The sequence below is a fragment of the Streptomyces capitiformicae genome (genome assembly GCF_002214185.1).
Classification (GTDB): Bacteria; Actinomycetota; Actinomycetes; order Streptomycetales; family Streptomycetaceae; genus Streptomyces; species Streptomyces capitiformicae.
In genome coordinates this window covers 519,045-576,715 of record NZ_CP022161.1, presented here as the reverse complement: position 1 = coordinate 576,715, position 57,671 = coordinate 519,045, and the positions used below count along the sequence as shown (strand labels likewise).

54 protein-coding genes (2 of these 54 cut by a window edge) are annotated in these 57,671 nt (G+C 70.0%); 39 read left to right on the top strand and 15 right to left on the bottom strand.

The genetic code is table 11. The annotated features are described in order from the left end of the window. Together CES90_RS02475 and CES90_RS02470 are read right to left on the bottom strand one after the other, a co-directional pair. A protein-coding gene (locus CES90_RS02475) for an AAA family ATPase (protein ID WP_189781700.1) crosses the window boundary here: on the bottom strand, nt 1–398 show its 5' end (the start). Its footprint begins 646 nt before the window's first position; 398 of the gene's 1,044 nt are visible here — the first part of the coding sequence; the start codon lies at nt 396–398; the stop codon falls past the left edge of the window. Between the two features lie 289 nt (nt 399–687). Beyond that, nucleotides 688–1,233 carry a beta-class carbonic anhydrase gene (locus tag CES90_RS02470; protein ID WP_229913679.1) on the bottom strand — a complete coding sequence of 182 codons (546 nt, stop codon included), beginning with the start codon at nt 1,231–1,233 and terminating at the stop codon, nt 688–690. Nucleotides 1,234–1,573: 340 nt separating this feature from the next. Between CES90_RS02470 and rsmH the strand changes: the two genes are divergently transcribed. The 16 genes from rsmH (at nt 1,574) to CES90_RS02390 (ending at nt 19,534) form a co-directional block, all read left to right on the top strand. Then, nucleotides 1,574–2,536, top strand: a complete 963-nt coding sequence (gene rsmH / locus CES90_RS02465; protein ID WP_189781702.1) for a 16S rRNA (cytosine(1402)-N(4))-methyltransferase RsmH — start codon at nt 1,574–1,576, stop codon at nt 2,534–2,536. 30 nt (nt 2,537–2,566) lie between these two features. Beyond that, a complete protein-coding gene (locus tag CES90_RS02460; RefSeq protein WP_189781703.1) occupies nt 2,567–3,139 on the top strand; it encodes a hypothetical protein in 573 nt (190 codons plus the stop codon). Nucleotides 3,140–3,327: 188 nt separating this feature from the next. Beyond that, a complete protein-coding gene (locus tag CES90_RS02455; protein ID WP_269801993.1) occupies nt 3,328–5,109 on the top strand; it encodes a peptidoglycan D,D-transpeptidase FtsI family protein in 1,782 nt (593 codons plus the stop codon). Between the two features lie 86 nt (nt 5,110–5,195). Continuing rightward, nucleotides 5,196–6,917, top strand: a complete 1,722-nt coding sequence (locus tag CES90_RS02450) for a UDP-N-acetylmuramoyl-L-alanyl-D-glutamate--2,6-diaminopimelate ligase (RefSeq protein WP_373313288.1) — start codon at nt 5,196–5,198, stop codon at nt 6,915–6,917. Between the two features lie 4 nt (nt 6,918–6,921). After that, nucleotides 6,922–8,328, top strand: coding sequence for a UDP-N-acetylmuramoyl-tripeptide--D-alanyl-D-alanine ligase (locus CES90_RS02445; protein WP_189781705.1), 1,407 nt, complete (start codon nt 6,922–6,924; stop codon nt 8,326–8,328). Next, the gene (mraY, locus tag CES90_RS02440; RefSeq protein ID WP_189781706.1) at nt 8,325–9,398 is read left to right on the top strand and encodes a phospho-N-acetylmuramoyl-pentapeptide-transferase; all 1,074 of its coding nucleotides are present in this window, start codon (nt 8,325–8,327) and stop codon (nt 9,396–9,398) included. Before CES90_RS02445 ends, mraY begins: the two co-directional genes overlap by 4 nt. Further along, entirely contained in the window at nt 9,380–10,810 is a 1,431-nt protein-coding gene (murD, locus tag CES90_RS02435) for a UDP-N-acetylmuramoyl-L-alanine--D-glutamate ligase (protein WP_229913680.1), read from the top strand. Before mraY ends, murD begins: the two co-directional genes overlap by 19 nt. A gap of 121 nt (nt 10,811–10,931) precedes the next feature. Further along, entirely contained in the window at nt 10,932–12,281 is a 1,350-nt protein-coding gene (gene ftsW, locus CES90_RS02430; protein WP_189781707.1) for a putative lipid II flippase FtsW, read from the top strand. A gap of 6 nt (nt 12,282–12,287) precedes the next feature. Continuing rightward, nucleotides 12,288–13,379 carry an undecaprenyldiphospho-muramoylpentapeptide beta-N-acetylglucosaminyltransferase gene (gene murG / locus CES90_RS02425; protein WP_189781708.1) on the top strand — a complete coding sequence of 364 codons (1,092 nt, stop codon included), beginning with the start codon at nt 12,288–12,290 and terminating at the stop codon, nt 13,377–13,379. Nucleotides 13,380–13,404: 25 nt separating this feature from the next. Then, complete coding sequence (locus CES90_RS02420) at nt 13,405–14,202, top strand: cell division protein FtsQ/DivIB (protein WP_189781709.1); 798 nt, start codon at nt 13,405–13,407, stop codon at nt 14,200–14,202. Between the two features lie 279 nt (nt 14,203–14,481). After that, the gene (gene ftsZ, locus CES90_RS02415; RefSeq protein WP_189781710.1) at nt 14,482–15,672 is read left to right on the top strand and encodes a cell division protein FtsZ; all 1,191 of its coding nucleotides are present in this window, start codon (nt 14,482–14,484) and stop codon (nt 15,670–15,672) included. Next, the gene (gene pgeF, locus CES90_RS02410; RefSeq protein WP_189781711.1) at nt 15,669–16,397 is read left to right on the top strand and encodes a peptidoglycan editing factor PgeF; all 729 of its coding nucleotides are present in this window, start codon (nt 15,669–15,671) and stop codon (nt 16,395–16,397) included. Before ftsZ ends, pgeF begins: the two co-directional genes overlap by 4 nt. 5 nt (nt 16,398–16,402) lie before the next feature. Continuing rightward, nucleotides 16,403–17,122, top strand: a complete 720-nt coding sequence (locus CES90_RS02405; RefSeq protein WP_189781712.1) for a YggS family pyridoxal phosphate-dependent enzyme — start codon at nt 16,403–16,405, stop codon at nt 17,120–17,122. Between the two features lie 129 nt (nt 17,123–17,251). Then, nucleotides 17,252–17,893, top strand: a complete 642-nt coding sequence (locus tag CES90_RS02400) for a cell division protein SepF (RefSeq protein WP_189781713.1) — start codon at nt 17,252–17,254, stop codon at nt 17,891–17,893. Between the two features lie 59 nt (nt 17,894–17,952). Further along, nucleotides 17,953–18,237: a YggT family protein gene (locus tag CES90_RS02395; protein ID WP_149822657.1), complete on the top strand. Its 285-nt coding sequence runs from the start codon at nt 17,953–17,955 to the stop codon at nt 18,235–18,237. Between the two features lie 55 nt (nt 18,238–18,292). Continuing rightward, nucleotides 18,293–19,534, top strand: a complete 1,242-nt coding sequence (locus tag CES90_RS02390) for a DivIVA domain-containing protein (RefSeq protein ID WP_189781714.1) — start codon at nt 18,293–18,295, stop codon at nt 19,532–19,534. Between the two features lie 336 nt (nt 19,535–19,870). On the opposite strand, the gene ileS is transcribed toward CES90_RS02390, so the two are convergent. Continuing rightward, on the bottom strand, nt 19,871–23,014 hold the full coding sequence (gene ileS, locus CES90_RS02385) for an isoleucine--tRNA ligase (protein ID WP_189781715.1): 3,144 nt from the start codon (nt 23,012–23,014) through the stop codon (nt 19,871–19,873). 637 nt (nt 23,015–23,651) lie between these two features. Between ileS and CES90_RS02380 the strand changes: the two genes are divergently transcribed. From CES90_RS02380 to CES90_RS02365, 4 genes are all read left to right on the top strand, one after another. Further along, nucleotides 23,652–24,575 carry a TraR/DksA family transcriptional regulator gene (locus tag CES90_RS02380; RefSeq protein ID WP_189781716.1) on the top strand — a complete coding sequence of 308 codons (924 nt, stop codon included), beginning with the start codon at nt 23,652–23,654 and terminating at the stop codon, nt 24,573–24,575. 80 nt (nt 24,576–24,655) lie between these two features. Next, complete coding sequence (gene lspA / locus CES90_RS02375) at nt 24,656–25,267, top strand: signal peptidase II (protein WP_189781717.1); 612 nt, start codon at nt 24,656–24,658, stop codon at nt 25,265–25,267. An 85-nt stretch (nt 25,268–25,352) separates the two neighbouring features. Continuing rightward, nucleotides 25,353–26,297, top strand: coding sequence for an RluA family pseudouridine synthase (locus tag CES90_RS02370; RefSeq protein WP_189781718.1), 945 nt, complete (start codon nt 25,353–25,355; stop codon nt 26,295–26,297). Continuing rightward, complete coding sequence (locus CES90_RS02365; RefSeq protein ID WP_189781719.1) at nt 26,294–26,770, top strand: GNAT family N-acetyltransferase; 477 nt, start codon at nt 26,294–26,296, stop codon at nt 26,768–26,770. The genes CES90_RS02370 and CES90_RS02365 overlap by 4 nt, the downstream gene beginning before the upstream one ends. 24 nt (nt 26,771–26,794) lie before the next feature. Here CES90_RS02365 and CES90_RS02360 read toward each other — a convergent pair whose 3' ends face one another. Beyond that, nucleotides 26,795–27,919 carry a mechanosensitive ion channel family protein gene (locus CES90_RS02360; protein ID WP_189781720.1) on the bottom strand — a complete coding sequence of 375 codons (1,125 nt, stop codon included), beginning with the start codon at nt 27,917–27,919 and terminating at the stop codon, nt 26,795–26,797. 107 nt (nt 27,920–28,026) lie between these two features. Here CES90_RS02360 and CES90_RS02355 point away from each other — a divergent pair, with 107 nt between their 5' ends. Then, on the top strand, nt 28,027–28,596 hold the full coding sequence (locus CES90_RS02355) for a dienelactone hydrolase family protein (protein WP_189781721.1): 570 nt from the start codon (nt 28,027–28,029) through the stop codon (nt 28,594–28,596). Between the two features lie 11 nt (nt 28,597–28,607). On the opposite strand, the gene CES90_RS02350 is transcribed toward CES90_RS02355, so the two are convergent. Continuing rightward, nucleotides 28,608–30,263: an alkaline phosphatase D family protein gene (locus CES90_RS02350; RefSeq protein WP_189781722.1), complete on the bottom strand. Its 1,656-nt coding sequence runs from the start codon at nt 30,261–30,263 to the stop codon at nt 28,608–28,610. Between the two features lie 163 nt (nt 30,264–30,426). Continuing rightward, a complete protein-coding gene (locus CES90_RS02345) occupies nt 30,427–31,242 on the bottom strand; it encodes a helix-turn-helix transcriptional regulator (protein ID WP_229913681.1) in 816 nt (271 codons plus the stop codon). Between the two features lie 276 nt (nt 31,243–31,518). On the opposite strand from CES90_RS02345, the gene CES90_RS02340 reads away from it, so the two are divergent. Continuing rightward, nucleotides 31,519–32,127 (top strand): hypothetical protein, encoded by a 609-nt coding sequence (locus tag CES90_RS02340; RefSeq protein ID WP_229913682.1) that lies wholly within the window; start codon nt 31,519–31,521, stop codon nt 32,125–32,127. Nucleotides 32,128–32,213: 86 nt separating this feature from the next. Here the strand turns inward: CES90_RS02340 and CES90_RS02335 are convergent, their stop codons facing one another. The 3 genes from CES90_RS02335 to CES90_RS02325 all read right to left on the bottom strand — a co-directional run bounded on the left by CES90_RS02335 (nt 32,214) and on the right by CES90_RS02325 (nt 35,251). Further along, the gene (locus CES90_RS02335) at nt 32,214–33,014 is read right to left on the bottom strand and encodes a DsbA family protein (RefSeq protein WP_189781724.1); all 801 of its coding nucleotides are present in this window, start codon (nt 33,012–33,014) and stop codon (nt 32,214–32,216) included. A gap of 101 nt (nt 33,015–33,115) precedes the next feature. Then, complete coding sequence (locus CES90_RS02330) at nt 33,116–33,802, bottom strand: hypothetical protein (protein WP_189781725.1); 687 nt, start codon at nt 33,800–33,802, stop codon at nt 33,116–33,118. A gap of 123 nt (nt 33,803–33,925) precedes the next feature. Next, nucleotides 33,926–35,251 (bottom strand): DUF2252 domain-containing protein, encoded by a 1,326-nt coding sequence (locus tag CES90_RS02325; protein ID WP_189781726.1) that lies wholly within the window; start codon nt 35,249–35,251, stop codon nt 33,926–33,928. A 204-nt stretch (nt 35,252–35,455) separates the two neighbouring features. Between CES90_RS02325 and dnaE the strand changes: the two genes are divergently transcribed. After that, nucleotides 35,456–38,995 (top strand): DNA polymerase III subunit alpha, encoded by a 3,540-nt coding sequence (dnaE, locus tag CES90_RS02320; protein ID WP_189781727.1) that lies wholly within the window; start codon nt 35,456–35,458, stop codon nt 38,993–38,995. A gap of 123 nt (nt 38,996–39,118) precedes the next feature. Here the strand turns inward: dnaE and CES90_RS02315 are convergent, their stop codons facing one another. After that, complete coding sequence (locus CES90_RS02315; protein WP_189781728.1) at nt 39,119–39,283, bottom strand: hypothetical protein; 165 nt, start codon at nt 39,281–39,283, stop codon at nt 39,119–39,121. Between the two features lie 244 nt (nt 39,284–39,527). Here CES90_RS02315 and CES90_RS02310 point away from each other — a divergent pair, with 244 nt between their 5' ends. The 4 genes from CES90_RS02310 to CES90_RS02295 all read left to right on the top strand — a co-directional run bounded on the left by CES90_RS02310 (nt 39,528) and on the right by CES90_RS02295 (nt 43,550). Continuing rightward, nucleotides 39,528–40,733, top strand: a complete 1,206-nt coding sequence (locus CES90_RS02310) for an NYN domain-containing protein (protein WP_189781729.1) — start codon at nt 39,528–39,530, stop codon at nt 40,731–40,733. Nucleotides 40,734–40,881: 148 nt separating this feature from the next. Beyond that, nucleotides 40,882–41,907, top strand: coding sequence for an ABC transporter ATP-binding protein (locus CES90_RS02305; RefSeq protein WP_229913683.1), 1,026 nt, complete (start codon nt 40,882–40,884; stop codon nt 41,905–41,907). Nucleotides 41,908–42,013: 106 nt separating this feature from the next. Further along, entirely contained in the window at nt 42,014–42,838 is an 825-nt protein-coding gene (locus CES90_RS02300) for an ABC transporter permease (RefSeq protein WP_189781730.1), read from the top strand. 34 nt (nt 42,839–42,872) lie between these two features. Continuing rightward, complete coding sequence (locus CES90_RS02295; RefSeq protein ID WP_189781731.1) at nt 42,873–43,550, top strand: DUF2567 domain-containing protein; 678 nt, start codon at nt 42,873–42,875, stop codon at nt 43,548–43,550. A 227-nt stretch (nt 43,551–43,777) separates the two neighbouring features. Here the strand turns inward: CES90_RS02295 and ybaK are convergent, their stop codons facing one another. The 4 genes from ybaK to CES90_RS02275 all read right to left on the bottom strand — a co-directional run bounded on the left by ybaK (nt 43,778) and on the right by CES90_RS02275 (nt 47,843). After that, nucleotides 43,778–44,278 (bottom strand): Cys-tRNA(Pro) deacylase, encoded by a 501-nt coding sequence (ybaK, locus tag CES90_RS02290; RefSeq protein WP_189781732.1) that lies wholly within the window; start codon nt 44,276–44,278, stop codon nt 43,778–43,780. Nucleotides 44,279–44,294: 16 nt separating this feature from the next. Further along, nucleotides 44,295–45,035, bottom strand: coding sequence for an LON peptidase substrate-binding domain-containing protein (locus CES90_RS02285; RefSeq protein WP_189781733.1), 741 nt, complete (start codon nt 45,033–45,035; stop codon nt 44,295–44,297). A gap of 11 nt (nt 45,036–45,046) precedes the next feature. After that, nucleotides 45,047–46,114, bottom strand: a complete 1,068-nt coding sequence (locus CES90_RS02280) for a hypothetical protein (RefSeq protein ID WP_189781734.1) — start codon at nt 46,112–46,114, stop codon at nt 45,047–45,049. Nucleotides 46,115–46,262: 148 nt separating this feature from the next. After that, a complete protein-coding gene (locus CES90_RS02275; protein ID WP_189781735.1) occupies nt 46,263–47,843 on the bottom strand; it encodes an oxidoreductase in 1,581 nt (526 codons plus the stop codon). A gap of 207 nt (nt 47,844–48,050) precedes the next feature. Here CES90_RS02275 and hisD point away from each other — a divergent pair, with 207 nt between their 5' ends. From hisD to hisF, 8 genes are read left to right on the top strand one after another with little or no spacing between them, the layout of a single operon-like run. Beyond that, nucleotides 48,051–49,376, top strand: a complete 1,326-nt coding sequence (gene hisD / locus CES90_RS02270) for a histidinol dehydrogenase (protein WP_189781736.1) — start codon at nt 48,051–48,053, stop codon at nt 49,374–49,376. Beyond that, a complete protein-coding gene (locus CES90_RS02265; protein WP_189781737.1) occupies nt 49,373–50,515 on the top strand; it encodes a histidinol-phosphate transaminase in 1,143 nt (380 codons plus the stop codon). Before hisD ends, CES90_RS02265 begins: the two co-directional genes overlap by 4 nt. Next, nucleotides 50,512–51,114 (top strand): imidazoleglycerol-phosphate dehydratase HisB, encoded by a 603-nt coding sequence (gene hisB / locus CES90_RS02260; RefSeq protein WP_189781738.1) that lies wholly within the window; start codon nt 50,512–50,514, stop codon nt 51,112–51,114. Before CES90_RS02265 ends, hisB begins: the two co-directional genes overlap by 4 nt. Next, nucleotides 51,111–51,275, top strand: a complete 165-nt coding sequence (locus CES90_RS02255; protein ID WP_189781739.1) for a hypothetical protein — start codon at nt 51,111–51,113, stop codon at nt 51,273–51,275. Before hisB ends, CES90_RS02255 begins: the two co-directional genes overlap by 4 nt. 2 nt (nt 51,276–51,277) lie before the next feature. Continuing rightward, nucleotides 51,278–51,946: an imidazole glycerol phosphate synthase subunit HisH gene (hisH, locus tag CES90_RS02250; RefSeq protein WP_373313299.1), complete on the top strand. Its 669-nt coding sequence runs from the start codon at nt 51,278–51,280 to the stop codon at nt 51,944–51,946. Then, nucleotides 51,946–52,686: a bifunctional 1-(5-phosphoribosyl)-5-((5-phosphoribosylamino)methylideneamino)imidazole-4-carboxamide isomerase/phosphoribosylanthranilate isomerase PriA gene (gene priA / locus CES90_RS02245; protein WP_189781741.1), complete on the top strand. Its 741-nt coding sequence runs from the start codon at nt 51,946–51,948 to the stop codon at nt 52,684–52,686. The genes hisH and priA overlap by 1 nt, the downstream gene beginning before the upstream one ends. Beyond that, nucleotides 52,683–53,081 carry a RidA family protein gene (locus CES90_RS02240; RefSeq protein WP_189781742.1) on the top strand — a complete coding sequence of 133 codons (399 nt, stop codon included), beginning with the start codon at nt 52,683–52,685 and terminating at the stop codon, nt 53,079–53,081. The genes priA and CES90_RS02240 overlap by 4 nt, the downstream gene beginning before the upstream one ends. After that, nucleotides 53,078–53,833: an imidazole glycerol phosphate synthase subunit HisF gene (gene hisF, locus CES90_RS02235; protein WP_189781743.1), complete on the top strand. Its 756-nt coding sequence runs from the start codon at nt 53,078–53,080 to the stop codon at nt 53,831–53,833. Before CES90_RS02240 ends, hisF begins: the two co-directional genes overlap by 4 nt. A gap of 69 nt (nt 53,834–53,902) precedes the next feature. Here hisF and CES90_RS02230 read toward each other — a convergent pair whose 3' ends face one another. Further along, nucleotides 53,903–54,538 (bottom strand): TIGR03085 family metal-binding protein, encoded by a 636-nt coding sequence (locus CES90_RS02230; protein ID WP_189781744.1) that lies wholly within the window; start codon nt 54,536–54,538, stop codon nt 53,903–53,905. A 168-nt stretch (nt 54,539–54,706) separates the two neighbouring features. Here CES90_RS02230 and hisI point away from each other — a divergent pair, with 168 nt between their 5' ends. The 4 genes from hisI to CES90_RS02210 all read left to right on the top strand — a co-directional run. Beyond that, entirely contained in the window at nt 54,707–55,162 is a 456-nt protein-coding gene (gene hisI / locus CES90_RS02225) for a phosphoribosyl-AMP cyclohydrolase (RefSeq protein ID WP_189781745.1), read from the top strand. Between the two features lie 11 nt (nt 55,163–55,173). Next, a complete protein-coding gene (locus CES90_RS02220) occupies nt 55,174–56,652 on the top strand; it encodes an anthranilate synthase component I (RefSeq protein WP_189781746.1) in 1,479 nt (492 codons plus the stop codon). Between the two features lie 52 nt (nt 56,653–56,704). Next, nucleotides 56,705–57,349, top strand: a complete 645-nt coding sequence (locus CES90_RS02215; protein ID WP_189781747.1) for a TIGR02234 family membrane protein — start codon at nt 56,705–56,707, stop codon at nt 57,347–57,349. A gap of 174 nt (nt 57,350–57,523) precedes the next feature. Then, nucleotides 57,524–57,671: the 5' portion of an HGxxPAAW family protein gene (locus CES90_RS02210; protein ID WP_189781748.1), read on the top strand. The gene runs 125 nt beyond the window's last position; 148 of the gene's 273 nt are visible here — the first part of the coding sequence; it begins with the start codon at nt 57,524–57,526; its stop codon lies beyond the right edge, outside the window.

Below are 57,671 nucleotides of genomic sequence, written 5' to 3'. Positions count from 1 at the left end.
TCCAGGGACTCCAGAAGCGCGGACTGCGTCTTCGGCGAGGCGCGGTTGATCTCGTCGCCGATCACGATCTGCGAGAAGATCGCGCCCGGCTTGAACTCGAACTCCTTGCGCTGCTGGTCCCAGATGGACACGCCCGTGATGTCCGACGGCAGCAGGTCCGGCGTGAACTGGATGCGTCGCACCGAGCAGTCGATGGACTTCGCCAGCGCTTTGGCCAGCATGGTCTTGCCGACGCCGGGTACGTCTTCGATCAGAAGATGTCCCTCGGCGAGCAGCACTGTCAGCGAAAGCCGTACGACCTCAGGCTTGCCTTCGATCACTCCTTCGACCGAACTGCGGACTCGCTCCACAGTGCTGGTCAGATCAGTGAGGCTCGCTCGATCGTCATAGGTCGTCACCCGGCCCTCCTCGGCCCGTTCTTTCTTCCAGGCCGACGCTCTGCGATGCGGACCGGCCCACCCCGAAACACGGACACCACGCGAACAGTGCTGGTTCGACGTGACGTCATACCCGTCATTCTTGCTGCCGTTACCGATTCGTGTCACTCGCCTGTGGATAACTGACAGCGATATGTCAGGGCTTACGGCCTTTGAGTGCCAGAGTGCCAGGGAATTGACAGGTTTCAGGGGCTGCGGAGAACCCGCCGGGGCGGTAGAGGGCCGCCCGGGTGGGCCGCTTCGACACCGCTCAGCCCGGGAGGATCTCCCGCAGCAGGCCGGTCTGCACATCGAAGACGAAGCCGCGTACGTCGTCGGTGTGGAGCAGGAACGGGTTGGTCCGCACCCGCTGCATGGACTGCCGTACGTCCTGGGCGACGTCCCGGAAGGACTCCACCGCCCACGCCGGGCGCTGGCCGACCTCCAGCTCCAGCTCGGTGCGGAAGTCCTCGGTGAGGGACTCGAGGCCACAGCCGGTGTGGTGGATGAGCACCACGCTGCGGGTGCCGAGCTTGCGCTGGCTGATGGTGAGGGAGCGGATCACGTCGTCGGTGACCACACCGCCCGCGTTGCGGATCGTGTGGCAGTCGCCCAGTGCCAGGCCGAGCGCGTCGTGCAGGTCGAGTCGGGCGTCCATGCAGGCCACGACGGCGACACGGAGAACGGGACGGGCGTCCATCCCGGGGTCGGTGAACGCGGCGGCGTACCGCTCGTTCGCTTCGACGAGACGGTCGGTGACGGTGCCGTCGGATATGGCGCCTTCGGGTCCGGTGGGAACAGCTGCGGAGGTCGTCATAACGAAGACGGTACTGGTCACGGCCGCTGAGGGCCCTTTGTGAGAGAGGACAAAGAACATCATTGAGGCTTGTTGTGAGGTAACCCACAGGAGTGGCGAGATTGCGCAAGATCAAACCCGTACGGGTGATTTCTTCCCGCTCAGGTGTTCGTTTCCGGGAAGGCGTCGCGACGCGCAAGCCGGTTGATTGACCGCGAAGGGCCGTGGACTAAAGTGACGCGGAGCGGGAGGCGAGGCCTCCTGCTGGACTGAAATCCCCAGGAGACCCGGTGACAGCCCGGCATCTCCCCGCGTGCGCGGCGCGTACGTGCGGCTCGCGCAGGATCCTTGAGAGGGCCCCTTGAGCAACAGCCGCCACGTCCCCGTCATGCTCCAGCAGTGCCTGGACATGCTGGCCCCGGCCCTCACGGAGCCCGGAGCCGTCGTGGTCGACTGCACGCTCGGCCTCGGCGGCCACAGCGAGGCGCTCCTCACCCGGTTCCCCGAGGCACGTCTCGTCGCCCTCGACCGCGACAAGGAGGCGCTGCGCCTGTCCGGGGAGCGGCTCGCCCCCTTCGGTGAGCGCGCCACGCTGGTGCACGCCGTCTACGACGAACTCCCCGACGTGCTCGACCGCCTGGGCCTCCCGCGCGTCCAGGGCGTCCTGTTCGACCTCGGCGTCTCCTCCATGCAACTCGACGAGGCCGACCGCGGTTTCGCGTACGCCCGAGACGCCCCCCTCGACATGCGCATGGACCAGACGACCGGCATCAGGGCGGCCGAGGTCCTCAACACCTACCCGGCGGGAGAACTCGTCCGGATCCTCAGGGCGTACGGCGAGGAGAAGCAGGCCAAGCGGATCGTGTCCGCGATCGTGCGCGAACGCGAGAAGGAGCCCTTCAGCAACAGCGCGCGGCTCGTCGAACTGATCCGTGACTCCCTGCCGCAGGCGGCCAAGCGCACCGGCGGCAACCCCGCCAAGCGCACCTTCCAGGCGCTGCGCATCGAGGTCAACGGTGAACTCGCCGTCCTGGAGCGGGCGATCCCCGCCGCGGTGAAGGCTCTCGCGGTCGGCGGCCGGATCGCCGTGCTGTCGTACCACTCGCTCGAAGACCGCCTCGTCAAGCAGGTGTTCGCGGCGGGCGCCGCCACCACCGCGCCCCCCGGACTGCCCGTCGTCCCCGAGCGCTACCAGCCGCGGCTCAAGCTCCTCACCCGCGGTGCCGAACTTCCCACCGAGGAAGAGGTCGCCGAGAACCGGCGCGCGGCCCCCGCTCGGCTGCGCGGGGCGGAGCGCATCCGGGAGGAGTGGGACAAGGAGTGAGTCCGAAAAGCGAACTCGCCGGGAGGGTGCGTGAGTAGGAAACCCGAACTGAGGGGTCGGGCCGCTCGTCTCGCACGGCTCCTGCCCGTCGGCCGGGGCCGCGCCGCCCGCACCCCGTTCGTCCTCCTTGTCGTCCTTCTTCTGGGCGGCGGCCTCATCAGCCTCCTCGTACTGAACTCCGCGCTCAGCGAAGGGTCGTTCAAGCTCGACGACCTCCAGGACGACGTGAAGAGCTACACCGACGAGGAACAGGCGCTCCAGCGGGACGTGGACGCCTACTCCGCCCCCGAGGCCCTTCAGCGCCGCGCCCGCGAGCTGGGTATGGTGCCCGGCGGCGACCCGGCCTTCCTGAACCCCGACGGCAGCGTCAAGGGAGTTCCCGGGCCCGCCACGGCGACTCCGGCCGTCGCGAGCATGCCCCTCGTCCTCTCCCCCGAGGTGCTCTACCCCGGGCCGGCCGAGTACCCGACCCCCACACCGACCCCCACGCTGCCGGAATACCCGACGCCTACGCCGACGCTGCCGGACCCGCAGGCCCTCACCCCCACACCCACCAGCCCGTACGCACAGTCCACCCCGCTCTCGACGAACCCCGGCAGGTGACGGAAGTGGTCGATTCAGGCAGGCAGCCGCCCCGCCGCCGGGTACCCGGACCCGCCAGGCCCGTACGCCCTGGCAACCAGCAGCGCCGCCCGGGCCCCGGCGCCCGCCCCGTCGCGCAACGCCGCCCGGGCACCCCCCGGCAGCCGCCCCAGCGCATCCGCCTGGGCAGCCCCCGCCCTCGCCTGCGCATGGTGAGCCTCGCACTGACCCTGGTGATGATCGCCTTCGTCGTACGGCTGCTCCAGGTGCAGGCCGTCGACGCGAGCGAGTACGCCGCCAAGGCCGACCAGAACCGGTACGTCGGCCGCGTCCTGGCCGCCGAGCGCGGCGGGATCACCGACCGCAACGGCGTCGCCCTGGCGATCAGCACCGACGCCAACGACATCACCGCCGACCCGACGATGTTCACGCGCAAGCAGCTGAAGATCGACGACGGGCCCGAGCAGGCAGCCGCGCTCCTCGCGCCGATCCTGGACGCGGACCAGGAGACGATCGCCCAGAAGCTGCGCACCGAGAACACCCGCTACGTGCTGCTGGCCCGCCGCCAGACCCCCCAGGTCTGGAACCAGATCAGCGACCTGAAGTCCGCGCTCGTCGAGAAGGCCCGGGACGACAAGAGCACGGTCAATGTCCTGGCGGGCGTCTTCCAGGAACCCAGCAGCCAGCGCGTGTACCCCAACGGCGATCTCGCCGCCGGGCTGCTGGGCTGGGTCAACGCCGAGGGCAAGGGCGGCGGCGGCATCGAACAGCAGCTGAACAAGCAGTTGGCCGGCAAGAACGGCAAGATCCGCTACGCCCAGTCCGGCGGCCGTCTGGTGCCCACCGCGGGCTCCACCGAGACCCCCGCCGTGGCCGGCTCCGACGTCGAGCTGACCATCGACCGCGACATCCAGTGGGCCGCGCAGAACGCCATCGCCGAGCAGGTGGAGAAGTCCCGGGCGGACCGCGGCTACGTGATAGTGCAGGACACCCGGACCGGCGAGATCCTCGCCATGGCCAACTCGCCCGGCTTCGACCCCAACGACCTCACACGGGCGAACCCGGACGCCCTGGGCAACGCGGCCCTCCAGGACGCCTACGAGCCCGGCTCCACCGCCAAGGTCATGTCGATGGCCGCCGTACTGGAGGAGGACGTCGCCACGCCCGAAACGCACGTCACCGTGCCCAACCGGCTGCACCGCGGCGACCGGCTCTTCAAGGACGACATCAACCACCCGACCTGGTATCTGACGCTCAACGGCGTGCTCGCCAAGTCCAGCAACATCGGCACCATCCTCGCCACCGGCGAGCTCGGCAGGACGCAGCAGGAGTCCAACCGGATCCTCCACTCGTACCTGCGCAAGTTCGGCATCGGCGGCTACACGGGAATCGGCTTCCCCGGCGAGACCAAGGGCATCCTCGCCGCGCCCGGCGACTGGTCGACCTCACAGCAGTACACGATTCCCTTCGGGCAGGGCTTCTCCATCAACGCCATGCAGGCGGCGTCCGTCTTCTCGACGATCGCCAACGGCGGCGTACGCGTGGAGCCCACGCTCGTACGCGGCACCAAAGGACCGGACGGGCGCTTCACCCCCGCCGAGAAGCCCAAGAAGACACGGGTCGTGAGCGAGAAGACGGCGAAGACCCTCGCCCGGATGCTGGAGTCCGTCGTGGACGACGAAGAGGGCACCGGCACCAAGGCGCGCATCCCCGGCTACCGGGTCGCGGGCAAGACGGGTACGGCCAACCGCGTGGATCCGGCCACCGGCAGGTACAGCGGTTACACCTCGTCGTTCGCCGGATTCGCGCCCGCGGACAACCCGAGGATCACCGTCTACTGCGCGATCCAGAACGCCACCCAGGGCAACTACTTCGGCGGCCAGATCTGTGGGCCCATCTACAAGGAGGTCATGGAGTTCGCCCTGAAGACCCTCCAGGTTCCACCCACCGGCGCGAAGCCCGCGAACCTGCCCGTCACCTTCAGTCCCTGACCCACGTCCCGACCCACGTCCGGACCCGCCTCCTGCCCGCCTCCTGATCCACCCGCTGATCAGCGCAACCCGCCAGGAACCGACTCGTGACCATGATCACTCCCGACTCCGGGAACCACGCACTCCCGGCCCGCTCGCACAAACCCTCGCCCACCCGTCACCCACCACCACCCTTGCCGGACCGCGCTTCGCGCGGGCTCCCTTTTAGCTCCGGCAGGGGTGCGCCCGGTACGCTCACGGCCGTGCCACACGCTGATCAGTCCCAAACCACCCAGAAGGGCGTTCCTGTGACATATCCGGGACCGCCCAGGCCGGCCCAGGTCTCCGCCACACCCCTCGCGGAGCTCGCCGACCAGGCAGGTGCCGAGCAGTCGGGGAGCGCCGCGGAGGTCACGGGCATCACCCACGACTCGCGCGCCGTCCGCCCGGGCGACCTGTACGCCGCCCTGCCCGGTGCCCGACTGCACGGCGCCGACTTCGTGACCCAGGCGGCCGGCCTCGGCGCCGTCGCCGTCCTCACCGACCCGAGCGGGGCCGAGCGTGCCGCCGCCACCGGGCTCCCGGTCCTCGTCGTCGACGACCCGCGCGCGCGGATGGGAGAGCTGGCGGCCACGATCTACGGCCGCCCGGGCCGCGACCTGCTGCAGATCGGCATCACCGGCACCTCCGGCAAGACCACCACCGCCTACCTCGTCGAGGGCGGCCTGAAGACGGTGCGTTCCACCGGCCTCATCGGCACGGTCGAGATGCGCATCGGTGACGAGCGCATCAAGTCCGAGCGGACCACCCCCGAGGCCACCGATCTCCAGGCCCTGTTCGCGGTCATGCGCGAGCGCGGTGTCGACTCGGTCGTCATGGAGGTCTCCAGCCACGCCCTGGTCCTCGGCCGGGTCGACGGCTGCGTGTTCGACGTCGCCGTCTTCAACAACCTCAGCCCGGAGCACATGGAGTTCCACTCCGACATGGAGGACTACTTCCAGGCGAAGGCACAGCTGTTCACGCCGAAACGCAGCAGACTCGGCGTAGTCAACTTTGACGACGAGTACGGTCGCAGGCTCATCAAGGAGGCCTCCGTTCCGGTCGTCACCTTCTCCGCCGAGGGCCACCCCGACGCCGACTGGCGCACCGAGGACGTCCAGGTCGGGCCGATGGACTCGACGTTCACCGTGATCGGCCCGAAGGAGGAGCGGATCACCGCGAAGTCGCCGCTCCCCGGCCCCTTCAACGTGGCCAACGCCCTCGCGGCGATCGTCGCGCTGGCCACCGCCGGGCTCGACCCGCAGACCGCCGCCGACGGCGTCGCCGCCGTACCGGGTGTGCCGGGCCGCCTGGAGCGTGTGGACGCCGGGCAGCCGTACCTCGCGGTCGTCGACTACGCGCACAAGACGGACGCCGTCGAGTCGGTCCTCAGGGCGCTGCGCAAGGTCACCGAGGGCAGGCTGCACGTCGTGCTCGGCTGCGGCGGGGACCGGGACAGGACCAAACGCTCGCCGATGGGCGCCGCGATGGCCCGGCTCGCCGACACCGCCGTACTGACCTCGGACAACCCCCGCTCCGAGGACCCCCTCGCCATTCTGGCGACCATGCTCCGGGGCGCGGCGTCCGTGCCGGCGCACGAACGCGGTGAGGTCGTCCTCTTCGAGGACCGGGCCGCCGCGATCGCCGCGGCCGTGGCCCGTGCACAGCCGGGCGACACCGTGCTGGTCGCGGGCAAGGGCCACGAGCAGGGCCAGGACATCGCCGGCGTGGTCCGTCCCTTCGACGACCGCCAGGTGCTTCGCGAAGCTATCCAGCAGACCCAGGGATGAACTTGTGATCGCCCTCTCTCTCGCCGAGATCGCAGAAGTCGTCGGCGGGCAGACGCACGACATACCGGATCCGTCGGTCCAGGTCACCGGACCGGTCGTCCGGGACTCCCGTGAGGTGGAGCCCGGCAGCCTCTTCGTCGCCTTCGTGGGCGAGCGCGTGGACGGCCACGACTTCGCGGCCGCGGTCGTCGAGGCGGGCGCGGCGGCGCTGCTGGCGTCCCGTCCCGTCGGCGTGCCCGCGATCGTCGTGGACGACGTCCAGGCGGCCCTCGGCGCCCTCGCCCGCCACGTCGTCCAGAAGCTCGGCACGACCCTCGTGGCCCTCACCGGGTCCGCGGGCAAGACCAGCACCAAGGACCTCGTCGCGCAGGTCCTTCAGCGCAAGGCGCCGACCGTGTGGACGCCCGGCTCCCTCAACAACGAGATCGGGCTGCCCCTCACGGCGCTCAGCGCCACCGAGGAAACCCGTTTCCTCGTCCTGGAGATGGGCGCCCGTGGCATCGGCCACATCCGTTACCTCGCCGACCTGACCCCGCCGAAGATCGGCCTGGTGCTCAACGTCGGCACCGCCCACATCGGCGAGTTCGGGGGCCGGGAGCAGATCGCGCAGGCCAAGGGCGAGTTGGTCGAGGCACTTCCGGAAGACGGCGCCGCGATCCTCAATGCCGACGACCCCCTCGTACGCGCCATGGCGTCCCGTACGAAGGCGAAGGTGGTCCTCTTCGGCGAGTCCGGCGAAGCGGACGTACGTGCCGAGAACGTGACGCTCACGGACGCCGGACAGCCTGTGTTCAGGCTTCACACACCCTCCGGTGCAAGTGATGTGACCATGCGCCTGTACGGTGAGCACCACGTGTCGAACGCGCTCGCCGCGGCCGCCGTCGCCCATGAGCTGGGCATGTCCGCGGAAGAGATCGCCACCGCGCTCTCCGAGGCGGGCTCCCTCTCCCGCTGGCGTATGGAGGTCACCGAGCGCCCGGACGGCGTGACGGTCGTCAACGACGCCTACAACGCGAACCCCGAGTCCATGCGGGCCGCTTTGCGCGCGCTGGCAGCCATGGGCAAGGGGCGGCGGACGTGGGCGGTGCTCGGCAAGATGGCCGAGCTCGGGGACGAATCGCTCGCCGAGCACGACGCGGTCGGACGGCTCGCCGTCCGGCTCAATGTCGGCAAGCTCGTCGCGGTCGGGGGCAGGGAAGCGTCCTGGCTGCAACTGGGCGCATATAACGAGGGTTCGTGGGGTGAGGAGTCGGTGCACGTGTCCGACGCACAGGCGGCGGTCGACCTGTTGCGCAGTCAGTTGCGCCCGGGAGACGTCGTACTCGTGAAGGCGTCCCGGTCGGTCGGGCTCGAGAGCGTGGCGCAGGCGCTGCTCGACAGCGGCATCGAGGGTGAGGTTGCCGCCCGATGATGAAGCAGATCCTGTTCGCAGGAGTCATTGGCCTCTTCCTGACGCTGGTCGGCACCCCGCTGCTGATCAAGCTGCTCGCCCGCAAGGGCTACGGCCAGTACATCCGTGACGACGGCCCGCGCGAGCACGCCAGCAAGCGCGGTACGCCGACCATGGGCGGTATCGCCTTCATCCTGGCGACGATCGCCGCATACTTCCTGTCCAAGCTGATCACCGGCTACACGCCGACCTTCTCCGGTCTGCTGGTGCTCGGCCTGATGGGCGGCATGGGCCTCGTCGGCTTCCTCGACGACTACATCAAGATCGTCAAGCGTCGTTCGCTCGGTCTGCGGGCCAAGGCGAAGATGGCCGGTCAGCTGATCGTCGGCATCGCCTTCGCGGTCCTCGCGCTGCAGTTCCCGGACGTCCGCGACCAGACGCCGGCCTCCACCAAGCTCTCCTTCGTGCAGGACTTCGGATGGACGATCGGCCCCGTGCTGTTCGTGATCTGGGCCCTGTTCATGATCCTCGCCATGTCGAACGGCGTGAACCTGACCGACGGTCTCGACGGCCTCGCCACCGGCGCCTCGGTCCTCGTCTTCGGCGCGTACACCTTCATCGGCGTCTGGCAGTTCCAGGAGTCCTGCGCCAACACGCAGACCCTGACCAACCCGGCCGCCTGCTACGAGGTACGAGATCCCCTCGACCTGGCGATCGTGGCCTCCGCGCTGATGGGTGCCTGCCTCGGCTTCCTGTGGTGGAACACCTCGCCGGCGAAGATCTTCATGGGGGACACCGGTTCGCTGGCCCTCGGCGGTGCGCTCGCGGGTCTCGCGATCTGCTCCCGGACCGAGCTGCTGCTGGCCATCCTGGGCGGTCTGTTCGTCCTCATCACCATGTCGGTCGTGATCCAGGTCGGCTCGTTCCGCCTCACCGGCAAGCGCGTCTTCCGCATGGCACCACTCCAGCACCACTTCGAACTCAAGGGCTGGTCCGAGGTCCTTGTCGTGGTCCGCTTCTGGATCATCCAGGGAATCTGTGTGATTGTCGGATTGGGTCTCTTCTACGCGGGATGGGCGGCCGAGAAGTGACGTCCTGGGACGGCATGCACATCACCGTCGCCGGCCTCGGCGTGAGCGGCGTCAGCGCCGCCCGCGCCCTGGCCGGCCTCGGCGCGTCGGTCACCGTCGTCGACGGCGGCGACTCCGAGGCGCTACGGGAGCGCGCCGCCTCCCTGGAAGGCATCGACGTACGGCTCGGGGACGCGGAGACGCTCCCCGAGGGCACCGAGCTGGTCGTCACCTCGCCCGGCTGGAAGCCCACTTCGCCGCTTTTCGCCGCCGCCGCCGAGGCGGGCGTCGACGTGGTCGGCGACGTGGAGATCGCCTGGCGCCTGCGCGGACCCGACGCGCCGCCCTGGCTCGCCGTCACGGGCACCAACGGCAAGACCACCACCACGCAGATGCTCGCCTCGATCCTGCGCGCCGCGGGGCTGCGCACGATGGCGGTGGGCAACATCGGCACACCGATCATCGACATCGTCCTGGGCGAGGAGCGGTACGACGTCCTGGCCGTCGAGCTCTCCAGCTACCAGCTCCACTGGGCGCCCTCCCTGCGCGCCCACTCCGCCGCCGTCCTCAACCTCGCCCCCGACCACCTCGACTGGCACGGCTCCATGGAGGCGTACGCCAGGGACAAGGGCCGTATCTACGAGGGCAATCGCGTCGCCTGCGTCTACAACGTGGATGCCACCGACAAACCGTCCACCGAGGACCTGGTGCGCGAGGCGGACGTAGAGGAGGGCTGCCGGGCCATCGGCTTCACCCTCGGCACCCCTGGGCCGTCCCAACTCGGCGTGGTCGAGGGCATCCTGGTCGACCGCGCCTTCGTCGAGAACCGGCAGAAGAACGCCCAGGAGCTCGCCGAGGTCTCCGACGTCAACCCGCCGGCCCCGCACAACATCGCCAACGCCCTCGCGGCCGCCGCCCTCGCCCGGGCCTTCGGGGTGCCCGCCAAGGCCGTACGGGACGGTCTGCGGGCCTTCCGGCCGGACGCGCACCGCATCGAGCACGTGGCCGACATCGACGGCGTCGCGTACGTCGACGACTCCAAGGCGACCAACACCCACGCCGCGGAAGCCTCGTTGGCGGCGTACGAGTCGATCGTGTGGATCGCGGGCGGGCTCGCCAAGGGCGCGACCTTCGACGAACTCGTCACCAGGTCGGCGAAGCGGCTTCGGGGCGTCGTCCTGATCGGCGCGGATCGCGCGCTGATCCGCGAAGCGCTGGCGCGACACGCGCCCGAGGTGCCCCTCGTCGACCTCGACCGGACCGACACTGGGGCGATGCTCGCGGCTGTCCGCGAGGCACGGGCGCTCTCCAAGCAGGGGGACACCGTTCTGCTGGCGCCGGCCTGCGCTTCGATGGACATGTTCGTCAACTACAACAAACGCGGGGACGCGTTCGCGGATGCCGTTCGTGAACTTGCCTCGGAGGACGGCTGAGCCCGGCCCGCCTTGCCCGGCGGCTGTACCGGGCGGACTTGGGAGGGAACGCCCGTGACACGGATGTGGTTGCTGCCTCGTCGGCGGCTTTCCGCCGGTGGCACAGCGGTGGAGGCCGCTGATGGCCAGTAGCCGTACCGGCCGTCCCCCCGTCCAGCGCCTCACCAGACGGCCGCCCCTTCCCAGACCGCCGCGGGAGAACCCCGTGCGGAGGTTTCACGCGCGTGCGCGCAAGGCCTGGGACCGGCCGCTGACCGCGTACTACCTGATCCTCGGCGGCAGTCTGCTGATCACCGTGCTGGGGCTCGTGATGGTGTACTCGGCCTCGCAGATCAAGGCACTGCAGATGTCGCTGCCGGGGACCTTCTTCTTCCGCAAGCAGTTCCTCGCCGCCGCGATCGGCACCGCGGTGCTGCTCCTGGCCTCGCGGATGCCGGTGAAGCTGCACCGGGCGCTGGCGTATCCGATCCTGGCCGGCTGTGTCTTCCTGATGGCCCTGGTGCAGGTGCCCGGGATAGGGCAGTCGATCAACGGCAACCAGAACTGGATCGCCATCGGCGGCTCGTTCCAGGTCCAGCCCAGCGAGTTCGGCAAGCTGGCGCTCGTGCTGTGGGGAGCCGACCTGCTCGCCCGCAAGGAGGACAAGCGGCTGCTGACCCAGTGGAAGCACATGCTGGTGCCGCTCGTCCCGGTGGCATTCATGCTCCTCGGGCTGATCATGCTCGGCGGCGACATGGGCACCGCGATCATTCTCACGGCGATCCTGTTCGGCCTGCTGTGGCTGGCCGGGGCACCGACGCGCATGTTCGTGGGCGTGCTGTCCATCGCGGGGCTCATCGGCTTCGTCCTCATCCGGACCAGCGAGAACCGTATGGCACGCCTGGCCTGCATCGGCGCGACGGAACCCCGCTCGGGCGTCGACTGCTGGCAGGCCGTGCACGGCATCTACGCCCTCGCCTCGGGCGGAATCTTCGGCTCCGGGCTCGGTGCCAGTGTGGAAAAATGGGGCCAACTCCCGGAACCGCACACCGACTTCATCTTCGCCGTCACCGGTGAGGAACTGGGCCTCGCGGGGACGCTGTCGGTGCTCGCCCTCTTCGCGGCTCTAGGCTATGCGGGTATCCGCGTGGCCGGACGCACGGAGGACCCCTTCGTGAGGTATGCCGCGGGAGGCGTGACCACCTGGATCACCGCGCAGGCGGTGATCAACATCGGTGCGGTGCTCGGCCTGCTGCCGATCGCCGGTGTCCCGCTCCCGCTGTTCTCCTACGGAGGTTCCGCCCTGCTGCCGACCATGTTCGCCATCGGGTTGCTGATCGCCTTCGCACGCGACGAGCCCGCTGCGCGGGCGGCGCTTGCGATGCGGCAACCCCGCTTTGGTAGAAAGCGGGGCGGCGGCCCTTCGGGGCCCGGGAGATGGAACACGATGCGACGGCGTGCCTCGGTGGCACGTACGTCCGGAGAGCGGTGAATTTCGGTGCATGTCGTCCTCGCCGGTGGCGGAACCGCCGGTCACATCGAGCCCGCGCTCGCCCTCGCGGACGCGCTGCGCAGGCAGGACCCGACCGTGGGCATCACGGCCCTGGGCACGGAACGAGGCCTGGAGACACGCCTCGTCCCCGAGCGCGGCTACGAGCTCGCGCTGATCCCCGCCGTACCCCTGCCACGCAAGCCCACCCCCGAGCTGATCACCGTGCCCGGCCGGCTGCGCGGCACGATCAAGGCGACCGAGCAGATCCTGGAGCGCACCAAGGCCGACTGCGTCGTCGGCTTCGGTGGCTACGTCGCCCTGCCCGGCTACCTGGCCGCCAAGCGCCTCGGCGTCCCGATCGTCGTCCACGAGGCCAACGCTCGCCCGGGCCTCGCCAACAAGATCGGCTCCCGGTACGCAGCCAAGGTCGCCGTCTCCACCCCGGACAGCAAGCTCCGCGACTCCCGCTACATCGGCATCCCGCTGCGCCGCGCCATCGCCACCCTCGACCGGGCCGCCGCCCGCCCCGAGGCCCGCGCGATGTTCGGCCTCGACCCGAACCTGCCGACCCTGCTGGTCTCCGGCGGCTCGCAGGGCGCCCGCCGCCTCAACGAGGTCATCCAGCAGGTCGCGCCCTACCTCCAGCAGGCCGGGATCCAGATCCTGCACGCGGTCGGCCCGAAGAACGAACTGCCGCAGGTACACCAGATGCCGGGAATGCCCCCGTACATCCCGGTACCGTACGTGGACCGGATGGACCTCGCGTACGCCGCGGCCGACATGATGCTCTGCCGCGCGGGTGCGATGACCGTCGCCGAACTCTCCGCCGTCGGGCTCCCCGCCGCCTACGTCCCGCTGCCCATCGGCAACGGCGAGCAGCGGCTCAACGCCCAGCCGGTGGTCAAGGCCGGCGGCGGACTGCTGGTCGACGACGCGGAACTGACCCCCCAGTGGGTCCAGCAGAACGTCCTGCCCGTCCTCGCCGACCCGCACCGGCTGTACGAGATGTCCCGCGCCGCCAGCGAGTTCGGCCGCCGGGACGCCGACGACCTGCTCGTCGGGATGGTGTACGAGGCGATCGCCTCGCACCGCCGTTAGGACCATGTGACGGAGGGCAGGGAGCGTGGCCGGACCGACCACCGCCGAACGCGGAGCGGACGAGGATCTGGATTCCGGCCCGCTCCGCAGGAGGCGGCTTCGCGCCCCTCGTGCGCTGATCGCCCTCGCCACGGCCCTGGCGCTGCTCGCCGGGGCCGTGGTGTGGGCCCTGTACGGCTCGTCGTGGCTGCGGGCCGAGCGCGTCTCCGTGTCCGGGACGCGGGTGCTGACCGAGGCCCAGGTGCGCGAGGCGGCCGAGGTGTCGCTGGGCGAGCCGCTGATTTCCGTCGACCTCGACGCCATCGAGTCGCGACTGCTCAAGAAATTGCCCCGAATTGACTCGGTTGAGGTCATCCGTTCCTGGCCTCGAGGAATCGGGCTGAAAGTGAGTGAGCGCACTCCGGTTCTGATTGTCGAAGACGCGAAGAATTCGGGCAAGTACGTCGAAGTAGACGCGAAAGGCATGCGTTTCGCCACGGTTTCGCGCGCCCCGGAGGGTGTTCCCCTCCTGGAATTGACGCCGGCCCGGTCGGGTTCGTCCGCCGCCAGTCTGCGGCGATTCGGCGAGAGCCGGCTCGTACGGGAGGCGGTGCGCGTCGCCGGTGCCATTCCGGCCGCGGTCGCGCGCGACACCCTTGTCGTCAAGGTTCGTTCGTACGACTCCATCTCGCTGGAGTTGACCGGGGGCCGCACCGTCGCGTGGGGAAGCGCGGAGAAGGGTCGCGCGAAGGTCCGCGCGCTCACCGCCCTGATGAAAGCCGCCCCCGACGCGGGCCACTTCGACGTCAGCGTTCCCATCGCCCCCGCGTCATCGGCGAGTTGACGCACATCCGCGCAGGCCAGCACCCTGGTTGGGCAGCGCTATGGCTGATCACATAGGGTGAAAAGAAAAACGGGAGGTTCGGCGTGTTCGTTGAACGTGCGCCACTTGTCGACTTAGTGTCCTGTTCGGAAGAGTCCAAGGAACAGTCACACTGGTAACCCTAAACTTCAGCGTTAGGGTTCGGGTCGGCGTTCGGACCGTCCCACTTCGGCATCAGTCGTCGGATCGCGGGTCCCTCGCGAGGCGGCGACACGTAACTCGAGGCGAGAGGCCTTCGACGTGGCAGCACCGCAGAACTACCTCGCAGTCATCAAAGTCATCGGTGTCGGCGGCGGTGGTGTCAATGCCATCAACCGGATGATCGAGGTCGGTCTCAAGGGCGTCGAGTTCATCGCCATCAACACCGACGCGCAGGCGCTGTTGATGAGCGACGCCGACGTCAAGCTCGACGTCGGCCGCGAACTCACCCGCGGACTAGGCGCCGGCGCCAATCCGGCGGTCGGTCGCAAAGCCGCCGAGGACCACCGGGAGGAGATCGAAGAGGTCCTCAAGGGGGCCGACATGGTCTTCGTGACGGCCGGTGAAGGCGGCGGCACCGGCACCGGCGGTGCGCCCGTCGTGGCCAACATCGCCCGCTCCCTCGGCGCCCTCACCATCGGCGTGGTCACCCGCCCGTTCACCTTCGAGGGACGGCGCCGCGCCAACCAGGCCGAGGACGGCATCGCCGAACTCCGCGAAGAGGTCGACACCCTCATCGTCATCCCGAACGACCGGCTGCTGTCCATCTCGGACCGCCAGGTCTCGGTCCTCGACGCCTTCAAGTCCGCCGACCAGGTCCTGCTCTCCGGTGTCCAGGGCATCACCGACCTCATCACCACGCCCGGTCTGATCAACCTTGACTTCGCCGACGTCAAGTCCGTGATGTCCGAGGCCGGTTCGGCTCTCATGGGCATCGGTTCGGCCCGCGGCGACGACCGCGCGGTGGCCGCCGCCGAGATGGCGATCTCCTCGCCGCTCCTGGAGGCGTCCATCGACGGCGCCCGCGGTGTGCTGCTCTCCATCTCCGGCGGCTCGGACCTCGGTCTGTTCGAGATCAACGAGGCCGCCCAGCTGGTGAGCGAGGCCGCGCACCCCGAGGCCAACATCATCTTCGGCGCCGTCATCGACGACGCCCTCGGCGACGAGGTCCGGGTCACGGTCATCGCGGCCGGCTTCGACGGCGGCCAGCCCCCGGCCAAGCGGGACAACATCCTCGGCTCCGCCGCGGCCAAGCGCGAGGAGCCCGCGCCGGTACGGCCCGCCGAGACCCGCCCGTCCTTCGGCTCGCTCGGCAGCGTCAAGCCGAAGGAGGAGCCGGCGCCCGCCCCGGAGCCGGTGAACGACGTTCCGGTCTCCCCGCCCGTCCCGCCGTCCCGGTCCTACACGGACAGCGCGGCGGAGGAGCTGGACGTGCCGGACTTCCTCAAGTGATAGGGCAGCGCGAGAGCGAGAGCGGCGCGCACTTCGCCTTCACCGACCGGTGGGGCGGGGTGAGCGCCGCTCCGTATGAGGAGCTCAATCTCGGCGCGGCGGTCGGGGACGACGCCGATGCCGTGACGACGAACCGGGAGCTGGCGGCCAAGGCGCTGGGCCTGGAGCCGGACCGGGTCGTCTTCATGAATCAGGTGCACGGCGCGGACGTGGCGGTGGTCGACGGGCCGTCGGGCTCGTCCGGCATTCCGTCCGTCGACGCGATCGTCACCACCCGGCGGGGTCTCGGGCTCGCCGTTCTCACCGCCGACTGTGTGCCTGTCCTGCTGGCCGACCCCGTCGCCGGGGTCGCGGCCGCCGCTCACGCGGGCCGGCCCGGGATGGTCGCCGGGGTCGTCCCCGCCGCCGTGCGAACCATGGTCGAACTCGGCGCCGACCCCGTTCGGATCGTCGCCCGCACCGGACCCACCGTCTGCGGCCGTTGCTACGAGGTGCCCGAAGCGATGCGCGGCGACGTGGCCGCCGTCGAGCCGACGGCGTACGCCGAGACCAGTTGGGGCACGCCCTCCGTCGATGTGTGCGCCGGAGTGCACGCACAACTGGAGCGCCTCGGAGTGCACGACCGGGAGCAGTCGCCGGTGTGCACGCTGGAGTCGCGTGACCACTTCTCGTACCGCCGCGACCGCACCACAGGGCGACTCGCGGGATTTGTCTGGCTGGACTGATGGACATGACGGACCGTAAGACGCAACTCGCCGCGAATCTGGCGAAGGTGGAGGACCGTATCGCGGCGGCCTGCGCGGCCGCCGGGCGCAAGCGCGACGAGGTGACCCTGATCGTGGTCACCAAGACCTATCCCGCGAGCGATGTGCGGATCCTGTCGGAACTCGGAGTGCGTCATGTCGCCGAGAACAAGGACCAGGACGCCGCCCCCAAAGCGGCGGAATGCTCGGATCTGCCCCTTGTGTGGCACTTCGTGGGGCAGTTGCAGACCAACAAGGTCCGTTCTGTGGTGCGTTACGCGGATGTCGTACAGTCCGTCGATCGTTCCAGGCTCGTCACGGCTCTGTCGAAGGAGGCGGCCCGGGTCGGGCGCGAGGTGGGATGCCTCATCCAGGTCGCGCTCGACGCCGAGGAGAGCGCGCGGGGGGAGCGCGGAGGTGTCGGACCGGGTGGAATCGAAGAGTTGGCCGACCTCGTGGCGGGCTCCCCGGGACTCCGGCTCGATGGTCTGATGACCGTAGCGCCGCTGGCCGGAGCGTACGCGGGACGCCAACGGGCGGCGTTCGAGCGGTTGATGGATTTGTCGACCCACCTGCGCCGAGCCCATCCGGCTGCGAACATGGTCTCCGCAGGGATGAGTGCGGACCTCGAGGAGGCCGTGGCGGTCGGGGCGACACATGTACGCGTCGGCACTGCGGTACTCGGAGTCCGTCCCAGGCTCGGGTAACGTCGCCAAGAAGTCGGACCACAGCAGAAAATATGGTCATTCCGTCGAAGGGCGGGCGCAACGACCTCGTGGATCGCGGGCACTTGGGAAGTCGTCAGTCGATCCACCACAGAGCGGAGGACTCAGAGCATGGCCGGCGCGATGCGCAAGATGGCGGTCTACCTCGGCCTCGTGGAGGACGATGGGTACGACGGCAGGGGATTCGACCCCGATGACGACTTCGAGCCCGAGCTCGACCCGGAGCCTGAGCGGGACCACCGGCGCCGCGAGCCGGTACACCAGGCGCACCAGTCACATCAGTCCCAAAGGGATGAATCGGTGCGAGTGGTGCAGCCCCCGGTACAGCGCGAACCTGTGTCGCATTCCACTTCGCTCCCCGCGGAATCGGTGCGACCCGCCCGGATCGCGCCCGTGGCGTCCATCACACAAGAACGTTCGAGCCTGGAGAAGAACGCGCCGGTGATCATGCCCAAGGTTGTGTCCGAACGAGAGCCTTACCGGATCACCACGTTGCACCCGCGGACCTACAACGAGGCCCGTACCATCGGGGAACACTTCCGTGAGGGCACCCCGGTGATCATGAATCTGACTGAGATGGACGACACAGATGCGAAGCGACTTGTCGACTTTGCTGCCGGTTTGGTGTTTGGTCTTCACGGCAGCATCGAGCGGGTGACGCAGAAGGTGTTCCTGTTGTCGCCTGCTAACGTCGATGTCACGGCGGAGGACAAGGCCCGCATCGCAGAGGGCGGGTTCTTCAACCAGAGCTGAGACGCACCACCGGAACGAACGGCACGAAATGGGAAACAGGGGAGAGGGAAGCACAGGTCATGAGCGTGGTTCTGGATGTCATCTACATCGCGCTGATGTGCTTCCTCATCGTGCTCATCTTCCGGTTGGTCATGGACTATGTCTTCCAGTTCGCCCGCTCATGGCAACCCGGCAAGGCGATGGTGGTCGTTCTTGAGGCCACCTACACTGTCACTGATCCACCGCTCAAGCTTCTGCGGCGGTTCATTCCGCCGCTGCGTCTCGGGGGCGTGGCGCTCGACCTGTCCTTCTTCGTACTGATGATCATCGTCTACATCCTGATCGCGATCGTTGGTCGGCTGTGATGAGCGATGTGACCTACGTCTTGCCGAATGCCGACGACTACGTTGAGGTGAAGAGATGCCGTTGACCCCCGAGGACGTGCGGAACAAGCAGTTCACGACCGTCCGCCTCCGAGAAGGCTATGACGAGGACGAGGTCGATGCCTTCCTCGATGAGGTCGAAGCCGAACTGACGCGCCTGCTCCGCGAGAACGAGGACCTGCGCGCCAAACTGGCCGCGGCCACGCGCGCCGCTGCCCAGAACCAGCAGAACATGCGCAAGCCCCCGGAGCCGCAGGACCAGCAGCAGGGCGGCATGCAGCAAGGCGGTATGCAGCAAGGCGGTATGCAGCAGGGCGGCATGCCGCAGCAGGGCATGCGAGGTCCCGGCGCTCCCGTACCCGCCGGCATATCGGGCCCGCCGCAGCAGATGGGGGGCCCCATGGGTGGCCCGCCCCAGCTGCCGAGCGGTGCGCCGCAGCTGCCCGCCGGCCCCGGTGGCCAGGGCGGACAGCAGGGTCCCGGCCCGATGGGTCAGGGGCCGATGGGCCAGGGCCCGATGGGTCAGGGCCAGATGCAGCCGCAGATGGGCCAGGGCCAGATGGGCCAGGGTCCCATGGGTGGCCAGCCTCCCATGCAGCAGCAGATGGGTGGCCCGATGGGCGGCCCCATGGGCGGTCCGATGGGCGGCCCCGGTCAGGGCCCCGGCGGCGACAGCGCCGCGCGTGTGCTCTCGCTGGCCCAGCAGACCGCCGACCAGGCGATCGCCGAGGCCCGTTCCGAGGCCAACAAGATCGTCGGTGAGGCCCGTAGCCGCGCCGAGGGTCTGGAGCGCGACGCCCGTGCCAAGGCCGACGCCCTGGAGCGGGACGCGCAGGAGAAGCACCGCGTCGCGATGGGCTCCCTGGAGTCCGCTCGCGCCACGCTGGAGCGCAAGGTCGAGGACCTGCGCGGCTTCGAGCGCGAGTACCGTACGCGGCTGAAGTCCTACCTGGAGAGCCAGCTGCGTCAGCTGGAGACCCAGGCCGACGACTCGCTCGCTCCGCCGCGCACCCCGGCGACCGCGTCGCTGCCGCCGTCCCCGGCGCCCTCCATGGCTCCGGCCGGTGCCAGCGCCCCGTCCTACGGTGGCAACCCGGGCGGTATGGGTGGAGGCATGGGTGGTGCTCCGGCGCCGGCCGCGCCCTCCTACGGCGGTCAGCAGCAGATGTCCCCGGCCATGACCCAGCCGATGGCTCCGGTCCGGCCCCAGGGGCCGTCGCCGATGGGGCAGGCGCCCTCGCCGATGCGTGGGTTCCTCATCGACGAGGACGACAACTGACACATACTGGTACGCGGTAGGCGTCGGCAGCGTTCAGGGCGGGGCCCCGGATTTCGATCCGGGGCCCCGCCCTTTTTGCTGGGTGCGTTCCGGAGTGGGTGCGGTGCGCTTGTTCGGGTATGGGTGTGCGTGTCCGACGTACGCAACGCCGAAGGCCCGGGGCGCCGGAATTTCTCCGTGCCCCGGGCCTTCGTTGGGTGCCCGGTGGTCGTGCTGGGCGGGGGTGGGCCTGCGCACCTCGGCGTTACGAGGTGCCGCTGCGCCCACCCGTGCCGCCCCAGTGGCACGACTGCCCGCAGCCAGGACAGCGGGCCGCTGGGGCGGCAGACGTCGGGGTCAGGCCTTGCGGAGACGGAAGGTCAGGCCGAGGGGCTCGTCCGTGAAGGGTGTGCCGTACGTCTCGTCGGCCTCGCCGGAGGCGAAGTCCGTGGCGAGGACCTCGTCGGCGATCAACGCCGAGTGCTCGGACAGGGCCGCAGCCACCGCCGGGTCCGTTGCCACCCAGCGGAGGGCGATACGGTCGGCCACGTCGAGGCCGCTGTTCTTGCGGGCCTCCTGGATGAGGCGGATGGCGTCTCGGGCCAGGCCCGCCCTACGCAACTCCTCCGTGATCTCCAGGTCCAGGGCGACCGTGGCGCCGGAGTCGGATGCCACCGACCAACCCTCCCGCGGAGTCTCCGTGATGATCACTTCGTCCGGGGCGAGAGTGATCTTCTCGCCGTCGACCTCGACCGATGCCGTGCCCTCGCGGAGGGCGAGGGAGAGGGCGGCCGCGTCGGCGCCCGCGACGGCCTTGGCCACGTCCTGGACGCGCTTGCCGAAGCGCTTGCCCAGGGCGCGGAAGTTGGCCTTGGCGGTGGTGTCCACCAGGGAGCCGCCGACCTCGCTCAGGGACGCCAGCGAACTCACGTTCAGCTCTTCCGTGATCTGGGTGTGCAGCTCGGGGTCCAGGGACTCGAAGCCGGTCGCGGCCACCAGGGCGCGGGACAGCGGCTGGCGGGTCTTGACGCCGGACTCCGCGCGCGTGGCCCGGCCCAGCTCGACCAGGCGGCGGACCAGGACCATCTGCTTCGACAGCTCCGGGTCGATCGCCGACAGGTCCGCCTCCGGCCAGACCGCCAGGTGCACGGATTCCGGGGCTCCCGGGGAGACCGGCACGATCAGGTCCTGCCAGACCCGCTCGGTGATGAACGGGGTCAGCGGGGCCATCAGCTTCGTGACCGTCTCGACGACCTCGTGCAGCGTGCGCAGCGCCGCCTTGTCGCCCTGCCAGAAGCGGCGACGCGACCGGCGTACGTACCAGTTGGACAGGTCGTCGACGAACGCCGAGAGGAGCTTGCCGGCGCGCTGGGTGTCGTACGCCTCCAGAGCCTGTGTCACCTGGTCGGTGAGCGCGTGGAGTTCGGACAGGAGCCAGCGGTCGAGGACCGGGCGGTCGGCGGGGGCCGGGTCGGCCGCGCTGGGCGCCCAGTTCGACGTACGGGCGTACAGGGCCTGGAAGGCGACCGTGTTCCAGTACGTGAGGAGCGTCTTGCGGACGACCTCCTGGATCGTGCCGTGGCCTACGCGGCGGGCCGCCCACGGGGAGCCGCCGGCCGCCATGAACCAGCGGACCGCGTCGGCGCCGTGCTGGTCCATCAGCGGGATCGGCTCAAGGGTGTTGCCCAGGTGCTTGGACATCTTGCGGCCGTCCTCGGCGAGGATGTGGCCGAGACAGACGACGTTCTCGTACGAGGACTTGTCGAAGACCAGGGTGCCGACGGCCATCAGCGTGTAGAACCAGCCGCGGGTCTGGTCGATGGCCTCGCAGATGAACTGCGCCGGGTAGCGGGCCTCGAACAGCTCCTTGTTCTTGTACGGGTAGCCCCACTGTGCGAACGGCATCGAACCCGAGTCGTACCAGGCGTCGATGACCTCCGGGACGCGGGTCGCGGTCGCGCCGCAGCCGTCGTGGCGGCAGGCGAAGGTGACCTCGTCGATGTACGGGCGGTGCGGGTCGAGGCCCGACTGGTCGGTGCCGGTCAGCTCGGTCAGCTCGGCGAGGGAGCCGACACAGGTGAGGTGGTCGTCCTCGCAGCGCCAGATCGGCAGGGGGGTGCCCCAGTAGCGATTGCGGGACAGGGCCCAGTCGATGTTGTTGTTCAGCCAGTCCCCGTAGCGGCCGTTCTTGACCGAGTCCGGGAACCAGTTGGTCTTCTCGTTCTCCTGGAGGAGACGGTCCTTGACGGTGGTGGTGCGGATGTACCAGGACGGCTGCGCGTAGTAGAGGAGCGCGGTGTGGCAGCGCCAGCAGTGGGGGTAGCTGTGCTCGTACGGGATGTGCTTGAAGAGCAGACCGCGCTGCTGGAGGTCCTCGGTGAGCTTTTCGTCCGCCTTCTTGAAGAAGACTCCCCCGACAAGCGGGACGTCCTCCTCGAAGGTGCCGTCGGGGCGGACGGGGTTCACCACGGGCAGGCCGTACGAGCGGCAGACCTTGAGGTCGTCCTCACCGAAGGCGGGGGACTGGTGGACCAGACCCGTACCGTCCTCGGTCGTGACGTATTCGGCGTTGACGACGAAATGCGCAGCTTCCGGGAACTCAACCAGCTCGAACGGACGTTGATACGTCCAGCGCTCCATTTCGGCGCCCGTGAAGGTCTGGCCGGTGGTCTCCCAGCCCTCGCCGAGGGCCTTGGCGACGAGCGGCTCGGCGACGACAAGCTTCTCCTCGCCGTTGGTCGCGACCGCGTACGTGACGTCGGGGTGCGTGGCCACGGCCGTGTTGGAGACGAGGGTCCAGGGCGTCGTCGTCCACACCAGGAGTGCGGCTTCGCCGGCGAGCGGACCGGAGGTGAGCGGGAAACGGACGTACACCGAGGGGTCGACGACCGTCTCGTAGCCCTGCGCCAGCTCGTGGTCCGACAGGCCGGTGCCGCAGCGGGGGCACCAGGGGGCGACGCGGTGGTCCTGGACCAGCAGGCCCTTGTCGAAGATCTCCTTGAGCGACCACCACACGGACTCGATGTACTCGGGGTCCATGGTGCGGTAGGGGTCCTGGAGGTCGGTCCAGTACCCCATACGGCTCGTCAGCGCTTCGAAGGCGTCGGTGTGGCGGGTCACGGACTCGCGGCACTTGGCGTTGAACTCGGCGATGCCGTACGCCTCGATGTCCTGCTTGCCGCTGAAGCCGAGCTCCTTCTCGACCGCCAGCTCCACCGGGAGGCCGTGGCAGTCCCAGCCGGCCTTGCGGGCCACGTGGTAGCCGCGCATCGTGCGGAAGCGGGGGAAGACGTCCTTGAAGACGCGGGCCTCGATGTGGTGGGCGCCCGGCATGCCGTTGGCGGTGGGCGGGCCCTCGTAGAACACCCACTCGGGGCGGCCCTCGGACTGCTCCAGGCTCTTGGCGAAGATCTTCTGCTCGCGCCAGAAGTCGAGCACGGCGTGCTCGAGCGCGGGCAGGTCCACCTGGGCGGGCACCTGGCGGTATGTCGGCTCTGTCATGAGCGGGCTTCCTCCAACGGACTTGCTGCCTTCCGTCGGAGGGACGAGAGCTTCGATCCTTTGAACGCCGTGTGCGGCGTGCTCCCGCGGTACCACCCTCCTTGGCTCCCCTGTGCCCCGTACGCACCGGTGAGCCCCCTCATTGAGGTCGCGATGCCGGGTCTACCGGCCGAGCCCGATGGGTTTCGGCTTTCTTCCGGCGGCTCCGGGGTGATCTTCACGTCGCGCTCGCCCCCGGGCTTCCACCGTCCCCGGGTCGCTCTGGGCTGCGTACGCCGCTACTCGTCCCCATCCACGCTTTTCGCTCCGCCCAGTGTACGGCGCCGCGCGGACAGCGGCCGACCGGTTTTCCGGCGGTCGTGGACGGGGGCGGCGGGGGCGTTCGGAGGGCTCGTGGTCCGGGGGTGCGGTGACCTGCGGGTGACCCGAATGGAGCGAGTGAGGCGTCCGGATCCTGGGACGTGCGGCGGGGCGGAATACCCGGCGGGGAGCTGGGCATCACGCTTGAAGGCTCGCCGCGCGACGATGGTGGGGCGGGCGGAATGGGTGATGTGCCCCGTTGCTGCGGGACTCAAGTCGATTTATCGTCCCAGCACGATTCGCGAGCAAGATCACAGTATGTGAAGGGGCCGCGGCCATGGTGGCGAAGAAGACCGCCGTACAGCAGTCGGCGTCCGGCAGATCCACGGTGGCCTCCGGCGGTGAGAAGCAGGTCCGCACGGCCTCTGGGGTGAAGGCGGCCGCCAAGAAGACGACCGCGCGGAAGACGGCTACTACGGAGAAGGGTGTTTCGGAGCGGGGGGCCGCCCGTTCGAGGGCTGCCGCGGCGGAGGAGGCCACGCAGGGCGCGGGGGCCGTGCGGGTGACGAAGAAGGAGAGGACGGCTGGGTCCGGCGCCACGGGAAGGAAGGCCGCCGCGAAGAGCGTCGCCAAGAAGGCCACCGCCAAGAAGAGCGCCGCCAAGAGCGCACCTGCGAAGAGCACGTCCAAGAAGAGCACCACCGAGAGCACCTCTACCAAGAAGAGCACGGTCAAGAAGGTGGGCGCGGCCGAGGCCGCCGAGACGACGGGAGCCACGACGGTGGTTGCGAAGAACACTCCTGGTACGGCTACGGCGGCGAAGAAGCCCACCGCCGTCCCCAATGCACGGCCCGCCGCGGTGAAGCCCGGTGAGCTCGCGGTACGCCCCGGTGAGGACCCCTGGAGTCCGGCGGAGGTCGCCGAGGCGCGTACGGAGCTGCAGTCCGAGGCGATGCGGCTGCGGGCGGAGCTGGAGGCATCCGAGCGGTCGCTCACGGGCCTGATGCGGGACTCCGGGGACGGCGCCGGCGACGACCAGGCCGACACCGGGGCCAAGAACATCACGCGCGAGCACGAGATGGCGCTCGCCCACAACGCGCGCGAGATGCTCGACCAGACCGAGCGCGCCCTGGACCGGCTCGCGGCCGGCACGTACGGGCTCTGCGAGAACTGCGGCAACCCGATCGGCAAGGCGCGGATGCAGGCCTTCCCGCGGGCCACGTTGTGCGTGGAGTGCAAGCAGAAGCAGGAACGCCGATAGTGATCGTCGCCTGAGCCTGCCGCCACGTGGGTCGTGTCGTACCTTTGTCCTCAGTCAGGAACCTAGGTTGAGGGACTCACGTGGCAGAGGCGGAGCGCATCATCGGTACGCCGGACATCCCAGAGGCGGCGGGCACGGACCCGGAGCAGTCCGACGGCGGGAACGGCGCCGAGGCGGCGGAGGCGGGTGCTGACGCGCAGCCGCGCGGCAAGCGTCGTATCGCCGTGCTGTTCGGGGTCGCCGCCTTGGCGTACGCGCTCGACCTGGTCAGCAAGATGATCGTGGTCGCCAAGCTGGAGCACCACGAGCCGATCGAGATCATCGGGGACTGGCTGAAGTTCGAGGCGATCCGCAACGCGGGCGCGGCCTTCGGTTTCGGCGAGGCCTTCACGATCATCTTCACGGTGATCGCGACGATCGTGATCGTGGTGATCGCCCGTCTTGCCCGCAAGCTCTACAGCCTGCCCTGGGCGATCGCGCTCGGTCTGCTGCTCGGCGGTGCGCTGGGCAACCTCACCGACCGGATCTTCCGGTCGCCGGGTGTCTTCGAGGGCGCGGTCGTCGACTTCATCGCACCCAAGGGCTTCGCCGTGTTCAACCTCGCGGACTCGGCGATCGTGTGCGGCGGCATTCTGATCGTGCTGCTGTCGTTCCGGGGGCTCGACCCGGACGGGACCGTCCACAAGGACTGACCGGGCCACGAGGACTGACCCTGGGCCGAAGGGGTTTTCCACAGGCGTGGTCGGGCGTGTCGGGGTGGTCCGGCATACTCGACGGGTGAGCACGATTCCCGAGATCCGTACCCTGCCCGTGCCCGACGGCCTGGAGGGCGAGCGCGTCGACGCCGCCATCTCCCGCATGTTCGGCTTCTCCCGTACCAAGGCGGCCGAGCTCGCCGCCTCGGGGAAGGTCACGGTCGACGGGTCGGTGGTCGGCAAGTCGGAGCGGGTGCGCGGCGGGGCCTGGCTGGAGGTCGAGATGCCGCAGGCGCCCGCGCCGGTGCAGGTCGTCGCCGAGCCGGTCGAGGGCATGGAGATCGTGCACGACGACGATGACGTGGTCGTGATCGTCAAGCCGGTCGGCGTGGCCGCGCACCCGAGCCCCGGCTGGTCCGGGCCGACCGTCATCGGCGGGCTCGCCGCCGCCGGGTACCGGATCTCGACGTCGGGTGCCGCGGAGCGGCAGGGCATCGTGCACCGGCTCGACGTGGGCACGTCCGGGCTGATGGTGGTCGCCAAGTCGGAGTACGCGTACACGTTCCTGAAGCGGCAGTTCAAGGAGCGGACCGTGGACAAGCGGTACCACACGCTGGTCCAGGGCCACCCCGACCCGACCAGCGGCACGATCGACGCGCCCATCGGGCGGCACCCGAACCACGACTACAAGTGGGCCGTCATCGCCGAGGGCAAGCCGTCGGTCACGCACTACGACCTGATCGAGGCCTTCCGGGCGGCTTCTCTGCTGGACATCAAGCTGGAGACCGGGCGCACCCACCAGATCCGCGTCCACATGTCCGCCCACCGGCACCCGTGCGTGGGCGACCTGACATACGGCGCCGACCCGACGCTCGCCAAGCGGCTCGGTCTCACCCGCCAGTGGCTGCATGCCGTACGGCTCGGATTCGAGCACCCCGGTGACGGGAGCTGGGTCGAGTTCGAGAGCGACTATCCCGCGGATCTGCAGAAGGCCCTCGACAAGGTGCGGGAGGAGACGTACGCGTGAGCCCGGTCCCGGTGTCGTACGAGGTGCGGGTCGCCGATGGCCCCGGCGATCGCGAGGCGTGTTTCGCGGTGCGCAAGGAGGTCTTCGTCGTCGAGCAGGGCGTGCCGGAGGACCTCGAGTACGACGCGTACGACGTCGTGGCGGTGCATGTGCTCGCCGTACGGGACGACGGGGTACCGCTCGGGGCCGGGCGGCTGCTGCACGGGGAGGCCGCCGTCGGCAAGACCGGCGGGGAGCCCGGGGTGGGGGTCCTGGGGCGGCTCGCCGTGCTGGGAGAGGTCCGGGGGCTCGGAGTGGGTGTCGCGTTGGTACGGGCCGTCGAGGAGGCCGCGCGTGCGCGTGGGCTGACGGCCGTGGACCTGGGCGCGCAGACGCATGCGCTGGGCTTCTACGAGCGGTTGGGGTACGTGGCGTACGGGCCCGAGTTCCTCGACGCGGGGATGCCCCATCGGGCGATGCGGCGCGTGCTCTAGCGGTCTCCCACTGTCGGTGGTTGCTCAGGCCCTGCCCGGGGACCTCGGGGGTTCGTGGACGCGGCTGCGGGTTGTGCGGGGGGGTGCGCCGTCCGGGTGGGCGTTCGGGTGGGTCGGGGGGAGGACCGCGTCGGCGGTGTTGACGCGGGGGAGGGCGTAGGGGTGCTTTTCCGTCAGCCAGTGGATCAGTTCTTCGCGGACTGTTACCCGGACCGTCCAGAGGTCGTCCGGGTCCTTGGCGGTGACCAGGGCGCGGACCTCCATGGTGGACGGGGTCGAGTCGGTGACGGTCAGGTCGTAGTGGCGGCCGTCCCAGGCGGGGCAGCCGCGCAGGATGTCGCGGAGTTGCTCGCGCATCGCGGGCAGGGGGGCGGCGTGGTCGACGTGGAGGAAGACCGTGCCGGTCATCTGGGCGCCGCCGCGGGACCAGTTCTCGAAGGGCTTCGAGGTGAAGTAGGAGACGGGCATCGTGATGCGGCGCTCGTCCCAGGTGCGGACCGTCAGGAAGGTGAGAGTGATCTCGTCCACCGTGCCCCACTCGCCCTCCACCACGACCACGTCACCGAGGCGGACCATGTCACCGAAGGCGATCTGGAGCCCCGCGAAGAGGTTGCTGAGCGTGGACTGCGCGGCGATACCGGCGACGATGCCCAGGATCCCGGCCGACGCCAGCAGCGAGGCGCCGGCCGCGCGCATCGCCGGGAAGGTGAGGAGCATGGAGGCCACCGCCACCACGCCCACCACCGCGGACACCACCCGCATGATCAACGTGACCTGCGTCCGCACCCGGCGCACCCGGGCCGGATCGCGGTGCGCGCGGGCGTAGCGGCTGTACGTCGTCTCCACTATCGCGGCCGTGACGCTGACCACCAGCCAGGCCGTCGCCCCGATCAGCACCAGCGTCAGGGCCTGGCCGACGGCGGTCCGGTGCTGCTCCAGCAACTGCGCATGGTCGTACGAGCCTCTGAGCAGAGCCGCGCACAGCACCAGCTGGTAGGGGATGCGGCCGCGGCGCAGCAGGCCCCAGAGCGGTGTCTCGGGGTGCCGCTGGTCCGCCTTGCGCAGCAGCAGGTCGGTGGCCCAGCCGATGAGGACCGTCAGGACGACCGAGCCACCGATGACGATCACGGGGCGGAGTAGATTCTCCATGCCTTGGAACGTAACCGGCACCACGGGGTGCTGAACATGTGACTTCGGCCGCGCTCGGGGTACGGGCGCCGCCATCCGTTGTCGTACCCGGCTGGCACCATGGCCTCATGAACATCATGCTCTTCCACTCGACGTATGGCCTCAGGCCCGCGGTACGCCAGGCGGCGGACCGGTTGCGGGCCGCCGGACACGAGGTGTGGACGCCGGACCTCTTCGAGGGGCGGACGTTCGACACGGTCGAGGAGGGCATGGCCTTCAACGAGGAGCTGGGCAAGGACGAGTTGCTCAAGCGGGCGGTCCTGGCGGCTGCTCCCTACTCGGAGCGGGGGCTCGTCTACGCCGGATTCTCCCTCGGCGCCGCGACCGCGCAGACGCTGGCGCTGGGCGACGAGAAGGCCCGTGGGCTGCTGCTTCTGCACGGCACGTCGGACATCGCGGCCAACGCATCGGTGGACGACCTGCCCGTCCAACTGCATGTGGCCGAGCCCGACCCCTTCGAGACGGACGACTGGCTGAGCGCCTGGTACCTCCAGATGCGCAAGGCGGGCGCCGATGTCGAGGTCTACAGATACACCGGGGCCGGGCACCTCTACACCGACCCCGATCTGCCCGACTACGACGAGGAGGCAGCCGAGGCCACCTGGCGGGTGGCTCTCGGTTTCCTCGAAACTCTGTGACCCAGTGAGTCCTACACGGGGTCGTACGTCCGTTCCACCTTCTGCGTCCCGCTGCGCGTCCGGTACGAGCGGGCCCAGGACGACCTCGCGTCGGCCTTCGTACGGTCGGACAGGACGTAGAAGTCCATCTGGGCCCGCGCGGCGGTGATGTCCAGGACGCCATAGCCGTGCCGGTCGGTGTCGACCCAGTGGACGTGTCGGTTGGCGGCGCGGATCAGCGGGGAGGCCACGGCCGAGACGGTGCCTTCGGGGACCTTGACGAGGTCGTCGAGGTTGTCGGAGGTGACCGACGTGACGACGAACTCCGTGGCGGCGGAGGCCGACAGGGGGTACGTACCGGCGTTGAGCGGCACGTCGTTGGCCCAGGCCATGTGGATGTCGCCGGTGAGGAAGACCGTGTTGCGGATCGCGTTGTCCCGCAGGTGGGCGAGGAGTTCGCGGCGGTCGTCGGTGTAGCCGTCCCACTGGTCGGGGTTGAGAGCGAGGCCCTCCTTCGGCAGACCGAGCAGCTCCGCGATCGGTTCGAAAAGGTCGGCGGTGAGGTTGCCGAAGGCGAAGGGGGCGATCATCACCGGGTTGCCGACCAGTCGCCAGGTCGTGTCGGAGGACTTCAACCCTGCCTTCAACCAGTCGAGTTGGGCCCGGCCCGTCAGCGTACGGTCCGGGTCGTCGACCTTGCCGTCGCCTATCCCCACCTGCAGGGAGCGGAAGGAGCGCAGGTCCAGCAGTGAGAGGTCGGCGAGCTTGCCGAAGCGCAGCCGGCGGTAGGTGGTGCCCGCGATCGCCGGGCGCACCGGCATCCACTCGAAGTACGCCTGCTTGGCGGCCGCCTGGCGGGCCGTCCAGGTGCCCTCCGTGCCCTCGGTGTGGTTCTCGGCGCCGCCCGACCAGGCGTCGTTGGCTATCTCGTGGTCGTCCCAGATGGCGATGGCGGGCGCGGCCGAGTGGAGAGCCTGGAGGTCCGGGTCGGTCTTGTAACGGCCGTGCCGGACGCGGTAGTCGGCGAGGGTGAGGATCTCGTGGGTCGGCGCGTGGGGGCGTACGACCTTGTCGCGGGTGCCGTACTTGCCGGTGCCGTACTCGTAGATGTAGTCGCCGAGGTGCAGCCAGGCGTCCAGGTCGCCGCGGGCGGCCAGATGGCGGTAGGCGGCGAAGTGGCCGCCCTCCCAGTTGGCGCAGGAGACCACGCCGAAGCGCAGGCCGGCCGTGGCGGCGTCGGCGGCCGGGGCGGTGCGCGTACGGCCGACGGGCGAGTCGGTGCCGTCGGCGGAGAAGCGGAACCAGTAGTCCGTGGCGGGGGCGAGGCCGCGCACGTCCGCCTTGACGGTGTGGTCGGAGGCGGCGGTCGCGGTGGTCGAGCCCTTGGCGACGATGCTCGTGAACGCCTTGTCCAGGGCGATGGTCCAGCCGACCTCGATGTCGGGGCCGAGCCCGGAGCCGGGCGTCGCTTCGGCGGTGGGCGTCACCCGGGTCCACAGCAGAACGCCGTCGGGCAGCGGATCGCCCGACGCCACACCGTGCAGGAAGGCCGGGACCTCGGCGGCGCTCGCCGGGATCGCGGAGGCCAGCGGTGCCGCGAGGACGGCTCCGGCCGCGGCCGCCTTGACTACCGTACGGCGGCGGGGCGAGGGGAAGTTGGGGCTGGAGTGAGATCTGCGACTGGTCACGGCCGATGAGATTACTGATGGGTAAGGAGTTTCGGTAAGGCGTACGACGTGAAATCCGCGCAATGTTCAGGCTGTGGTGCCCTGTTGGTCGGTCGGTGAACGGAAAAACGGGGATGTACGCCCCAATTGGGCGGAGCCGGGGCCACTTGAGGGACAGCCGGGGTCACCGGTCGGCGGCGTAGCGCCTGGCCAGGGCGATCAGGGCGGCGCGGTCGGCCTGTCCGGTGCGGTTGCGGAGGCTGGCGAGGTGCTTCTCGACGGTGCGGGGGGAGAGGAAGAGGTGCTCGGCGATCTCCTGGTTGCCGAGTCGGGCGCCGAGGAGGCGCAGTACCTCGTACTCGCGAGGGGTCACCCCTGCCCGACGTAGGTCCGCGGGGATGGTGTCGTGGCCCTCGCGCCGCCGGGGTACGGGGGAGCCGGCGTCCCGCAGCAGGGCGCGACACGCGGCCGACACCCGGGTCGTGCCCCGGTCGTGGAAGAACCGTTCGCAGGCGCGCAGCCATTCCAGGGGGCGCCCCCAGCTGTCGACGAGCGCCGCTTGCGCCCCCAGACGCAGACAGAGATGTGCTGCCAGGGGGATGGTGTCGGTGCCGACCAGCGCTTCCTCGGCCGTCTTGGCGGCCTCGGCGGCCCGGCCCTCGCGGCCCAGCAGCACCGCCCGGGACCAACCCACGAAGGGCCGGTCCCAGTGGACCTCGGTGAGCCGGTCGGCGGCGGGGCCCTCCACGTCGGCCCAGCCGGCCGCGCCCCGCACGGTCCGCAGGAGCAGGTACGGGCCCAGGAAACCACCGACCCCGCGCGTGCTGGGCAGGGCCCGCATGACCCGGTTCGCCTCGGTGAACTCGGCCAGCGCCCGGTCGTGTTCCTCCCGCAGCAGGGAGCACAGGCCCTGGGCCCAGCCCCAGACGGAGGTGTCGGCGTAGCCCCAGAGCGCGCCGGCGCGCTGCCCGGCCAGGGCGCTGTCCAGGACGTGCAGCATGGCTCCGAGCCGACATCCATCCGGGATTCCCTCGACATCCGTCGAATGCACCTTCGAGGCGTACAGGGTAGTACCCGTCTTCACAGGAGCCGCACAACTACATGGGGGCTCTTCCCCGATACCCGCGGCCCCGGCGCCCGGCACGCTTCTTCTCAGGCAGGGCAGGGGGGGACAGGGCATGCTCCGGGGGACATGCCCTGCCTGCTTCTCTTTCTTTCGGCGGGGAGGTCGTCAATGCAGCGTGCCCGGATATGGGTTGCCGGGGGAGTACTCGGCATGGCCCTGCGCGGGTGTTCGTCACTCACCGGGACCACCGGGACCACCGGGACCACCGGGGGTGGGAGCGGCGGCGGTTCGGCGTCGGCCGGGGCCGCCGCGGACGCCCCGGAGGTGCCGCTGACCACCCAGGACCTGGAGCGGGTCTGCACGGACGGGCTCGGCTTCGCGGGGCTGCCGGCCTACGACCCCACCAAGAAGACCGTCCACCCGGCGCAGCTCATGAACAGCACCGGCGACGGCTGGACGAGCAGTGTGCCCGTCGAAGGCGACTTCCCCAAGGGCTGGTTCCTCGACTACTCGGACAAGCCGGAGCGTGCGGAGCTGGTCGTCTGCGTCGAGCGCACCGAGGCCACCGCGACCGGCAAGGTCTGCGACATGGAGGCCGACGGCAAGCCGCTGAAGATCCGGACGTACAACACCTCGTACCGGCTGCGGGTGGTCGAGGCGCGTACCGGCAAGGAGCGGTACGAGCACACCGGCAAGGTCGAGTCCGACGAGTGCCCCGTCTACATCTTCACCTCGGACGACGAGGACGCCGACAAGTACTACAACGAGGTCCGGCCCGAGGACTACCGGGGGCGCGTCAAGCCGTACATCGCGCCGTAGCGGGGGCCGTGGCCGCCGCGCCGTGGCTGCCGTATCGACAGCCACGACAGCCACGACAGCCACGACAGCCACGGCCGTCACGGCGGCTACTTGGTGACGCCCGCGTCCTTGAGCGCCGTCTCCCACTCCGCGACCGTGGACGGGTTGGTGATCGCCTTGTCGTTGATCTTGATGGTCGGGGTCGACTCGACTCCCTCGGCGTCTTCGAAGGACTTGCCCATCTTCATCGCCCAGGCGTCGTAGGTGCCCTTCCCGACGGCGTCCTGGAACTTCTTGTTGTTCTTCAGCGCGTCGACCGTGTTCGCGACCTTGATCAGGTAGCTGTCCTTGGCGAACTCGTCGGTCGACTCCGACGGGTGGTACTTCGCCGAGTACAGCGCGGCCTTGTAGTCGAGGAACGCCTCGGGGCTGACGTTCAGGGCGGCGCCGAGCGCGCTGAGCGCGTTCTTGGAGCCCTCACCCGTGAGGTTGCCGTCGAGGAAGGTGCCGATCGTGAAGGAGAGCTTGTAGTCGCCGTCCTCCATACCCTTGTTGATGGTCTCGCCGACGGTCTGCTCCAAGTTGGCGCAGCCCGGGCAGCGCGGGTCCTCGTAGAGGTGGACCACGTTGTCGGTCTTGGAGTCGCCGATGAGGACCGTGGTGCCGTTCTTGCCCGAGGTGTTGGCCGGGGCGACCACCGTGGCGTCGGCGGCCGCCTCCCACTTCGTGGGCTTGTTGGTCTGGACGACGGCGTAACCGATGCCGCCGGCTGTCGCGAGGACGGCGACGATCGAAGCCGCCACGATGGCCTGGCGCCTGACCTTCGCGCGCTTGGCCTGACGCTCGCGCTCCAGGCGCAGCCGCTCACGGGCCGCCGACTTCGCCGCCTTGCTGTTCCGCTTGCTCATGTGGGTGAACTCCCTGGGGACGCGCACACGTTGTGCGCGGATACGTGTAAATGGGGACTGTTCGTGCTCAGGAGGTGGTCACCTGAAGAGGTGACCGGTGGTCACGCGAAGGTGACCGAGCACGGCGGTCCACGCCGTCCCAGGGAGTGGGCGAAGAGAAGGGTGCGGGCGGTGGCCGGACGGTGCGCGGTGCGCGTAGGCCGGTGCTCCGCCGGAGCGAGCGGCATGACGACGACGGCGGCGACCGCGATCAGCAGCGGCCGGAAACCGGCGGCGACCGCGGCAACCAGCAGCTGGGCCAGTGCCCGCTCGCCGCGCCGCAGCCAGGCGGCGGCCAGCAGGCCCACGCCGATGTGCGCGGCGAGCAGCAGCCAGACGGTGGCCGGTCCGGCGCCCGCCAGCAGCGTGGCGGCCCGCTCTGAGTCGCCGACCCGCGCCAGCGAGGTGCCGACGCTGCCGCCGCCGCACAGCATGTCGAGGCCGACCTGGCGCAGCGGACCGGTGACCGGGCCGCCCGCCTCGCCGTAACAGGCGTGCTGGCCCGTGGTGAACACCGTGTCGGCGGCCAGCTCCAGCGGGATCAGCACGCCGGCGATCCGTCCGAAGCCGCGCTCGCCGCCCGCCAGCGCGTACGCGACGACGAAGACGGCGGCGGTGATCGCGGCCACGGCGGTCAGCGGCAGCGGGGACCGGGACAGCAGAACGTGCGACGCGGTGCCGAGCGTCACGACGAGTGCCGTGAACAGCGCCGCGCGTACGGCTCTGAAGGGGGTCCCGGATATGTCCATGGCGTTGGAGAGTCTCCCACGTACCCCTGTAAGGGATCCCTAAAAGGCCTCAAAGGGCCTCTGTGGGAAGCCTTGTGAGCCGGGGATCCTTACAAGCCGGGGATCCTTACAAGCCGGGGATCCTTACAAGCCCGGGATCCGGCCGTTGCGGAACAGGTCCACGAAGATCTGGTGGTCCGCACGCGCGCGTGCCCCGTAGCTGTGGGCGAAGTCCACGAGCAGGGGTGCGAAGCCCTCCTCGTCGGCGGCGATCGCCGCGTCGATGGCCCGCTCGGTGGAGAACGGCACCAGGGACTGCCCGGTCAGGTCGTCGGCCGCCGCGTGCATCGTGGCCGTGGCCCGGCCGAGATCGGCGACGACCGCCGCGATCTCCTCCGGGTCGTCGATGTCGCTCCAGTCCAGGTCCACCGCGTACGGCGACACCTCGGCGACCAGCTGACCCGCGCCGTCCAGCTCGGTCCAGCCCAGCCACGGGTCCGCGTGCGCCTGGAGGGCGCGCTGGGAGATCACCGTGCGGTGGCCCTCGTGCTGGAAGTAGTCCCGGATCCGCTGGTCCGTGATGTGCCGGGAGACGGCCGGGGTCTGGGCCTGCTTGATGTAGATCACGACGTCGTTCTCCAGGGCGTCCGTGGCGCCCTCGAGGAGGATGTTGTACGACGGCAGCCCCGCCGAGCCGATGCCGATGCCGCGGCGGCCGACGACGTCCTTGACCCGGTAGGAGTCCGGGCGGGTCAGCGAGGACTCCGGCAGCGTCTCCAGATAGCCGTCGAAGGCGGCCAGCACCTTGTAGCGCGTGGCCGCGTCCAGCTCGATGGAGCCGCCGCCCGGCGCGAAGCGGCGCTCGAAGTCACGGATCTCGGTCATCGATTCGAGCAGCCCGAAGCGGGTCAGCGAGCGGGCGTCGCGCAGCGCGTCGAGCAGCGGGCCCTGGGCGGTGTCCAGCGTGAAAGGCGGCACCTCGTCCCGCTTGGCGCCCGCCGCTATGGCGTGGATCCGCTCGCGGTACGCGTCCGCGTAGACCTGCACCAGCTCGGTGATCTGCTCGTCGCTGAGCGCCTTCGCGTACCCGATGAGCGCCACGGAGGCGGCGAAGCGCTTCAGGTCCCAGGTGAAGGGGGCGACGTAGGCCTCGTCGAAGTCGTTCACGTTGAAGATCAGGCGGCCCGTGGAGTCCATGTACGTGCCGAAGTTCTCCGCGTGCAGGTCGCCGTGGATCCACACGCGTGAGGTGCGTTCGTCGAGGTAGGGGCCCGAGGCCTTCTCCGCGTCGAGATCGTGGTAGAAGAGGCACGCCGTGCCGCGGTAGAACGCGAAGGCCGAGGCCGCCATCTTCCGGAACTTCACGCGGAACGCGGCCGGGTCGGCGGCCAGGAGCTGGCCGAAGGCGGTGTCGAAGACGGCGAGGATCTCCTCGCCACGTCGCTCGTCGTTGAGCTGCGGAACCGACATCGCTGGGTGCCTCCTGGAGGATCACGGGTGGGTCAGCTTCTGAACGTCCGAAGGTACCCGGGAGTGCCCGCGACTCCTCCATGAAGGTACGGGGGAGACGCCTCGCGGTGTCAGTGCCGAGGCATAGACTTCGACGCTGTCCCCCAGACTGTCCGCAGCCCGTCGGGGATCCGTCGTCCGCTGTTCTCCCTGGAGGCCGAAACCGTGTCAAAGCCGCCGTTCACGCACCTGCACGTCCACACCCAGTACTCGCTGCTGGACGGTGCCGCGCGGCTCAAGGACATGTTCAACGCGTGCAACGAGATGGGCATGACCCATATCGCCATGTCCGACCACGGCAACCTCCACGGGGCCTACGACTTCTTCCACTCCGCGCAGAAGGCCGGCGTCACCCCGATCATCGGCATCGAGGCGTACGTCGCCCCCGAGTCCCGGCGCAACAAGCGCAAGATCCAGTGGGGCCAGCCGCACCAGAAGCGGGACGACGTCTCCGGCTCGGGTGGTTACACCCACAAGACGATGTGGGCGGTGAACGCCACGGGCCTGCACAACCTCTTCCGGCTGTCCTCGGACGCGTACGCCGAGGGCTGGCTGCAGAAGTGGCCCCGTATGGACAAGGAGACCATCGCCAAGTGGTCCGAGGGGATCGTGGCCTCCACCGGCTGTCCCTCCGGTGAGCTCCAGACCCGGTTGCGCCTCGGCCAGTACGACGAGGCCCTGAAGGCGGCCGCCGAGTACCAGGACATCTTCGGCAAGGACCGCTACTTCCTGGAGCTGATGGACCACGGCATCGAGATCGAGCACCGGGTCCGCGACGGCCTCCTGGAGATCGGCAAGAAGCTCGGCATCCCCCCGCTGGTCACGAACGACTCGCACTACACGTACGCGCACGAGGCGACCGCCCACGACGCCCTGCTGTGCATCCAGACCGGCAAGAACCTCTCCGACCCGGACCGCTTCAAGTTCGACGGCACCGGCTACTACCTGAAGTCCACGGACGAGATGTACGCCATCGACTCGTCGGACGCCTGGCAGGAGGGCTGCGCCAACACCCGGTTGATCGCCGAGATGGTCGACACCACGGGCATGTTCGAGAAGCGCGACCTCATGCCGAAGTTCGACATCCCCGAGGGCTACACCGAGGTCAGCTGGTTCCGCGAGGAAACCATGCGGGGCATGCAGCGCCGCTTCCCGGGCGGCATCCCGGACGACCGCATGAAGCAGGTCGAGTACGAGATGGACACCATCATCTCGATGGGTTTCCCGGGCTACTTCCTCGTGGTCGCCGACTTCATCATGTGGGCCAAGAAGCAGGGCATCGCGGTCGGCCCCGGACGAGGCTCCGCGGCCGGTTCGATCGTCGCGTACGCCCTCGGCATCACCGACCTCGACCCCATCCCGCACGGTCTGATCTTCGAGCGGTTCCTCAACCCCGAGCGCATCTCGATGCCCGATGTCGACATCGACTTCGACGAGCGCCGGCGCGTCGAGGTGATCCGGTACGTGACCGAGAAGTACGGCGCCGACAAGGTCGCCATGATCGGCACCTACGGCACCATCAAGGCCAAGAACGCGATCAAGGACTCCGCGCGCGTGCTGGGCTACCCGTACGCGATGGGCGACCGCATCACCAAGGCCATGCCCGCCGACGTCCTCGGCAAGGGCATCCCGCTCTCCGGCATCACCGACCCGCAGCACCCGCGCTACAGCGAGGCCGGCGAGGTCCGCGGGATGTACGAGAACGAGCCGGATGTGAAGAAGGTCATCGACACCGCGCGCGGTGTGGAGGGCCTGGTCCGGCAGATGGGTGTGCACGCCGCCGGCGTGATCATGTCCAGCGAGACCATCACCGAGCACGTGCCGGTCTGGGTCAGGCACACCGACGGCGTGACCATCACGCAGTGGGACTATCCGAGCTGTGAGTCGCTCGGCCTGCTGAAGATGGACTTCCTGGGCCTGCGGAACCTGACGATCATGGACGACGCCGTGAAGATGGTGAAGTCCAACAAGGGGATCGACATCGATCTCCTGAGCCTCCCGCTGGACGATCCGACGACCTTCGACCTGCTCCAGCGCGGTGACACCCTCGGCGTCTTCCAGTTCGACGGCGGCCCCATGCGCTCGCTGCTGCGCCTGATGAAGCCCGACAACTTCGAAGACATCTCCGCCGTGTCGGCCCTGTACCGCCCTGGCCCGATGGGCATGAACTCCCACACGAACTACGCGCTGCGCAAGAACAAGCAGCAGGAGATCACGCCGATCCACAAAGAGCTGGAGGAGCCCCTCGAAGAGGTCCTGGCCGTCACCTACGGCCTGATCGTCTACCAGGAGCAGGTGCAGAAGGCCGCCCAGATCATCGCCGGGTACTCACTGGGCGAGGCCGACATCCTCCGCCGCGTCATGGGCAAGAAGAAGCCCGACGAACTGGCGAAGAACTTCACCATCTTCCAGGCCGGCGCCCGCAAGAACGGCTACAGCGACGAGGCCATCCAGGCCCTGTGGGACGTCCTGGTCCCCTTCGCCGGCTACGCCTTCAACAAGGCCCACTCCGCCGCGTACGGCCTGGTCTCGTACTGGACCGCCTACCTGAAGGCGAACCACCCCGCCGAGTACATGGCCGCGCTGCTCACCTCGGTCAAGGACGACAAGGACAAGTCCGCGATCTATCTGAACGAGTGCCGGCGCATGGGCATCAAAGTGCTCCCGCCGAACGTCAACGAGTCGGTGCACAACTTCGCCGCCCAGGGCGACGATGTGATCCTCTTCGGCCTCGAAGCGGTCCGGAACGTCGGTACGAACGTGGTCGACTCGATCATCCGCAGCCGCAAGGCAAAGGGGAAATACGCCTCCTTCCCGGACTACCTCGACAAGGTCGAGGCGGTCGCCTGCAACAAGCGGACCACGGAATCGCTGATCAAGGCGGGCGCGTTCGACACGATGGGGCACACCCGCAAGGGCCTCACCGCACAGTTCGAGCCGATGATCGACAACGTGGTCGCGGTCAAGCGCAAGGAGGCCGAGGGCCAGTTCGACCTCTTCGGCGGCATGGGCGAGGAGGAGACCAGCGAGCCCGGCTTCGGACTCGACGTGCAGTTCACCGACGACGAGTGGGACAAGGCCTATCTGCTCGCCCAGGAGCGGGAGATGCTCGGCCTCTACGTCTCGGACCACCCCCTCTTCGGCTTGGAGCACGTACTGTCCGACAAGGCCGACGCGGGCATCGCCCAGCTCACCGGCGGTGAGCACGCGGACGGCGCGGTCGTCACCATCGGCGGCATCATCTCCGGCCTCCAGCGCAAGATGACCAAGCAGGGCAACGCCTGGGCCATCGCCACGGTGGAGGACCTGGCAGGTTCCATCGAGTGCATGTTCTTCCCGGCGACCTACCAGCTCGTCTCGACCCAACTCGTCGAGGACGCCGTCGTCTTCGTCAAGGGCCGCCTCGACAAGCGCGAGGACGTCCCGCGTCTGGTCGCCATGGAGCTCCAGGTCCCCGACCTGTCCAACGCGGGCACCAACGCCCCCGTGATCCTCACCATTCCGGCCACCCGGGTCACCCCGCCCATGGTCAGCCGCCTCGGCGAGATCCTCACCCACCACAAGGGCGACAGCGAGGTCCGCATCAAGCTCCAGGGCCCGACCAAGACGACGGTGCTCCGCCTCGACCGTCACCGGGTGAAGCCGGACCCGGCTCTGTTCGGCGACCTGAAGGTGCTGCTCGGCCCGTCCTGCCTGGCGGGCTGACGGCAGAAGCCGAGCCGACGGCGGGAGTTGACGGCGGCGGGGGCGTGAGTGCGCGAGGGGCGCATCCGTGATGTCGGATGCGCCCCTCGGTGTGCGTGGGCTGCAACAACCCTTACGCAGATGTCAGTTGTGACCGAAGCGCTTCTGCCGGCCCTTGCGGGCCATGTCGCCGGGAGTCACCTGGACGGCACGCTGCTCGGCCTGTGACTCCATCGAGGGGTGCTGGGCCTCCTGCTGGCCACGCTCGGGCTGCGGCTGCTTACGGTCCTGCTTCTTGTTCTTGGCCATGGTGATCTGCCTCCTGTGGGGGATCTAGGGGCCAGGGCCGCGACCAGATTCACATAGGCCGACAAGGCGCGCATGTCAGAAAATCACCGTCCGTGACGAGAGTTGTCGGCGCGTGTACCGCGATGGCGGGGGTGCCTCGGCGAATACGCCACGCCGAAGATCGAGTTCCGGCCGTTAACCTCCGCGTGGTCGGGCAGACTCGAAGGAAGCCCGAAGCAAACCTCCCGGAAAGAGGGTGGATCGCGTGGACCGCTGCATCGTCCTGGTGGACGCCGGGTATCTGCTCGGCGCAGCCGCCAGCCTCCTCGCCGGGGAACCCTCCCGCTCCCGCATCACTGTCGACCACACCGCCCTCATCCAGGGGCTGCGCGAGCGCGCCGAGGCCGACACCGAGCGACCGCTGCTACGCATCTACTGGTTCGACGGCGCCCCCGACCGCGTCCCGCAGCCCGAGCACCGCAGGCTGCGCGTGATGCCCCGGGTGACCGTCCGGCTCGGCGCCCTGACCCGCAGCGACGGGCGCTGGGCCCAGAAGGGCGTGGACGCCGCGATGCACGCCGAGCTGACCGAGCTGGCCCGCAACCGTGCCTGCTCCGACGTGGTCCTCGTCACCGGTGACGGGGATCTGCTGCCGGGCATGATGGCGGCCAAGGAGCACGGCGTCGCCGTACACCTGTGGGCGGTGCAGGCCGCCGACGGGGACTACAACCAGTCCGAGGACCTGGTCGCCGAGGCCGACGAGCGGCGGGTGCTCGACCGGGCGTGGATCACCAAGGCGGTACGGGCCAAGGAACTCGGCGGGATCTGCGCGCCGCCGCCGGTGCCGCGGCCGGAGATCGCCGCGATCCTGTCAGCGCCGCTGCCGGAGTCCGCGCTTGCGGCCGCCGAGCGGACCGGAGAGCCGGAGCCGGCCCCCGCGGGGCGCAACGGGACTGAGGAGCGGGTGCCGGCCGCGGCCAAGGGCGTACCCACGCCGAAGGATCTCGCCGCCATGCGGGGGCCCGGGGCGCATGCGGTGCAGCATCCGGCTACCGCCACGTTGCGGTGGTCCTCAGACAAGGGGTGGGTGGACCGGCCCGGAGGTGCGGCGGAGTCGCCGGACGCGGCCGCCATGCCGACGCTCGCGCAGCTCACGACGGCGGAGCAGCGGTGGGCCGATCGGGAGGAGGACATCACGACGGTCGGGGGTGACCCGTATGAGGTCGGGCAGGTGTTCGCTCGGCGGTGGATGTCCCGGCTGACCGATCAGTCGCACCTGCAGAAGTTGTCGGGGATGTATCCGCGCGTTCCTCATCGGGTGGATGGGGAGTTGTTGCGGTATGCGGCTCGGTTCGGGTTGCTCGCGCACAAGGACGATCAGATCGATGAACATGATCGGTATGCGATTCGGGCCGGCTTCTGGCGGGAGATCGATGTGCGGACTGCCTCCGGCGTGAACGAGGGCGCCTAGTAGCTCAGGGTGGCTGCTTGCTGGGCGACTGCGGGTCGTTTGTGGCTGATCGCGCCCCGCGGCGGAGCCGCATAGGTCACCGCCCCGCGCCCCTGAAGGGGCGACCCGGGGGTAATTCGGTGCCCGGGACCCCGTAGGCTCCTTCTTCGTGAGTACGCGTGTGGCATCGGCGAACCGGCGGAGCGGCGACGTCGTGTGTGCTGTGCGGGGGCTCACCAAGACGTATCCGGCGACCCGGGGGCGGCGCGGGGCGCCCGGAACCCCCGAGGTGCGGGCCAATGATGCCGTCGGGCTTGAGGTCCGGCGGGGGGAGATCTTCGGGTTGCTCGGGCCGAACGGGGCCGGGAAGACCACGCTCGTACGGCAGCTGACCGGGCTGATGCGGCCCGATGACGGCACCGTCGAGATCCTCGGGCACGACATCGTGCGGCACCCGGAGCGAGCCTCGCGGATCCTCGCTTATCTGGGGCAGGAGTCGACCGCGCTCGACGAGCTGACCGTGGCGCTCGCCGCGGAGACCACCGGGCGGCTGCGCGGGCTGGAGGTGCGGCAGGCGCGGGCCGAGCGGGATGCCGTGCTGGAGGAGCTGGGGCTCACCGCGCTGGCGCAGCGTCCACTGAAGAAGCTGTCCGGCGGGCAGCGGCGGCTCGCCTGTTTCGCCACCGCGCTGGTCGGGGAACGGCCCCTGCTCGTGCTGGACGAGCCGACCAGCGGAATGGACCCGGTGGCCCGGCGGGCCGTGTGGGCCGCCGTCGACCGGCGGCGCGCCGAGTCCGGTGCCACCGTCCTACTGGTCACCCACAACGTCATCGAGGCGGAGACCGTGCTCGACCGGGTCGCCGTCCTCGACAAGGGGCGGGTCATCGCCTGCGACACCCCGGCCGGGCTGAAGGAGCAGGTCGCGGGCGAGGTGCGCGTCGAGCTGGTGTGGCGGGAGCAGGCGCCGCTGGATGTGCCCGAGGTCGCCGCGCTGCGTCGGCGTGCCGTGGAGTCCGGACGACGCTGGTCGCTGCGGCTCGCGCCGGAGGAGGCGCGCGCGGTCGTGGCCACCGTCACCGGCGGCGCGGCCTTCGTGGCGCTCGACGACTTCACCCTTGCCACGCCGAGCCTGGAGGACGTCTACCTGGCGCTCGGCGGCAGCGCGGGCAGCGCACAGGGGCTGGTCAAGGGGTGAGGAACGCGCGTGTGAGCCGGAGAACAGTCGGTGCGGATGTGAACGGCAGGGCTGCCGCAGCCGTACGAAAATGGGCGACAGCCGAAGCGAAGGGGAGCAACTCGACGTGAGTGTCGTACCCGCCGAGGTTCTGCCGGGCAGTGCCCTGGCCGTAGAGGAGCGCGTGGAGCGCGGAGCCGCCGAGCTCGGGCCCCGCGCGCGGCTGTGGCCGGCGCTCTGCGCGGTGTACCGGGCGCAGCTCTCGCGGGCGCGGGTCGCGCGGATCCCGCTGCTGTTCGTGGCCACCTTCCAGTCGATCGGGATCATGATCCTGATGCGCGGGGTGGTGGACGGCGGGGCCGAGGCGCGGGCCGTCGTCGCCGGTTCGTCGGTACTGGTCGTCGCCTTCGTCGCGTTGAACCTGCTGGCGCAGTACTTCGGGCAGCTGCGGTCGAGCGGGGGTCTTGATCATTACGCGACGCTGCCCGTGCCGCCCGCCGCTGTCGTGCTGGGCGCGGCCGGGGCGTACGCCTCCTTCACCGTGCCGGGGACCGTGGTCACCGCGGTCTTCGGATGCGTGCTCTTCGGGCTGCCGCTGGCCCACCTCTGGGTGCTCGCCGCGGTGATCCCGCTCGCCGGGGCCGCGCTCGCCGGGCTGGGCGCCGCGCTGGGCCTGCTCGCGCCGCGTCCCGAACTCGCCACCGTACTGGGGCAGTTGGGGATGTCGGCGGCGCTGCTGCTGGGCGTGCTGCCGGCCGACCGGATGCCGGGTTTCATCCAGTTCGCCCGTGATCTGCTGCCCTCCACGTACGGGGTGGAGGCCTTCGCTCGGACGTTCGGGCCGAACCCCGACTGGGCGTTCGTGCTCAGGGACCTCGCCGTGTGCGCGGGAGTCGGCGTCGTGTCACTCGCGGTCGCGACCTGGGCGTACCGGCGCGCCGCCGTCCGGTGACGCGCCGCACAGCCGCGCCTGGCACGATGTCAGAGTGACCGCACCGTTTTCGCCGCCTCCGCCGCCGCACCATCAGACCCCGGACGACCCCTGGGGCCCGCCGCCCGCCGGGGGCGGGGGCGGGGGCGTGGAGCACGACGCGTACGCGCAGGACGGCTCCGGGGTCGGATCCGCTCCCGGGCTGGCGAGCGAGCTGATCTGGGCCGCCGTCGTCACGGTGGTCATGGCGCTGCTCGGGGGCGTACTGCTCGGGCTTCTGTGGTGGTGGCTCGCGCCGCCGGTGCCGCTCGTCTCCGACGGATCGGCGGTGTACCTCAAGGAGACCGAGGGTGAGCAGGCCGCCGGGGTCGACGGAACGTTCACGCTGCTGGCGTTGGGGGTCGGGGCGCTGAGCGCGCTCGTCGTGTTCCTCGTGCGCCGGCGCGGAGGTGTGCCGCTGGTCGTCGCGCTCACGGTGGGTGGGCTGCTGGGTGCCGTGCTGGCGTGGCGGCTCGGGGTGTGGCTCGGGCCCGAGACCGATGTCGCGGCGCGGGCGAAGGAAGTGGGGGAGGGGGTTACGTTCTCGGCGCCGCTGAAGCTCAGTGCGAAGGGGGCGCTGCTGGCCTGGCCGCTGGCTGGGGTACTGGTTCATCTTGGGCTTACGGCGTTGTTCGGGCCGCGTGATCCTGACCCGTACGAGGAGCCCCAGTACGGCCCGCCGCCGGCCGCGTAGCCTTTCCCGCCCCCGCCCCCGCCGCCCCTGCCCGTTCCATCCCAGGGGCTGCGCCCCTTCGCCCCCCGCTTGAGAGCTCGGTCAGGTCGGTGCGTTGGCGGGTGCGGGTGGGTGGGGGCTTGTCGCGCACGTCCCCCGCGCCCCTGAAAAGGAGGGGCTGCGCCCCGTGCTTCTTGTCTTTCAGGGGCGCGGGGAACTGCGCGGACAACCCCCACCCACCCGCACCATCACGCGCGGGCGATGGCCGCAGACACCGCTTCCGTGAGCTTCTGGAGATCCGCGGGGGCCAGTTCGACCTCCAGGCCGCGCCGGCCGGCCGAGACGCAGATCGTCTCGTGGGACTCCGCCGACGCGTCCAGCACCGTGCGGAGCTTCTTGCGCTGGCCCAGCGGAGAGATACCGCCGCGGACATAACCGGTGGTGCGTTCGGCGAGCGTCGGGTCGGCCATCGCCGCCCGCTTGCCGCCCACCGCCGTGGCCAGGGACTTCAGGTCGAGGGAGCCGGCCACCGGGACCACCGCGACGACCAGCGCACCGTCGACGTCCGCCACCAGCGTCTTGAAGACCCGCTCGGGGGACACCCCCATCGCCTCGGCGGCCTCCTCGCCGTAGGAGGGGTGGGACGGGTCGTGCTCGTAGGCGTGGACGGTGAACTCCACGCCCGCCGCCGTCAGGGACACGGTCGCGGGCGTGCCCCCGGCCTGCTGCTTCTTCGACTTCTTCGCCATCGCCTTCTCGGATATGTCAGTTGAGGCTCGTCGGGCCCCGCGTCAGCTCCGACGCGGGCAACGACGGCAGACTACGGATGATGGCGGTCTCGGCGCGCAGGAGTTTCAGCTCGTCGCGCAGCCGGGACGCGGTGTCGGGGGCCTGGAGGAGCTGCTGCTTGGCCGGGGTGTCGAGCATCATCGCCGCAGCGACCAGATACGAGACGACGGCCGGCTCGTCCGGCAGGTCCGCCCCCGTCGACAGCGACCGCTCACGCGCGCCCGCCAGCCGCTTCTGGTACTGGCGGAAGGCCCGCAGCACCCCTTCCGCGAGCGCGCCCGCCTCGTCGCCGGCGTCCTCGGCAAGCTCCTCCAGCTCCGCCACCAGGAACGGACCGGAGGAGTCCACCGAGAGCAGCCGCACCCGGGTCGTACCGGTGGCGAGGACCTCGAACGTGCCGTTGTCGCGCTCCCGGATGGTGGCCGCGTCCGCGATACAGCCCACGGAATGGAACGCCTTGACCGGGTCGTCGCCGAATCCGGCGGCCGGACCGCGCTCGGGCAGCGCCGTCGGATCGGGCATGCCGGGTGCGCTCGGCGCGACCTCGTGGCCGTCGCGGATGGCGACGACGGCGAAGCGGCGCGGTTCGTCCTCGGGGGTTTTCAGCAACTCGCGCATCATGGCGCGATAGCGCTCCTCGAAAATGTTCAGAGGAAGCACGAGCCCCGGGTACAACACCGAGTTCAGGGGGAAGAGCGGCAGCCGGACGGTGGTCACGAGGCCAGAGCCTAATGGTCCACAGGGTGCGTGTGTCTGTTCGTACTTGTTTGTGATCTTCTTGTTCGCGTCCGCAGCGGCATCGAGGACGCCACCTCCAGCCGTACGCCGTCCCGCAGCTCCAGGAACTGGCCCAACGGATCGTCCGATACCCGGTCCCAGGGGAAGGACGTGGCGAAGGGGCCGATCATGCGCAGCTGGGTCAGGGCGTCCGGCCAGCGTTCCAGGCGTACGAGGACGTAGGTGAGGAGGTTGCGGACCTCGGCCGGCCACGGATCGCCGGGCGCGTACTCGGCGGAGAGCGCGATCGCCCGGTCAGCCGCCTCGTGCAGACGGGCGCGGGACACCTCGGCCCCGCCGCCCTCGGTGAGGCAGGAGAACACCGCCCGTACCGGAAGCGCCTGTACGAGCGAGCCCGGCAGCGTGTCCTCGGCTGCCTGCTCGGCGAAGTCGAAGCCCTCGGCGTGCGAGCACCCGGGGGTGTGGGGGGTGTCCCCCCACCGAGCACAGCAGGACGCCGAGAGGTATGTGAGGGCGGACACATGGCACCCGTAGTGGTGCGGCGAGCGGCGGACCGCTTCCGCCCACAGCTGTTCGAAACCGGTGCGGCCGAGGCCCGTGCCCCGGGCGTGGTCGAGCGCGATCCGCCAGGGCACCGGATCACGCGGCTCGCTCTCGGCGGCCGCGGTGATCAACGGGCCCGTCTCGCGCAGCAATTCGACCCGGGCCGGCGAGTGCCAGCCGTGCGCCACCGCCAGCTGGGCCTTGATCAGCAGGACGTCCGGGTCGTGCGGAGCGGCGCCCTGCCAGGTCCGCAGCCACTCGTCGCGCGAACGGGCGAAGGAGGCGAGCCGCGAGACGTACCGGTCGCGGTTCTCCCACTCGGCGGCCTCCCGGGTCGTCGACAGGAGCTTGGCCGCGGGCGTGTGGTCACCCCGGCCCGCCGCCACCAGCGCGGGCCCCAGCCGCTCGTCCGGCGCGTCGAGCAGCACCTCGTCGTCGGCGGGCAGCCCGACGGCGAGCCCCGAGGTGTGACGCGCCATCCTGGCCGTACGGATGAGCGCACGCAACGGATTCACGTGCGCGGACACCTCCTTGCGCCTGGGCGCCGCTCTCGCGGAGCGGGTGCTCGCCGTCGTGGTTTCGCCATTGGTGGTTTCGCCATTGGTGGTTTCGGTAGCAAGACGACGGGAAGGCGAAGCAGGTTGTTTGCGTTCGGATTACGGTTCAGTTCCTGCTCAGAAGCCGGGTCGCGCCCGCGGCCACCGTCGTCGCGAGGATCCAGCCCAGGATGATCACCACCGCGGCCAGCCACTGCCAGCCGCCGCGCAACTGCCAGTAGCCGACCTGACCGAGGTCGATGACCGGGAGCAGCAGGTCCAGGGCGAACAGGGACGGGCTCCAGTTCGGGTGCTCGCCGCTCTTGATCGGCGGATGGTGGGCGTGCGAGAAGGCGTACGAGGTCAGCGCCCACAGCACGGCCATCCATACGGCGGCCCGGCCCGGCCGGTACCCGTACGCGACCGTCCAGTCCTGCGCGTAGCCCCAGAGCTTCCCCGCGAACGGCAGGTTCTCGCGCCGGTGGCGCTGCTTGGCCAGCAGTACCTCGCGCGCGCCCTCGTCGTCGCCGCCGGTCCGTAGCACGGTGGCGAGCCGCTCGTACGGCTCCGGGCTGTACTCGGCGGTCGCCGCCGCCACCCACTCCAGCCGCTTGGCCAGGGGGAACCGGTCACGCGGTACGAGGGTCTCGTACTGGAAGCCGCCCATCTGGAGGTTGCCCGGGCCCGGCCAGCTGTCCGCCCGGTCGATGAGGACGCCGACGCGGGCGCCGGACAGGACGACCTTGCCGCGCTCCGGCTTCTCGCCGAGGAAGCGCAGCTCGGGCACCTGGACGCGGCGCAGAGACAGTTCCTGTGTGTCGTTGAAGGTGAAACGGGCCCGCTCCAGGTCGACGGCGTCGCCGAACCGTCCGTCGTCCAGCCGTATCCCGCCCTCGCACACGAACCGCTGGACGCGTGTGCCGCGCGCGGGAGTGCTGCCGCTCGTGTAGAGGGGATTTCCGACGCCGGCGGGGGTCAGATAGAGGGTGCGCTCGACGGTCAACTGGGGCGCGTTCAGGGCGAGGCGGCCGTACGGGTTGGTGAGCCTGCTGCCGCGCAGACTGAGCGAGGCGCCGACGGTCGCGCCGCGCAGGCTCAGCTCGCCGTGCGACTCCAGCATCTCGGCCTGCACGTCCTGGGCGACGGTCAGCCCGTCCGCGGAGATCGAACGGCCGTGCCGGTCGCGGTAGACGACCGCCTGGTTGAGCAGCAGATCGGTGCCGATGTGCGCGTCCGCCAGCCGTACGCCGTTGTGGAACCGGCAGCGCGGCAGATGCAGATCGCCCTCCGTGTGCAGCCGGGCCGCCTCCAGGCGCGGCACCGAGCAGTCCACCAGCCGTACGGTCGTGAACCGGGCCTCGGGCAGCAGGATCTCCTTCTCGAACCGGCAGCCCTTCAGCTCCATGTACGGCACCACCTGGCCGCCCGCCAGCTCCAGGGTGCCCTTGATCTGTACGCCGACCAGCTTCAGCGCGGAGACCCGGCCGGCCAGCGCGGGCGGACCGTCCAGCAGCAGCCAGGCCACGACTCGGGCCCGTACGGTGCGCTCGGGGCCCCAGGGATGGCCGCCGTGCGGATCGTCCTCGGCGATGTCACCGCTGCGCAGGTCGTAGACGCTGCCGTTGCGGAATGCCTGCCACATGCCGGCCTCGGCGGCGGTCAGGTCGTCCGGCGGCTCCCCGTCCCGGACGCCGGCACCCTCGGTCACGGCCCTTCCTTCCTCCTCGATCACTCGCGCGTCGGTGCGTGCACCATGTGTCGGTGGGTCCACCATGTATCGCACAGCTGTTCATGCCCGCTGTGTGACGCTCTGAACGCTAGACGTGAAGGTGATCTTCCGGGTTCCCGCGCCGGGGCGTTCCAGCCACTGGAACGCTCCGACGTCAGCCGACCGACGTCTGCGAGAATTGGGCCCGTGATCTCTCGAATCGATCTGCGCGGCGACGCCCTCCCGGAGGGACCCGCCCTGCGCGACCTGTTGCCCCGAGCCGACTTCGACGTCTCGGCCGCCCTGGAGAAGGTGCGTCCGATCTGCGAGGCCGTGCATCATCGGGGCGACGCGGCGCTGATCGACTTCGCGGAGAAGTTCGACGGCGTGCGCCTCACATCCGTACGGGTCCCGGCCAAGGCCCTCACGGACGCGCTTGAGCAGCTCGACCCGGCCGTCCGCGCGGCCCTGGAGGAGTCCATCCGCCGCGCCCGTACCGTCCACCGCGAGCAGCGCCGCACCACGCACACCACCCAGGTCGTCCCCGGCGGCACGGTCACCGAGAAGTGGGTACCGGTCGAGCGCGTCGGCCTCTACGCCCCCGGTGGCCGGTCGGTGTACCCGTCGTCCGTGATCATGAACGTGGTGCCCGCGCAGGAGGCCGGTGTTCCGTCGATCGCCCTCGCCTCCCCGGCGCAGGCCGAGTTCGACGGACTGCCGCACCCCACGATCCTCGCCGCCTGCGCACTGCTCGGCGTCGACGAGGTGTACGCGGCCGGCGGTGCCACCGCCGTCGCGATGTTCGCGTACGGCACCGAGTCCTGCCCGCCCGCCAACATGGTCACCGGGCCCGGCAATATCTGGGTGGCCGCCGCCAAGCGGTACTTCACCGGGGTCATCGGCATCGACTCCGAGGCGGGCCCGACCGAGATCGCGGTCCTCGCGGACGACACCGCCGACCCGGTGCACGTCGCCGCCGACCTGATCAGCCAGGCCGAGCACGACCCGCTCGCCGCCGCCGTGCTCGTCACCGACTCCGTCGCGCTCGCCGACGCGGTCGAGAAGGAGCTGGCGCCGCAGGTCGAGGCCACCAAGCACATCGAGGACCGCATCCGGCCCTCGCTCGCGGGCAGGCAGTCCGCGATCGTGCTCGTCGACGGCGTCGACGAGGGCCTCCGTGTCGTCAACGCATACGGCGCCGAGCACCTGGAGATCCAGACGGCGGACGCGGCGGCGGTGGCCGAACGCGTCGTCAACGCGGGCGCGATCTTCATCGGCCCGTGGGCGCCGGTCTCCCTCGGCGACTACGCGGCCGGCTCCAACCACGTGCTCCCGACCGGCGGTTGCGCCTGCCACTCCTCCGGTCTGTCCGTCCAGTCCTTCCTGCGTGGCATCCACATCGTCGACTACACGAAGGACGCGCTGGCCGAGGTCGCGCACCACGTGGTGACGCTGGCGGAGGCGGAGGACCTGCCCGCGCACGGCGCGGCGATCAAGGCAAGGTTCGGCTGGAAGGTACCTGAGGGCAAGTGAGCGACGTACGTATCGACGATCTCCCCGTACGCGACGAGCTGCGCGGCAAGTCCCCCTACGGCGCGCCCCAGCTCGACGTCCCCGTACGGCTGAACACCAACGAGAACCCGTACCCGCTGCCCGATCCGCTGGTCGAGCGCATCGCCGAACGGGTCCGTGAGGCGGCGCGCCACCTCAACCGCTACCCGGACCGGGACGCGGTGGAGCTGCGGACGCGGCTCGCGGAGTATCTGACGAAGACGTCCGGGTACGAGGTCGGCCCGGCCAACGTGTGGGCGGCCAACGGCTCCAACGAGGTCATCCAGCAGCTCCTGCAGACCTTCGGCGGACCCGGCCGTACGGCCATGGGCTTCGAGCCCTCGTACTCCATGCACGGGCTCATCTCGCGCGGCACGGGCACCGGCTGGATCTCCGGCCCCCGGGGCGACGACTTCACGATCGACCTCGAGGCGGCGGAGAAGGCCATCGTCGAGTACCGGCCGGACGTCGTCTTCATCACCACCCCCAACAACCCCACGGGCAACGCGGTTTCGCGGGAGACCGTCCTCGCACTGTACGAGGCGGCGCAGTCGGCCAAGCCGTCGATGGTGGTCGTGGACGAGGCGTACATCGAGTTCAGCCACGGCGACTCGCTGCTGTCCCTCATCGAAGGACGGCCGAATCTCGTCGTCTCGCGCACGATGTCCAAGGCCTTCGGCGCGGCCGGCCTGCGTCTCGGCTACCTCGCCGCGCACCCGGCGGTCGTGGACGCCGTCCAGCTCGTCCGGCTGCCGTACCACCTCTCCGCCGTCACCCAGGCGACCGCTCTGGCCGCCCTGGAGCACACCGACACCCTCCTCGGCTATGTCGAACAGCTCAAGGCGGAGCGGGACCGGCTGGTCGAGGAACTGCGCGCCATCGGCTACGAGGTGACCGAGTCCGACGCGAACTTCGTGCAGTTCGGCAGGTTCGACGACGCGCACGAGGTGTGGCAGAAGATCCTCGACCGGGGCGTCCTGGTCCGGGACAACGGAGTGCCCGGGTGGCTGCGAGTGACCGCCGGAACCCCCGCCGAAAACGACGCGTTCCTCGACGCGGTACGTGACCTGCAGTGTTTTGTGGGGAACACCCCCACGCCCTCGAAGGAGCAGAGCGCATGACTCGCGAAGGCCGCGTCGGCAGAATCGAACGCACGACAAAGGAGACGTCCGTTCTCGTCGAGATCAATCTCGACGGCACCGGAAAGACGGAGATCTCCACCGGGGTCGGCTTCTACGACCACATGCTCGACCAGCTCGGCCGCCACGGTCTGTTCGACCTGACCGTGAAGACCGACGGCGACCTGCACATCGACTCGCACCACACCATCGAGGACACCGCCCTCGCGCTGGGCGCCGCCTTCAAGCAGGCCCTCGGCGACAAGGTGGGCATCTACCGCTTCGGCAACTGCACGGTCCCGCTGGACGAGTCCCTCGCCCAGGTCACCGTCGACCTGTCGGGGCGCCCGTACCTCGTGCACACCGAGCCCGAGAAGATGGCGCCGATGATCGGCGAGTACGACACGACGATGACCCGGCACATCCTGGAGTCCTTCGTCGCCCAGGCCCAGATCGCGCTGCACGTGCACGTGCCGTACGGGCGCAACGCGCACCACATCGTCGAGTGCCAGTTCAAGGCGCTCGCGCGGGCGCTGCGGTACGCCTCCGAGCGCGACCCGCGCGCGGCCGGCATCCTGCCCTCCACGAAGGGCGCGCTGTGAACGGCCTGTCGACGGTCCTGATCGTCGTCGGTCTCTTCCTGATCGGCGGTGTCATCTCCTTCGCCAAGCAGCAGATGCCGAAGAGTCTCATCACGCTGTTGTCGATCGGCGCCGCGATGTGTCTCGTCGCGGGCGTCCTGAGGCTGGAGGTGTGGAATTGAGCATCGTAAGCACGGCAAACACGGGGAGCACCACCGTTTCGAAGCGGGTAGTCGTCTTTGACTACGGCTTCGGCAACGTCCGCTCCGCCGAGCGTGCTCTCGCGCGCGCGGGCGCCGAGGTCGAGATCACGCGTGACTTCGACAAGGCCATGAACGCGGACGGACTGCTGGTGCCGGGTGTCGGTGCCTTCGCCGCCTGCATGAAGGGCCTGAAGGAGGCACGCGGCGACTGGATCATCGACCGCAGGCTCGCCGGCGGCCGTCCTGTGATGGGCATCTGCGTGGGCATGCAGATCCTCTTCGCACGCGGCATCGAGCACGGCGTGGAGACCGAGGGCCTCGACGAGTGGCCCGGCGCGGTCGAGCCCCTCCAGGCCGAGATCGTGCCCCACATGGGCTGGAACACCGTCGACGCCCCGGCCGGCTCGGAGCTCTTCGCGGGCCTCGACGCCGACGCGCGCTTCTACTTCGTGCACTCCTACGCCGTCCACGACTGGGCCCTCGAGACGCACAACCCGGCCCTGACCGCGCCCAAGGTCACCTGGTCGACGCACGGCAAGCCCTTTGTGGCGGCCGTCGAGAACGGCGCGCTGTGGGCCACGCAGTTCCACCCCGAGAAGTCCGGCGACGCCGGAGCGCAGCTGCTGAACAACTGGATCGGAACCCTCTGATGTCTGCCAAGCCCTCAGGAAAGCTCGAACTCCTCCCCGCCGTGGACGTCCGCGACGGCCAGGCGGTCCGGCTCGTACACGGCGAGTCCGGTACGGAGACTTCCTACGGCTCTCCCCTGGAAGCCGCCCTCGCCTGGCAGCGCGCGGGCGCCGAGTGGCTGCACCTGGTCGACCTGGACGCCGCGTTCGGCACCGGCGACAACCGGGACCTGGTCGCCGAGATCACCGGGGCCATGGACATCAAGGTGGAGCTGTCCGGCGGCATCCGGGACGACGCCTCGCTGGCGAAGGCCCTGGCCACCGGCTGCACCCGCGTGAACCTCGGCACCGCCGCCCTGGAGACCCCCGAGTGGGTCGCCAAGGTCATCGCCGAGCACGGCGACAAGATCGCGGTGGGTCTCGACGTACGCGGCACGACCCTGCGCGGCCGCGGCTGGACCAGTGACGGCGGTGACCTCTACGAGACGCTGGAGCGCCTCAACAAGGAGGGCTGCGCGCGTTACGTCGTCACGGACATCGCCAAGGACGGCACGCTCCAGGGTCCCAACCTGGAGCTGCTTCGCCATGTGTGTGCCGCGACCGACCGCCCGGTCGTGGCCTCCGGCGGCGTGTCCTCCCTCGCCGACCTCCGCGCCATCGCCGACCTGGTACCCCTCGGTGTCGAGGGCTCCATCGTCGGGAAGGCCCTGTATGCGAAGGCGTTCACCCTGGAAGAGGCCTTGGAGGCGGTAGCCCGGTGAGCGACGTACGACGCGTCACTACGGGCGCGCCCTGGGAGGAGACCTTCGGCTACTCCCGGGCAGTCGAGCTGCCGAACGGCCTGGTGCTGGTCTCCGGCTGCACGTCCATAGTGGACGGCCAGATCGCCGGAGGCGGTCCGTACGAGCAGACGGTCAACGCCTTCAACGTCGCGTTCGCGGCGCTGGAACAGGTGGGACTCGGCCGCGACGACGTCGTACGCACGCGCATGTACATCACCCATGCCCGGGACGTGGACGAGGTCGGGCGCGCTCACAAGGAGCTGTTCGACTCCGTCCGGCCCGCCGCATCCATGATCATCGTCTCCGGCTTCGTGGACCCCAGCCTGGTCGTCGAGGTCGAGGTGGAGGCGTTCCGAGGAGAAGCCGCACCATGACCCTTGCCGTTCGAGTCATCCCCTGCCTGGACGTGGACAACGGCCGGGTCGTCAAGGGAGTCAACTTCCAGAACCTGCGCGACGCGGGCGACCCCGTCGAGATGGCCAAGGTGTACGACGCCGAGGGCGCCGACGAGCTGACGTTCCTGGATATCACCGCCTCGTCGGGCAACCGCGAGACCACGTACGACGTGGTGCGCCGCACCGCCGAGCAGGTCTTCATCCCGCTGACGGTCGGCGGCGGCGTCCGCACGGCCGAGGACGTGGACAAGCTGCTGCGGGCGGGCGCGGACAAGGTCGGCGTCAACACCGCCGCGATCGCCCGCCCCGACCTGATCCGCGAGATCGCCGAGCGCTTCGGCCGCCAGGTGCTCGTCCTGTCCGTGGACGCGCGCCGCACCGAGTCCGGCTCCTTCGAGGTCACTACCCACGGCGGCCGCAAGGGCACCGGCATCGACGCCGTCGAGTGGGCCCACCGGGCCGCGGAACTGGGCGCGGGCGAGATCCTGCTCAACTCGATGGACGCGGACGGCACGAAGGACGGCTACGACCTGGAGATGATCGCGGCCGTCCGCCGGCACGTGACCGTCCCCGTCATCGCCTCCGGCGGCGCCGGCAAGCTCGCCGACTTCCCCCCGGCCATCGAGGCAGGCGCCGACGCGGTCCTCGCCGCCTCCGTCTTCCACTTCGGCGACCTGCGCATCGGCCAGGTCAAGGACGCGCTGCGGGAGGCGGGCCACCCCGTACGGTGACGCCGCTCCCGGCCTGAGCCCCGGTTGCCCGACGGCGGCCGGGGCATCGCCGACTACCGCAGCGGGAGCTCAGATCCCCAGCTGCTTCGTCTCGTGCAGGCGGGTGATCGCCTCCTTCTCGCCCTCCAGCTCCACATCGGCCACCTGCTGGCGTCCGTACAGGAAGAGCAGCAGTTCGGAGGGCTCGCCGGTGACCGTGACGACCGGAGCGCCCCGATGGGCGACCGCGGTCTGGCCGTCCGGGCGGCGGAGCACCAGGCCGGTGGGGGAGCCGCGGCCCATGAGGCGGGCGGTGCGCTCCAGGCGGGACCAGAGGGCGTCCTGGAAGACGTGGTCGAGCTCGCGCGGGGACCAGTCGGGCTGGGCGCGGCGGATGTCCTCGGTGTGCACGTAGAACTCGATCGTGTTGGACGCCTCGTCGATCTGCTTGAGGGAGAAGGGCGAGAAGCGCGGCGGTCCGGTGCGGATGAGCTGGATCAGCTCCTCGTACGGCTTCGCGGTGAACTCCTCCATGACCCGGTCCAGGCGCGACGCGAGCTGCTTGATGAGGATGCCCCCGGCGGCGTCCGGGCGGCGCTCGCGCACCACCACGTGCGCGGCCAGATCACGGGTCTTCCAGCCCTCGCACAGGGTGGGAGCCTCCGGGCCCGCGGTCTCCAACAGGTCGGCGAAGAGGAGCCGTTCACGCTTGGCATGGGTTGACATGACGCCAGCCTACGACCGGGCGGAGCGGTCCGGGCAGCCAAGGTCCCGGCGAGGCGCGACACAGGGCTCGCAGAAGTGCTCGGCGAGCGCCCGGCATTCGTATGACAAGAGGGTCCGGCCTGTGGACAACGGAGCGGGCACATCGCGGCGGCGCGGCACAATGGCCGCATGACCAGCACGCCGTCCTCCAGCAGCCCCCCCAGTCCCGGAGCCCCGAGCGGCCCCGGCGCTCCCAGCGGCCTGGACCCCGAGATCGCCGCGCGCCTCAAGCGCAGCGCCGACGGGCTCCTGCCCGCCATCGCCCAGCAGTACGACACCGGTGAGGTGCTCATGCTCGGCTGGATGGACGACGAGGCACTGCACCGCACGCTCACCACGGGTCGCTGCACCTACTGGTCACGCAGTCGCCGCGAGTACTGGGTCAAGGGCGACACCTCCGGCCACTTCCAGTGGGTGAAGTCCGTCGCCCTGGACTGCGACGCCGACACTGTCCTCGTCAAGGTCGACCAGGTGGGCGCCGCCTGCCACACCGGTGCCCGTACCTGCTTCGACGAGGACGTCCTCAAGGCCGTGGAAGGCGTCGAGGGCGACGCCGATTCCGACGTACCGTCACTGGATCAGTAAGGTCAGCCGCCATGGACCTCGAGACGTTCCGCAAGCTGGCCACCGACCGCCGCGTCATCCCCGTCAGCCGTAAGCTCCTCGCCGACGGCGACACCCCGGTCGCGCTCTACCGCAAGCTCGCCGCCGAGCGCCCCGGCACCTTCCTGCTGGAATCCGCCGAGAACGGTCGATCCTGGTCCCGCTATTCCTTCGTGGGTGTCCGCAGCCACGCCACCCTCACCGCCCGCGACGGCCAGGCCCACTGGGTGGGCACCCCGCCCGTCGGCGTCCCCGTGGACGGTGACCCCCTCGCCGCCCTGCGCGCCACCATCGAGGCGCTCCACACCCCCCACCAGGAGGGCATGCCACCCTTCACCGGCGGCATGGTCGGCTACCTCGGCTACGACATCGTGCGCCGCCTGGAGAAGATCGGCCCCGGCGAGCGCGACGACCTCCGGCTGCCCGAACTGACCATGCTGCTGACGAGCGACCTGGCGGTCATGGACCACTGGGAGGGCTCGGTCCTCCTCATCGCCAACGCCATCAACCACAACGACCTCGACACAGGCGTCGACGAGGCCTACGCCGACGCCGTCGCCCGCCTCGACGCCATGCAGGCCGACCTCACCCGCCCCGTCGCCCAGCCCCCGGCGGTCCTCCCGCCCTCCGAACTGCCCGAGTACTCCGCGCTGTGGGGCGGCCCCGACTTCCAGGAGGCCGTCGAGGACATCAAGGAGCGCATCCGGGCCGGCGAGGCCTTCCAGGTCGTCCCCTCCCAGCGCTTCGAAACGCCGTGCACGGCAAGCGCGTTGGACGTCTACCGGGTCCTCAGGGCGACCAACCCCTCCCCGTACATGTACCTGTTCCGCTTCGACGGCTTCGACGTCGTCGGCTCCTCCCCCGAGGCCCTGGTCAAGGTCGAGGACGGGCAGGCCATGGTCCACCCCATCGCCGGCACCCGGCACCGGGGCTCGACCCCGCAGGAGGACCAGGCCCTCGCCGACGAACTCCTCGCCGACCCCAAGGAACGCGCCGAACACCTCATGCTCGTCGACCTGGGGCGCAACGACCTGGGAAGGGTCTGTGAGCCGGGCTCGGTCGAGGTCGTCGACTTCATGTCCGTCGAGCGGTACTCCCACGTCATGCACATCGTGTCCACCGTCACCGGCCGGGTGGCGGCGGGCCGTACGGCCTTCGACGTGCTGACCGCCTGCTTCCCCGCCGGCACCCTCTCCGGCGCCCCGAAGCCGAGAGCCATGCAGATCATCGACGAGCTGGAGCCCTCCCGCCGAGGCCTCTACGGCGGCTGCGTCGGCTATCTCGACTTCGCCGGCGACTCCGACACGGCCATCGCCATCCGCACCGCCCTGCTGCGCGACGGCACGGCGTACGTCCAGGCCGGCGCCGGCATCGTCGCCGACTCGGACCCCGTCGCCGAGGACACCGAGTGCCGCAACAAGGCGGCGGCGGTCCTGCGCGCGGTCCACACGGCGAACCGGCTCGGACAATAGGGCCCATCTCACGTGAACCCCGAGTGACGGCGACCCCGGCGCGCAGGCGATAGTGGAGTACGTGACCGCTGTACCTCATCCCCGTTCCGAACCCGCGTTCGTCCGCTCCGGGCGGCGCAGCCTCGCCCTGGCACTGCTGAGCGGCGCACTGGGCGCGGCCGTGGCGCTGCTCGCCTCCCGGCAGCACTGGTCGGAGGGCACCGCCTCGATCGCGGGCGGCGCCTTCCCGCTGACCGCCAAGGGCAGCGACGTCACGGGTGTGCCCGCGGCCCTCGCCATAGTGGGCCTCGCCGCGCTCGTCGCCGTCTTCGCCGTACGCCGGTCCGGGCGCGTCCTGGTCGCCGTCCTGCTCGCGCTCTCCGGCGCGGGCACCATCGCTGCGGCGCTGCTCGGCGCGTACGACAGTTCGGCGCTCGACGACAAGGCCGCCGAGGCCTCGGGCGACACCTCCGCGACGGTCGACGTGCTCAGCCACACCGGCTGGCCGTACGTCGCGGCGGCCGGCGGGGCGCTCATGCTCCTCGCGGGGCTGCTCGCACTCCGCTACGGGCGGCTGTGGCCCGCGATGTCCGGCCGCTACGAGCGGGACGGCACCCCTCGGCCGCGCAAGGCCAAGCCCGTCGACCCGGACCGGCCCGAGGACATGTGGAAGGCCCTCGACCGCGGTGAGGACCCCACGGGCCCGGATCCGGCATAGGCCGTACGACCGTCCGTCCGCCCCCCCACGTGACGGGCGGCACATGCCCCCCGCTCACGGCCCGTGCGCGAGATACGGGACAATGGGCGGCGAGCGTCCACTCACCACGCGCTCGAGCGAAACCCACGAGCGGAACGCATCGGGCACCACGCATTCAGCAACGAGGAGCAAGACATGGCGGGCAGCAGCCACGGTCACACCCCGGCCGCCTGGACCGGCGTCACCATCGCCTTCATCGGTTTCTGCGTCTCGGGCGCCTACATGGTGATGGCCGAGCCGCTGGGATTCTGGGCCGGCATGGTCATCACGGTCCTCGGCGGTG

Bases quoted from the DNA above. Each gene is read 5' to 3' on its own strand.
- CES90_RS02470 (WP_229913679.1), bottom strand. From the start codon at position 1,233: ATGACGACCTCCGCAGCTGTTCCCACCGGACCCGAAGGCGCCATATCC.
- CES90_RS02230 (WP_189781744.1), bottom strand. From the start codon at position 54,538: ATGTCAACCCATGCCAAGCGTGAACGGCTCCTCTTCGCCGACCTGTTG.
- CES90_RS02390 (WP_189781714.1), top strand. From the start codon at position 18,293: ATGCCGTTGACCCCCGAGGACGTGCGGAACAAGCAGTTCACGACCGTC.
- CES90_RS02380 (WP_189781716.1), top strand. From the start codon at position 23,652: ATGGTGGCGAAGAAGACCGCCGTACAGCAGTCGGCGTCCGGCAGATCC.
- CES90_RS02330 (WP_189781725.1), bottom strand. From the start codon at position 33,802: ATGGACATATCCGGGACCCCCTTCAGAGCCGTACGCGCGGCGCTGTTC.
- hisI (WP_189781745.1), top strand. From the start codon at position 54,707: ATGACCAGCACGCCGTCCTCCAGCAGCCCCCCCAGTCCCGGAGCCCCG.
- mraY (WP_189781706.1), top strand. From the start codon at position 8,325: ATGATGAAGCAGATCCTGTTCGCAGGAGTCATTGGCCTCTTCCTGACG.
- CES90_RS02335 (WP_189781724.1), bottom strand. From the start codon at position 33,014: ATGAGCAAGCGGAACAGCAAGGCGGCGAAGTCGGCGGCCCGTGAGCGG.
- CES90_RS02340 (WP_229913682.1), top strand. From the start codon at position 31,519: ATGGCCCTGCGCGGGTGTTCGTCACTCACCGGGACCACCGGGACCACC.
- hisF (WP_189781743.1), top strand. From the start codon at position 53,078: ATGACCCTTGCCGTTCGAGTCATCCCCTGCCTGGACGTGGACAACGGC.
- murD (WP_229913680.1), top strand. From the start codon at position 9,380: ATGGGCGGCCGAGAAGTGACGTCCTGGGACGGCATGCACATCACCGTC.
- CES90_RS02405 (WP_189781712.1), top strand. From the start codon at position 16,403: ATGACGGACCGTAAGACGCAACTCGCCGCGAATCTGGCGAAGGTGGAG.
- CES90_RS02220 (WP_189781746.1), top strand. From the start codon at position 55,174: ATGGACCTCGAGACGTTCCGCAAGCTGGCCACCGACCGCCGCGTCATC.
- CES90_RS02325 (WP_189781726.1), bottom strand. From the start codon at position 35,251: ATGTCGGTTCCGCAGCTCAACGACGAGCGACGTGGCGAGGAGATCCTC.
- CES90_RS02355 (WP_189781721.1), top strand. From the start codon at position 28,027: ATGAACATCATGCTCTTCCACTCGACGTATGGCCTCAGGCCCGCGGTA.
- ftsW (WP_189781707.1), top strand. From the start codon at position 10,932: ATGGCCAGTAGCCGTACCGGCCGTCCCCCCGTCCAGCGCCTCACCAGA.
- priA (WP_189781741.1), top strand. From the start codon at position 51,946: ATGTCTGCCAAGCCCTCAGGAAAGCTCGAACTCCTCCCCGCCGTGGAC.
- ileS (WP_189781715.1), bottom strand. From the start codon at position 23,014: ATGACAGAGCCGACATACCGCCAGGTGCCCGCCCAGGTGGACCTGCCC.
- hisB (WP_189781738.1), top strand. From the start codon at position 50,512: ATGACTCGCGAAGGCCGCGTCGGCAGAATCGAACGCACGACAAAGGAG.
- CES90_RS02455 (WP_269801993.1), top strand. From the start codon at position 3,328: ATGGTGAGCCTCGCACTGACCCTGGTGATGATCGCCTTCGTCGTACGG.
- ybaK (WP_189781732.1), bottom strand. From the start codon at position 44,278: ATGGCGAAGAAGTCGAAGAAGCAGCAGGCCGGGGGCACGCCCGCGACC.
- CES90_RS02360 (WP_189781720.1), bottom strand. From the start codon at position 27,919: ATGGAGAATCTACTCCGCCCCGTGATCGTCATCGGTGGCTCGGTCGTC.
- CES90_RS02315 (WP_189781728.1), bottom strand. From the start codon at position 39,283: ATGGCCAAGAACAAGAAGCAGGACCGTAAGCAGCCGCAGCCCGAGCGT.
- CES90_RS02395 (WP_149822657.1), top strand. From the start codon at position 17,953: ATGAGCGTGGTTCTGGATGTCATCTACATCGCGCTGATGTGCTTCCTC.
- CES90_RS02400 (WP_189781713.1), top strand. From the start codon at position 17,252: ATGGCCGGCGCGATGCGCAAGATGGCGGTCTACCTCGGCCTCGTGGAG.
- CES90_RS02345 (WP_229913681.1), bottom strand. From the start codon at position 31,242: ATGCTGCACGTCCTGGACAGCGCCCTGGCCGGGCAGCGCGCCGGCGCG.